The organism is Mycobacterium colombiense CECT 3035, from assembly GCF_002105755.1.
Taxonomy (GTDB): domain Bacteria; phylum Actinomycetota; class Actinomycetes; order Mycobacteriales; family Mycobacteriaceae; genus Mycobacterium; species Mycobacterium colombiense.
Genome location: NZ_CP020821.1, coordinates 4,520,145 through 4,575,755 on the forward strand (window position 1 = coordinate 4,520,145; position 55,611 = coordinate 4,575,755).

At 68.8% G+C, this 55,611-nt stretch carries 55 protein-coding genes, 1 tRNA gene and 2 pseudogenes (2 of these 58 running past the window's edge); 32 read left to right on the plus strand and 26 right to left on the minus strand.

Annotated features, from left to right (window positions below):
* Together mycP and eccE are read left to right on the plus strand one after the other, a co-directional pair.
* A protein-coding gene (gene mycP / locus B9D87_RS21180; protein WP_040629400.1) for a type VII secretion-associated serine protease mycosin crosses the window boundary here: on the plus strand, positions 1 to 665 show its final stretch. 742 nt of this gene lie to the left of the window's left edge; 665 of the gene's 1,407 nt are visible here — the last part of the coding sequence; its start codon lies beyond the left edge, outside the window; the stop codon is at positions 663 to 665.
* Positions 662 to 1,678 (plus strand): type VII secretion protein EccE, encoded by a 1,017-nt coding sequence (gene eccE, locus B9D87_RS21185; RefSeq protein ID WP_007768818.1) that lies wholly within the window; start codon positions 662 to 664, stop codon positions 1,676 to 1,678. The genes mycP and eccE overlap by 4 nt, the downstream gene beginning before the upstream one ends.
* On the opposite strand, the gene B9D87_RS21190 is transcribed toward eccE, so the two are convergent.
* Entirely contained in the window at positions 1,668 to 2,867 is a 1,200-nt protein-coding gene (locus B9D87_RS21190; RefSeq protein WP_007768816.1) for an alpha/beta hydrolase family protein, read from the minus strand. The two genes, eccE and B9D87_RS21190, sit on opposite strands and share 11 nt — an antisense overlap.
* A gap of 152 nt (positions 2,868 to 3,019) precedes the next feature.
* On the opposite strand from B9D87_RS21190, the gene B9D87_RS21195 reads away from it, so the two are divergent.
* Positions 3,020 to 3,805: a trans-aconitate 2-methyltransferase gene (locus B9D87_RS21195; RefSeq protein WP_007768813.1), complete on the plus strand. Its 786-nt coding sequence runs from the start codon at positions 3,020 to 3,022 to the stop codon at positions 3,803 to 3,805.
* Between the two features lie 12 nt (positions 3,806 to 3,817).
* On the opposite strand, the gene B9D87_RS21200 is transcribed toward B9D87_RS21195, so the two are convergent.
* Together B9D87_RS21200 and bluB are read right to left on the minus strand one after the other, a co-directional pair.
* Positions 3,818 to 5,245, minus strand: a complete 1,428-nt coding sequence (locus B9D87_RS21200) for a sulfatase family protein (protein ID WP_040629398.1) — start codon at positions 5,243 to 5,245, stop codon at positions 3,818 to 3,820.
* A gap of 68 nt (positions 5,246 to 5,313) precedes the next feature.
* Positions 5,314 to 5,982 carry a 5,6-dimethylbenzimidazole synthase gene (gene bluB, locus B9D87_RS21205; protein ID WP_040629395.1) on the minus strand — a complete coding sequence of 223 codons (669 nt, stop codon included), beginning with the start codon at positions 5,980 to 5,982 and terminating at the stop codon, positions 5,314 to 5,316.
* A gap of 76 nt (positions 5,983 to 6,058) precedes the next feature.
* On the opposite strand from bluB, the gene B9D87_RS21210 reads away from it, so the two are divergent.
* Positions 6,059 to 6,343: a hypothetical protein gene (locus B9D87_RS21210; protein WP_007768805.1), complete on the plus strand. Its 285-nt coding sequence runs from the start codon at positions 6,059 to 6,061 to the stop codon at positions 6,341 to 6,343.
* Here the strand turns inward: B9D87_RS21210 and B9D87_RS21215 are convergent.
* Positions 6,327 to 6,809, minus strand: a complete 483-nt coding sequence (locus B9D87_RS21215) for a hypothetical protein (protein WP_007768802.1) — start codon at positions 6,807 to 6,809, stop codon at positions 6,327 to 6,329. The genes B9D87_RS21210 and B9D87_RS21215 overlap by 17 nt on opposite strands.
* A 71-nt stretch (positions 6,810 to 6,880) precedes the next feature.
* Here B9D87_RS21215 and B9D87_RS21220 point away from each other — a divergent pair, with 71 nt between their 5' ends.
* A complete protein-coding gene (locus B9D87_RS21220; RefSeq protein WP_040629392.1) occupies positions 6,881 to 7,558 on the plus strand; it encodes a phosphatase PAP2 family protein in 678 nt (225 codons plus the stop codon).
* Positions 7,559 to 7,657: 99 nt separating this feature from the next.
* Positions 7,658 to 8,317, plus strand: coding sequence for a L,D-transpeptidase family protein (locus B9D87_RS21225; RefSeq protein ID WP_007768799.1), 660 nt, complete (start codon positions 7,658 to 7,660; stop codon positions 8,315 to 8,317).
* Between the two features lie 4 nt (positions 8,318 to 8,321).
* Here B9D87_RS21225 and B9D87_RS21230 read toward each other — a convergent pair whose 3' ends face one another.
* Together B9D87_RS21230 and B9D87_RS21235 are read right to left on the minus strand one after the other, a co-directional pair.
* The gene (locus B9D87_RS21230) at positions 8,322 to 8,798 is read right to left on the minus strand and encodes a nuclear transport factor 2 family protein (protein WP_282575169.1); all 477 of its coding nucleotides are present in this window, start codon (positions 8,796 to 8,798) and stop codon (positions 8,322 to 8,324) included.
* A 105-nt stretch (positions 8,799 to 8,903) separates the two neighbouring features.
* A complete protein-coding gene (locus B9D87_RS21235; RefSeq protein WP_007768795.1) occupies positions 8,904 to 9,548 on the minus strand; it encodes a TetR/AcrR family transcriptional regulator in 645 nt (214 codons plus the stop codon).
* A gap of 38 nt (positions 9,549 to 9,586) precedes the next feature.
* Between B9D87_RS21235 and B9D87_RS21240 the strand changes: the two genes are divergently transcribed.
* The 4 genes and pseudogenes from B9D87_RS21240 to B9D87_RS21260 all read left to right on the plus strand — a co-directional run bounded on the left by B9D87_RS21240 (position 9,587) and on the right by B9D87_RS21260 (position 14,945).
* On the plus strand, positions 9,587 to 10,816 hold the full coding sequence (locus B9D87_RS21240) for a hypothetical protein (protein WP_007768793.1): 1,230 nt from the start codon (positions 9,587 to 9,589) through the stop codon (positions 10,814 to 10,816).
* A 154-nt stretch (positions 10,817 to 10,970) separates the two neighbouring features.
* Entirely contained in the window at positions 10,971 to 12,926 is a 1,956-nt protein-coding gene (locus B9D87_RS21245; RefSeq protein ID WP_040629388.1) for an Hsp70 family protein, read from the plus strand.
* 155 nt (positions 12,927 to 13,081) lie between these two features.
* A pseudogene (locus B9D87_RS27955) lies at positions 13,082 to 13,684 on the plus strand (DUF7159 family protein); the annotation flags it as partial.
* A gap of 895 nt (positions 13,685 to 14,579) precedes the next feature.
* Positions 14,580 to 14,945: an Rv0313 family protein gene (locus tag B9D87_RS21260; protein ID WP_282575178.1), complete on the plus strand. Its 366-nt coding sequence runs from the start codon at positions 14,580 to 14,582 to the stop codon at positions 14,943 to 14,945.
* A 14-nt stretch (positions 14,946 to 14,959) separates the two neighbouring features.
* Here B9D87_RS21260 and B9D87_RS21265 read toward each other — a convergent pair whose 3' ends face one another.
* Positions 14,960 to 15,643 carry a DUF3060 domain-containing protein gene (locus tag B9D87_RS21265; protein WP_007768781.1) on the minus strand — a complete coding sequence of 228 codons (684 nt, stop codon included), beginning with the start codon at positions 15,641 to 15,643 and terminating at the stop codon, positions 14,960 to 14,962.
* 57 nt (positions 15,644 to 15,700) lie between these two features.
* Between B9D87_RS21265 and B9D87_RS21270 the strand changes: the two genes are divergently transcribed.
* A complete protein-coding gene (locus B9D87_RS21270) occupies positions 15,701 to 16,720 on the plus strand; it encodes an NADP-dependent oxidoreductase (RefSeq protein WP_007768778.1) in 1,020 nt (339 codons plus the stop codon).
* Here B9D87_RS21270 and B9D87_RS21275 read toward each other — a convergent pair.
* From B9D87_RS21275 to B9D87_RS21295, 5 genes are all read right to left on the minus strand, one after another.
* Positions 16,717 to 17,490, minus strand: coding sequence for an SDR family NAD(P)-dependent oxidoreductase (locus tag B9D87_RS21275; RefSeq protein WP_007768775.1), 774 nt, complete (start codon positions 17,488 to 17,490; stop codon positions 16,717 to 16,719). The genes B9D87_RS21270 and B9D87_RS21275 overlap by 4 nt on opposite strands.
* Positions 17,491 to 17,529: 39 nt before the next feature.
* A complete protein-coding gene (locus tag B9D87_RS21280) occupies positions 17,530 to 18,474 on the minus strand; it encodes an NADP-dependent oxidoreductase (RefSeq protein ID WP_007768772.1) in 945 nt (314 codons plus the stop codon).
* 140 nt (positions 18,475 to 18,614) lie between these two features.
* Positions 18,615 to 18,998, minus strand: a complete 384-nt coding sequence (locus B9D87_RS21285; RefSeq protein WP_007768769.1) for a DUF4267 domain-containing protein — start codon at positions 18,996 to 18,998, stop codon at positions 18,615 to 18,617.
* A gap of 22 nt (positions 18,999 to 19,020) precedes the next feature.
* Positions 19,021 to 19,344 (minus strand): NIPSNAP family protein, encoded by a 324-nt coding sequence (locus tag B9D87_RS21290; protein WP_007768766.1) that lies wholly within the window; start codon positions 19,342 to 19,344, stop codon positions 19,021 to 19,023.
* 51 nt (positions 19,345 to 19,395) lie between these two features.
* Positions 19,396 to 19,872, minus strand: a complete 477-nt coding sequence (locus B9D87_RS21295; RefSeq protein WP_007768764.1) for a DUF1772 domain-containing protein — start codon at positions 19,870 to 19,872, stop codon at positions 19,396 to 19,398.
* 100 nt (positions 19,873 to 19,972) lie between these two features.
* Between B9D87_RS21295 and B9D87_RS21300 the strand changes: the two genes are divergently transcribed.
* Positions 19,973 to 20,563, plus strand: a complete 591-nt coding sequence (locus B9D87_RS21300) for a TetR/AcrR family transcriptional regulator (protein ID WP_007768762.1) — start codon at positions 19,973 to 19,975, stop codon at positions 20,561 to 20,563.
* A 167-nt stretch (positions 20,564 to 20,730) separates the two neighbouring features.
* Positions 20,731 to 21,240: a MarR family winged helix-turn-helix transcriptional regulator gene (locus B9D87_RS21305; protein WP_007768760.1), complete on the plus strand. Its 510-nt coding sequence runs from the start codon at positions 20,731 to 20,733 to the stop codon at positions 21,238 to 21,240.
* A 64-nt stretch (positions 21,241 to 21,304) separates the two neighbouring features.
* Here B9D87_RS21305 and B9D87_RS21310 read toward each other — a convergent pair whose 3' ends face one another.
* On the minus strand, positions 21,305 to 21,928 hold the full coding sequence (locus tag B9D87_RS21310) for a hypothetical protein (RefSeq protein ID WP_007768756.1): 624 nt from the start codon (positions 21,926 to 21,928) through the stop codon (positions 21,305 to 21,307).
* 306 nt (positions 21,929 to 22,234) lie between these two features.
* On the opposite strand from B9D87_RS21310, the gene B9D87_RS21315 reads away from it, so the two are divergent.
* Entirely contained in the window at positions 22,235 to 23,062 is an 828-nt protein-coding gene (locus B9D87_RS21315) for a glycoside hydrolase family 16 protein (RefSeq protein WP_040629381.1), read from the plus strand.
* 7 nt (positions 23,063 to 23,069) lie between these two features.
* On the opposite strand, the gene B9D87_RS21320 is transcribed toward B9D87_RS21315, so the two are convergent.
* Positions 23,070 to 24,512, minus strand: coding sequence for a glycosyltransferase family 39 protein (locus tag B9D87_RS21320; protein WP_238553386.1), 1,443 nt, complete (start codon positions 24,510 to 24,512; stop codon positions 23,070 to 23,072).
* 231 nt (positions 24,513 to 24,743) lie between these two features.
* Between B9D87_RS21320 and B9D87_RS21325 the strand changes: the two genes are divergently transcribed.
* The 3 genes from B9D87_RS21325 (at position 24,744) to B9D87_RS21335 (ending at position 26,504) form a co-directional block, all read left to right on the plus strand.
* Positions 24,744 to 25,049 (plus strand): hypothetical protein, encoded by a 306-nt coding sequence (locus tag B9D87_RS21325; protein WP_007768747.1) that lies wholly within the window; start codon positions 24,744 to 24,746, stop codon positions 25,047 to 25,049.
* Between the two features lie 74 nt (positions 25,050 to 25,123).
* A complete protein-coding gene (locus B9D87_RS21330) occupies positions 25,124 to 25,777 on the plus strand; it encodes a GAP family protein (RefSeq protein WP_174320882.1) in 654 nt (217 codons plus the stop codon).
* A 55-nt stretch (positions 25,778 to 25,832) separates the two neighbouring features.
* Complete coding sequence (locus tag B9D87_RS21335) at positions 25,833 to 26,504, plus strand: GAP family protein (RefSeq protein WP_007768743.1); 672 nt, start codon at positions 25,833 to 25,835, stop codon at positions 26,502 to 26,504.
* Here the strand turns inward: B9D87_RS21335 and B9D87_RS21340 are convergent.
* Complete coding sequence (locus B9D87_RS21340; RefSeq protein ID WP_040629378.1) at positions 26,492 to 27,265, minus strand: hypothetical protein; 774 nt, start codon at positions 27,263 to 27,265, stop codon at positions 26,492 to 26,494. The two genes, B9D87_RS21335 and B9D87_RS21340, sit on opposite strands and share 13 nt — an antisense overlap.
* 28 nt (positions 27,266 to 27,293) lie before the next feature.
* Between B9D87_RS21340 and B9D87_RS21345 the strand changes: the two genes are divergently transcribed.
* Complete coding sequence (locus B9D87_RS21345) at positions 27,294 to 28,793, plus strand: bifunctional phosphatase PAP2/diacylglycerol kinase family protein (protein ID WP_007768741.1); 1,500 nt, start codon at positions 27,294 to 27,296, stop codon at positions 28,791 to 28,793.
* On the opposite strand, the gene B9D87_RS21350 is transcribed toward B9D87_RS21345, so the two are convergent.
* From B9D87_RS21350 to B9D87_RS21365, 4 genes are all read right to left on the minus strand, one after another.
* Complete coding sequence (locus B9D87_RS21350; protein ID WP_007768739.1) at positions 28,738 to 30,180, minus strand: xylulokinase; 1,443 nt, start codon at positions 30,178 to 30,180, stop codon at positions 28,738 to 28,740. The two genes, B9D87_RS21345 and B9D87_RS21350, sit on opposite strands and share 56 nt — an antisense overlap.
* Positions 30,177 to 31,580 (minus strand): mannitol dehydrogenase family protein, encoded by a 1,404-nt coding sequence (locus B9D87_RS21355; protein WP_007768737.1) that lies wholly within the window; start codon positions 31,578 to 31,580, stop codon positions 30,177 to 30,179. The genes B9D87_RS21350 and B9D87_RS21355 overlap by 4 nt, the downstream gene beginning before the upstream one ends.
* A gap of 49 nt (positions 31,581 to 31,629) precedes the next feature.
* Positions 31,630 to 31,974 (minus strand): DUF732 domain-containing protein, encoded by a 345-nt coding sequence (locus B9D87_RS21360; RefSeq protein ID WP_007768734.1) that lies wholly within the window; start codon positions 31,972 to 31,974, stop codon positions 31,630 to 31,632.
* A 193-nt stretch (positions 31,975 to 32,167) separates the two neighbouring features.
* Positions 32,168 to 32,509, minus strand: coding sequence for a DUF732 domain-containing protein (locus B9D87_RS21365; RefSeq protein ID WP_007768731.1), 342 nt, complete (start codon positions 32,507 to 32,509; stop codon positions 32,168 to 32,170).
* Between the two features lie 464 nt (positions 32,510 to 32,973).
* On the opposite strand from B9D87_RS21365, the gene B9D87_RS21375 reads away from it, so the two are divergent.
* Complete coding sequence (locus tag B9D87_RS21375; protein WP_007768729.1) at positions 32,974 to 33,507, plus strand: hypothetical protein; 534 nt, start codon at positions 32,974 to 32,976, stop codon at positions 33,505 to 33,507.
* A gap of 210 nt (positions 33,508 to 33,717) precedes the next feature.
* Here the strand turns inward: B9D87_RS21375 and B9D87_RS21380 are convergent, their stop codons facing one another.
* Positions 33,718 to 34,533: a L,D-transpeptidase gene (locus B9D87_RS21380; RefSeq protein WP_007768727.1), complete on the minus strand. Its 816-nt coding sequence runs from the start codon at positions 34,531 to 34,533 to the stop codon at positions 33,718 to 33,720.
* A gap of 299 nt (positions 34,534 to 34,832) precedes the next feature.
* On the minus strand, positions 34,833 to 35,636 hold the full coding sequence (locus B9D87_RS21385) for a mycofactocin-coupled SDR family oxidoreductase (protein ID WP_007768725.1): 804 nt from the start codon (positions 35,634 to 35,636) through the stop codon (positions 34,833 to 34,835).
* 510 nt (positions 35,637 to 36,146) lie between these two features.
* Here B9D87_RS21385 and B9D87_RS21390 point away from each other — a divergent pair.
* A complete protein-coding gene (locus B9D87_RS21390) occupies positions 36,147 to 36,524 on the plus strand; it encodes a tyrosine-type recombinase/integrase (RefSeq protein ID WP_007768722.1) in 378 nt (125 codons plus the stop codon).
* Positions 36,525 to 36,695: 171 nt separating this feature from the next.
* Positions 36,696 to 37,886 (plus strand): TIR domain-containing protein, encoded by a 1,191-nt coding sequence (locus B9D87_RS21395; protein ID WP_080598489.1) that lies wholly within the window; start codon positions 36,696 to 36,698, stop codon positions 37,884 to 37,886.
* A 67-nt stretch (positions 37,887 to 37,953) separates the two neighbouring features.
* Here B9D87_RS21395 and B9D87_RS21400 read toward each other — a convergent pair.
* A tRNA-Gly gene (locus B9D87_RS21400) sits at positions 37,954 to 38,027 on the minus strand.
* A gap of 169 nt (positions 38,028 to 38,196) precedes the next feature.
* Between B9D87_RS21400 and B9D87_RS21405 the strand changes: the two genes are divergently transcribed.
* From B9D87_RS21405 to B9D87_RS21445, 8 genes and pseudogenes are all read left to right on the plus strand, one after another.
* Positions 38,197 to 38,832: a VldE C-terminal domain-containing protein gene (locus B9D87_RS21405; protein ID WP_193787385.1), complete on the plus strand. Its 636-nt coding sequence runs from the start codon at positions 38,197 to 38,199 to the stop codon at positions 38,830 to 38,832.
* A gap of 30 nt (positions 38,833 to 38,862) precedes the next feature.
* Positions 38,863 to 39,435, plus strand: coding sequence for a dCTP deaminase (gene dcd, locus B9D87_RS21410; RefSeq protein ID WP_007768717.1), 573 nt, complete (start codon positions 38,863 to 38,865; stop codon positions 39,433 to 39,435).
* 131 nt (positions 39,436 to 39,566) lie between these two features.
* Positions 39,567 to 41,633 (plus strand): DUF7159 family protein, encoded by a 2,067-nt coding sequence (locus B9D87_RS26765; protein WP_437340120.1) that lies wholly within the window; start codon positions 39,567 to 39,569, stop codon positions 41,631 to 41,633.
* Positions 41,634 to 41,822: 189 nt separating this feature from the next.
* Entirely contained in the window at positions 41,823 to 43,229 is a 1,407-nt protein-coding gene (locus tag B9D87_RS21425; RefSeq protein ID WP_007768713.1) for a DUF7159 family protein, read from the plus strand.
* A gap of 177 nt (positions 43,230 to 43,406) precedes the next feature.
* Positions 43,407 to 44,510, plus strand: coding sequence for a DUF7159 family protein (locus B9D87_RS21430; RefSeq protein ID WP_040629368.1), 1,104 nt, complete (start codon positions 43,407 to 43,409; stop codon positions 44,508 to 44,510).
* 165 nt (positions 44,511 to 44,675) lie between these two features.
* A pseudogene (locus B9D87_RS21435) lies at positions 44,676 to 46,120 on the plus strand (DUF7159 family protein).
* A gap of 99 nt (positions 46,121 to 46,219) precedes the next feature.
* Positions 46,220 to 47,545 (plus strand): UDP-glucose dehydrogenase family protein, encoded by a 1,326-nt coding sequence (locus B9D87_RS21440; protein ID WP_007768703.1) that lies wholly within the window; start codon positions 46,220 to 46,222, stop codon positions 47,543 to 47,545.
* A 127-nt stretch (positions 47,546 to 47,672) separates the two neighbouring features.
* Positions 47,673 to 48,617, plus strand: coding sequence for a TauD/TfdA dioxygenase family protein (locus tag B9D87_RS21445; protein WP_007768701.1), 945 nt, complete (start codon positions 47,673 to 47,675; stop codon positions 48,615 to 48,617).
* On the opposite strand, the gene B9D87_RS21450 is transcribed toward B9D87_RS21445, so the two are convergent.
* Positions 48,588 to 49,952, minus strand: coding sequence for an MFS transporter (locus tag B9D87_RS21450; protein ID WP_080598488.1), 1,365 nt, complete (start codon positions 49,950 to 49,952; stop codon positions 48,588 to 48,590). The genes B9D87_RS21445 and B9D87_RS21450 overlap by 30 nt on opposite strands.
* Positions 49,953 to 50,259: 307 nt before the next feature.
* Complete coding sequence (locus B9D87_RS21455; protein ID WP_007768697.1) at positions 50,260 to 50,931, minus strand: class I SAM-dependent methyltransferase; 672 nt, start codon at positions 50,929 to 50,931, stop codon at positions 50,260 to 50,262.
* A gap of 103 nt (positions 50,932 to 51,034) precedes the next feature.
* On the opposite strand from B9D87_RS21455, the gene B9D87_RS21460 reads away from it, so the two are divergent.
* The 3 genes from B9D87_RS21460 to rfbA are packed head-to-tail and all read left to right on the plus strand — an operon-like array spanning position 51,035 to position 53,093.
* A complete protein-coding gene (locus B9D87_RS21460; RefSeq protein ID WP_040629571.1) occupies positions 51,035 to 51,790 on the plus strand; it encodes a maleylpyruvate isomerase family mycothiol-dependent enzyme in 756 nt (251 codons plus the stop codon).
* Positions 51,791 to 51,819: 29 nt separating this feature from the next.
* Positions 51,820 to 52,191: a nuclear transport factor 2 family protein gene (locus tag B9D87_RS21465; protein WP_007768691.1), complete on the plus strand. Its 372-nt coding sequence runs from the start codon at positions 51,820 to 51,822 to the stop codon at positions 52,189 to 52,191.
* A 26-nt stretch (positions 52,192 to 52,217) separates the two neighbouring features.
* Positions 52,218 to 53,093 (plus strand): glucose-1-phosphate thymidylyltransferase RfbA, encoded by an 876-nt coding sequence (gene rfbA, locus B9D87_RS21470; protein ID WP_007768685.1) that lies wholly within the window; start codon positions 52,218 to 52,220, stop codon positions 53,091 to 53,093.
* On the opposite strand, the gene B9D87_RS21475 is transcribed toward rfbA, so the two are convergent.
* Together B9D87_RS21475 and B9D87_RS21480 are read right to left on the minus strand one after the other, a co-directional pair.
* Entirely contained in the window at positions 53,035 to 54,309 is a 1,275-nt protein-coding gene (locus B9D87_RS21475; RefSeq protein WP_007768683.1) for a YibE/F family protein, read from the minus strand. The two genes, rfbA and B9D87_RS21475, sit on opposite strands and share 59 nt — an antisense overlap.
* Before the next feature lie 32 nt (positions 54,310 to 54,341).
* Positions 54,342 to 55,611 carry the 3' portion of a pyridoxal phosphate-dependent aminotransferase gene (locus B9D87_RS21480; RefSeq protein ID WP_007768679.1) on the minus strand. The gene runs 23 nt beyond the window's last position, so the window shows 1,270 of its 1,293 coding nt (coding positions 24–1,293); the start codon falls outside the window, past its right edge; its stop codon occupies positions 54,342 to 54,344.

Below are 55,611 nucleotides of genomic sequence, written 5' to 3' on the forward strand. Positions count from 1 at the left end.
GCGCCGGCGGCGGCGGGACCTCGTGCGAGTCCAACCCGCTCACCGACCTGAGCCGCCCGAACGATCCACGAAACTGGGCCGGCGTCACGTCGGTGTCCATCCCGTCGTGGTGGCAGCCCTACGTGCTGTCGGTGGCATCGCTGACCCCCGATGGCCAGCCGTCGAAATTCACCGTGGCGGGGCCGTGGGTGGGGGTCGCGGCGCCCGGCGAACGCATCGTGTCGATCGGCAACGCCGACGGCGGCGCGCTGGCCAATGGCCTGCCCGACGAGCACCAGCAACTCGCCGCCCTGAGCGGAACCGGTTACGCGGCCGGCTACGTGGCCGGTGTCGCGGCGCTGGTCCGCAGCAAGTATCCCGACCTGAATGCCACCGCGGTGCTGCACCGCATCACCGCGACCGCGCACAACGGTGCCCGCGACCCGTCGAACGTGGTGGGCACCGGCACCGTGGATCCGGTGGCCGCACTGACCTGGCAACTGCCCGCCGGTAACCAGCCCGGCGCGGCATCGGTGAAGCCGGTGGCCGTGCCGCCGGCCCCGGCGCCCAAGGACACCAAACCGCGCACCGTCGCGGTGGCCGGCACCGCCGCGCTGGCCGTGCTGGTCGCGGTGGCCGGCGCCGTCACCGCAATCGCACGCCGACGAAAGGACCCCACCCCGTGAGCAAGCATCGGATACCGACTCCCGGGAGCGGTCGAATCACGTTGGCGCTGCTGGCCATTGTGCCGGCGGCGATGGCCTACCCGTGGCGAGGCCCGCGCGACTACTGGCTGCTGGGCATCGCGGCCGCCGTGGTGGTCGTGTTGTTCGGCTGGTGGGGCGGTATGTACTTGACCGCCATCGTGCGCCGCCGCCTGGCGATGATCGCCCGCGGCAACGCCGTCCCCTCGGCCACCTCCGACGCGGCGGCGACCGCCCTGATTCGCCTCGGCGCACCGGAGGACGACTCCGACGTGTTGCCGCTCCCGCTGATCGCGAGCTACCTGGACCGTTACGGCATCCGGGCGGACAAGATCCGAATCACCAGCCGCGACAACGCCGCCGACCCGTCACGCCGCGAGACCTGGATCGGGCTCACCGTATCGGCGCCCGACAACCTGGCCGCGCTGCAGGCCCGCTCGCCACGAATCCCGTTGCACGAGACGGCTCAGGTCGCGGCCCGCCGGCTGGCCGATCATCTGCGGGAGATCGGTTGGGATGCCACCACCGTCGCGGCCGAGGACGTTCCCCGGTTGCTGACGTCCAACCCCCGCGAGAGGTGGCGGGGAGTCCAGCGTGGTGCCTCGGATTACCTTGCGGCGTACCGGATTCAGGTCGACGACGCGCTGCCGGAGACCTTGGCGGCAATCCGGGAGTATGCCGCGCGCGAAACCTGCACCGCGCTCGAGGTTGCCGGTGACAACCGCCGGCCCACCGTCGCGGTCGCCTGCGCGTTCCAGACCGAGACCGCCCCGGACGGCAAGGCGCCGGTGGACGGGCTGACCCCGCAACGCGGTAACCACCTGCCCGCGCTGACCGCACTGGACCTGTTGTCCACGTATCGGTTAGACGGCCACACCGCCGCGCCGCAGGACCTGCTCGCGCAGCTGAATTGGCCCACCCTGGCCGGCGCGGCCCACCGGCGCGGCGAGACCGGCGCCGAGAGCGCCGACACCGCTGAGGCGGTCAGAACATGACCTCCTGCAGGAACGCGGTCATCCGGCGCAGGTAGTCCAGCTGGCTCACGTGCAGCACATGGCTGCCCGGAAACCAGTGCAGCGCACAGTGATCCCAGTGCTGCCACAGCTTGACGGCATGGTCGGGCGGCGCCATCCGGTCGCCGAGCCCGGTGATGATCATCCGGCGGTCCCGCGGCACCAGCGGGCGGTAGTTCAGGGGGCAGTGGTAGGCCAGCCCGGCCGCCAGGTGGTCGCGGGTGATGTCGGAGAGTCGCAGGCCCAGCCGCACCAGCTGGTTGGCCGGGAACCATTCGTCGAACAACGTCGACGGGGTGACCACCGGACAGTTGGGAATCACGGCCTCCAGCCGGTCGTCGGCCGAGGCCATCAGCGCGGAGGTGTAACCGCCCAGCGAGATGCCGGTGAGGGCGATGCGGTCGACCCCCGTGTGGCGCAAATAGTCGATGAGGGAACGAAAGTCGTGCACGGCCTGCGCCATGGCCTCGGCGAAACCGCTGAGCCCTCCCGCAAAGTAGCCGAAACCGCTGAAAGGCGAATACTTTTCGGCCCGCTTGCCGTGAAAGGGTAACGTGTACATCAGCACGTCGTAGCCGGCCCGGTAGTACCAGGGCAGCGAAAAGAACCGCCCGTTGGCCAGGTACGACGATCCCATGAACCCGTGGATCACGCACAGCGTGGGACGGGGCCCGTCGTCGTGGCGCCAGTGCTGCGCGCGCACGGTGTTGTTGGATGCCCAGCTGCTCCACCGCGTGCGCATGGCGGGGTTGATCGCGGTGAAGCTGCTGGGGAACGCGATGTTGTCGACCGTGCCACGCGCGACCCACTCCGCCAGCGGGCTGGCCCGCCGCGACCTCACCCGGGGCAGCTCGGTGGGCCGCGGGAAGGACCGCGCCGGGTCCTGCGCCGCCCCCAACTCCGCGTAGAAGTCGAGGTTGCCGCGCTCGGTGGCGGAATCGGATTGCCGCAGCGTGGCCGCGACCACGAACGGCGCCACCGTGGTGGTGAGCAGCGAGGCCACCCAGGTGCGCAGGGCCAGATCGCCGAGGGCCGACGCCTCGACTACCATTCGCTGGCGGGGCGACAACGCCGAGTGGGGGGGTAATCCGCCGGCGCCGGCCGGTAGATCGGCGCCGGGGACGTCTGGGACCGGGATGGGCGGATCGATCGGATCTGAGTCGGACGCCACGCACGCGATGGTAGCCGGGCGGGCACGCGTCTCCTGGGCGTTTCGACCGGTTTCGGTCGTGACGGCGTTATCCGGGGACCATCCGGGCCGCGTCGGCGCACCATAGGAGTTATACGGTTTGCTAGCGGCGCGCGAGGATCGGGAGGATCGACATGTGGGATCCGGACGTCTACCTGGCCTTCGCCGACCATCGCGGCCGCCCCTTCTACGACCTGCTGTCGCGGGTGGGTGCCGAGCGGGCTCGTCGCGTCGTCGACCTCGGTTGCGGCCCCGGTCACCTGACGAAATACCTGGCCCGGCGCTGGCCCGACGCGGTGATCGAGGCGATGGACAGCTCACCGCAGATGGTGGCCGCGGCCAAGGAGCGGGGCATCGACGCCGCCACCGGCGACCTGCGGGACTGGAAGCCCAAACCCGACACCGACGTGGTGGTCAGCAACGCGGCCCTGCACTGGGTGCCCGAACACGCCGACCTGCTGCGGCGGTGGGCGGGGCAACTGGCCCCCGGATCGTGGATCGGCGTCCAGATGCCGGGCAACTTCGAGTCGCCGTCCTACGCCGCCGTGCGGGCGCTGGCCCGCCGCGAGCCGTATGCAAAGTTGCTGCGCGACATACCATTTCGTGTCGGTGCCGTGGTTCAGCCGCCGGCGCATTACGCCAACCTGCTGCTCGATGCGGGATGCAAGGTCGACGTCTGGGAGACCACCTATCTGCACCAGCTGACCGGCGAGGATCCGGTGCTGGAATGGATCACCGGCACGGCGCTGGTGCCGGTGCGCGAGCGGCTGGACGACCAGACGTGGGAGCAGTTCCGCGAGGAGCTGATCCCGCTGCTGAGCGACGCCTACCCGCCCCGCGCCGACGGCACGACGATCTTCCCGTTCCGCCGGGTGTTCGTCGTCGCCGAGGTGGGCGGCGCGAGCCGCTCTGCGGGCTAGTCCCGATCGCCACTAGCGCTGCGTGGGCTTGCCTTCCTCGATGCCGCGGTCGGCGGCAATGGCCGAGCGGGGGGTCGGCTTCGCATGATGGATCTGCAGATATGTCTCGGTGTACCGCGCGGAGATGCGGGTGCCCGCGAACTCCGACGGGATGACATCGCCGGTGCGCTGACGCCAATCATGCAGCCGCACAGCGAGATTGGCGGCGATCTCGTCCGCGCCCGCCCCGTCTCCGGCGAGTAGGTTGGTGGTCTCGGTGGGGTCGGCGTGCAGGTCGTAGAGTTCACGCTCGGGCCGCGGCGACTTGACGAGCGGCGCGACGGCCAGCCCGGACGGGCTTTCCTCGATGTCCAGTGGCAGATCGAGCAGCGGCCGGGGCACGTAGTTCTCGATGTAGCTGTAGTCCTTGGTGCGAATCGCGCGAATCGGATCGAACGAGTCGTGGTAGGTCTTCATGGTGTAGACGTGATCGCGCACCGGCGTGGTCGGGGAATCCGGCTCCAGCAGAGCGGGCGCGTGCGATAGACCGTCCACGTCGGCCGGAGTGTCAATTCCCAACAGCCCCAACAGGGTCGGGACCAGGTCGACCGCGCTGAACAGCTCGTCGTAGACGCGGGGAGTCATGGACCGGCCGGTGGGCGGCCGAATGATCATGCCGATGCCGGTGCCGGCGTCATACAGCGTGGATTTCGCCCGCGGGAAGGCCGGGCCGTGATCGGTGAAGAACACCACCCAGGTACTGGCGTCCAGACCGGTGTCGGCCAGGGCGTCCAGCAGCCGCCCCACCGCGGCGTCGGCGGTGCTGATGGCCCCGTAGAAGTCGGCGAGGTCGCCGCGCACCTCGGGGGTGTCGGGCAGGTAGTCGGGCGGGTCCACCTGGGCGCTGTCGGCCGGTGTGTAGCGGTCGCGCGGATAGGGCCGGTGCGTCTCGAAGAAGCCGGCGGTCAGCAGAAACGGCTGTCCGACAAGGCCGTCGGCGCTTTGGCGCAGCCACTCGTCGGCCCGCTCGGCCACGTAGTCGCAATAGGAGTTCGACACGTCGAACTCGTCGAAGCCCAACCGCTTGGGGTAGGACGTCTCGTGCTGCATTCCGAAAAGTGCTGAGTACCAGCCGGATTCGGATAATATTTGGGGCAGGGTGCGGATGCCGTCACGGTATTCCCAGCCGTGGTGGGCCAGGCCGATGAGGCCGTTGTTCTGCGGGTAGCGGCCGGTGAACAGCGATCCGCGCGACGGCGAGCACAGCGGCGCGGTGGCGTGCGCCCGGGTGAACAGGATGCCCTCGGCCGCAAGGCGGTCCAGTCGCGGGCTCGACACGTCGGTGTGGCCGTAGGCGCCGAGGTAGCGGCCCAGGTCGTGCCAGTGCACGATCAGCACGTTGTCCCTGTGGGCCGTTTTCCGTTTTTGGTCCGCTGTGTCGCCCGGCGTCAATGGGGTCACCTCTCACATTGCCTTGCGACCGGCGACGTTACCGCAACTTCCCCGGGTGTTTCCTGAGTGCCGACGGGTCAGGGCGCCGGCAGTTGACCCCATCGGTTTTCGCAGACGAATTCCGACAACGGTCGCGCGACCGCCCACCCGTCCAGTTCCAGCGCCGGGCGGTCGGGGAATTCGGGCACCGGTCCCAGGCACAGGATGGCCACCGGTTCGGCGCCGTTCGGCATCTCCAGCAGCGCCGCCAGCCGGTGCGGATCGAACAGTGACACCCAGCCCATGCCGAGGCCCTCGGAGCGCGCGGCCAGCCACAGGTTCTGGATCGCGCAGGACACCGACGCCAGGTCCATGTGCGGAAGCGTGCGCCGGCCGAACACGTGCGCATCGCGGCCGTCGCCCAGCGCCACCACGAACAACTCCGCGCATTCGAGGATGCCCTCGACCTTGAGCGCCAGGAACTCGTCGGCCCGCTCGCCCAGGGCCGCCGCGGTGCGCGGACGCTCCTCGTCGACCAGGGCGTGAATGCGCCGCCGCAGCGCGGCGTCGGTGATGCGGATGAAGCGCCACGGCTGCATCAACCCGACGCTGGGCGCCGCGTGCGCGGCCTGCAACAGGCGCGCCAGGACGGCCTCGTCCACCACCGCGCCGGGAACGAACCGGCGCATGTCACGGCGTTCGTAGATGACGCGATAGACGGCCCGCCGCTCTTGCGGACTGAATGCCTCACCGGTCACGTCAGCCATCGTAGGAAATCCGCGTTAGCGTGGAGCCTGGCCAGGCCTGAGCGCCTGGCGAACCCCAGGAAGGGAGTGGTTTTCCGTGAAGCCTTCCGATCTGCTCGATCAACTGGCCGCCGACCCCGCGGCCGGCCGCGGTTACGGCGAGCCCTACCAGACCCCGGACGGCACCACGATCATCGTGGTCACCAAACCGCTGGGGGTGTTCGCCATCCGCGACGGGAAGGCCTCCTGGACCCCGGCCGTGGACGGCGGCCGGATCGCGCTGATCGGGGTGATCACCGGCCTGCTGGCCGCGGTGATCGGCAGCCTGGCGGTGCTGCGGCAGCCGCCGTGGCCGCGCATTGTGATCAGGGACTATAGGTGACCCCGACCGCGCGGAACACGTAGTCCGGCGGCATGTCGAACGCCAGCGACCGCCGCGGCAGGCCGCTGAGCACATCGTCGGGAATGGCGACCTTGTAGTGCAGCGACAGTTCGCCGCTGAATTTCTCATCCACCCGCGACACGTCGACGTCGACCTGCAGTCCGGTCGGCGAGATCTCCACCTGCGCCGCGCCGGTCTGCGGCGCGTTCCACCGCACGTTGACGGTCGGGCCGGCCAGCCGGGGCAGCATCGACAGCGTCGCGAGCACCCGCTCCGAGGTGAAGACCAGCGAGCCGGTGTAGCTCGCCACGCTGTGCGGCAGCCGCACACCGGGGATGGTGCCGCTGAATCGCCGGGTCACGGCGACGTAGTCGGCGAGGTACGTGATGCCCTCCGACTCGAGCTGCGCGTGCAGCTCGTCGGGCAGCTTGCCGATGCCGAACAACCTACGGACGAAGACGGCCATATCGACAGTATGACCGCGCTTGTCGACGGGTGCAGCGGGTCGAGCGGCGACGCAGCTGGTATCGGTTGGTTATGACTCGCCCGAGGACGCCGGTGGCGGTGTGGATCGCGGTGGTGGCAGCCGTCGTGTACGCGGTGACGTGGGCGGGCTACTGCCGGCACTGGACCTGGATGTACCGGATGGACTGGTCGTTGCTGAACGCGGCCCGCGACGTTGCGCTCAAACATCCGCTGTGGCCGCGGTTTTGGGAAGCCGTGTCGTATGCGCTGGGTCCGGTCCCGATGTCGGTGCTGGGCATCGCGATGACGGTGTTGGCGCTGGTGGTGCGCAATCCGCGGGCCGCGCTGGTGCTGGTCCTGGCGTGCGGGCCGCTCAACGAATTCGTGACCGCCGGGGCCAAGGCCCTGGTCAACCGGCCCCGTCCGGCGACGATGCTGGTCGCCGCGCCGTCCACGTCGTTCCCGTCCGGGCATGCGCTGGAGGCCACGGCGGCCCTACTCGCGGTGTTGTGCTTTTTCTTCCCGATGATGAACCGGTTGATCCGCGGCGTGGCGGTCGCGGTGGTGGCGGCCGCGCTGCTGACGGTCGGCATCTCCCGGGTGGCGCTAAACGTGCACTATCCATCCGACGTACTGGCCGGCTGGTCGCTGGGTTACCTGTATTTCCTGTTGTGCCTCTGGGTTTTTCGGCCCCCGATCGGGCCGTCCGCCCGCCCGCGGCGTGAGTCCGAGAGCGCCACCGTGCCCTAACGACGCTGTCCCGGTGCACATTTGGTCACGGCGCGGTGACCGAACCGGGGCTAAAGCTTTACTTGACCCTGACGATGTGCCCGTTTGACGATGGAGGGCATGCACCGACTGCTCACTTCATGGTGCGCCGCGGCGGGCGTAATCTTCGCCTCGGTGGTGCTGGCGCCCATCAGTGCCGCCGCCGGCGCTCCCTGGTTCGCGAACGCGGTCGGCAATGCGACCCAGGTGGTTTCGGTGGTGAGCACCGGCGGTTCGAACGCGACCATGGAGATCTTCCAGCGCACCGGCACCGGTTGGCAGTCATTGCGGTCCAACATCCCCACCCACGTCGGTTCGGCGGGCATGGCGCCGCAGGCCAAGAGCGGCGTTCCGGCCACCCCGATGGGGGTGTACAGCCTGGACTCCGCGTTCGGCACGGCGCCGAATCCCGGTACCGGACTGCCCTACACCCAGGTGTCCGGGCCCAACTATTGGTGGAGCGGCGACGACCACAGCCCCACCTTCAACTCGATGCAGGTCTGCCAGAAGGCGCAGTGCCCGTTCAACACCGGCGACAGCGAGAACCTGCAGATCCCGCAGTACAAGCACGCGGTCGTGATGGGCGTCAACAAGAACAAGACGCCGGGTGGGGGAGCCGCGTTCTTCTTCCACACCACCGACGGGAAGCCCACCGAGGGCTGCGTGGCGGTCGACGACGCTCAGCTGGTGTCGATCATGAAATGGCTGCGGCCCGGCGCGGTCATCGCCATCACCAAGTAGCGCCTCAGTCGGTGGCGATCGCCCGTCCGGGCTTGAGCGTGAAGTTCAGCCCCTCCAAAGACATTGTGGCGTCGTAGGTTCGGTCGTAGCCGGTGCCGCTGATCTTCCAGCCGGCGTCGGTCCGCCGGTAGGTGTCGCGGTAGAACGCCGCGCCGATCAGCATGAAGTTGAAGTCGGCGACCATCACCCGGTCCTGCAGATACCAACTGCCCGTGGCGGTGTCGCCGTCGACGGTGATGTCCGGATGCGTCACCCGGTGTTCGGTGATGACGTTCGCGGGCAGCGAGGTCCGCATGTACTCCACCAGGTCGGCCCGGTTGGTGAAGTGCAGCTCGTTGCCGATGGACGGCCCGTAGTCGGCCTTGATGTCCTCGGCCAGGGTGTCGGTGAAGTCGTCCCAATGCTTGGTGTCCAGCGCGCGCAGATACCGGTATTTGACTTGCTTGATCGCTTCGATATCGGCGAGATCGTCGAGGGTCATCAGGTCATTGCAGCACACGCAGGTGCGCCGTCTGCGCTCGCATCGAAGTGCCGGTCGCCGAGACTCAAACGACAGTGATGCTGTGCGGCGGGTCGGGTGCGCGGTTCACGCGTTGCGGTGCCCCCGGCCCTCGGAGAGGTAGCTGGTGACCATGTCGACGAGGGCACGTCGTTCCAGGCTCCAATCGATGGCGGCGCCCGTCAGCATCTGCGCGAGCACCACACCGCGCAGTGTGGCCCAAATGACCTCGGCCACACCCGCATACGCGGGGTCGGTGGTGATCAGTCGCCCCAGCTGGCCGACCGCCGAGTTCATGTCGAGCAGGTGGCGCCGCGAGGAGGGGTCCGGGCCGCCACGCGTCTCGCGCAGGATTTCGAACGCGGCCATCGATGTCGGGCTGCTGTAGCAGCTCCAGGCGGTGTCCACGACGACCTCGATGCGCTCGCGCAGCGGCAGCTCGCTGACGTCGGCCGACGACAGGCTGTCCACCAGCCGCGCCACCCCGTCGTCTACCACCGCCATCAGCAGGCCGTTGCGATCGCCGAAGTGGTACTGGATGACCCCCCAGGTCACGCCGGCGCGTTCGGCCACGTGCTTGGCGGTGGCGGCGGAGAACCCCTCCTCCACGATGCAGCGGACCGTCTCGTCGATGATTTTCGCCCGGGTGTCATCGCCGCGCTTGCGTGGCGCGGTGGTTCGCCGGGTGGGGCCAACCGGGCGATCGGGAGTGTGGCCAGCGACGATGGACATTGTTGACTTTATAACATAGTCGAGTCTATTTTTGGGGCGTGAGCAGCCCCTCGCGATACGCGCAATTGTCCCGCGACGAACTCGTCGTCCTGGTTCCCGAACTGCTGCTGATCGGGCAGCTGATCGACCGATCCGGGATGGCTTGGTGCATCTCCTCATTCGGCCGCGATGAGATGGTGCAGATCGCCATCGAGGAGTGGGCGGGCTCCAGCCCGATCTACACCCGGCGCATGCAGAAGGCGCTGAATTACGAAGGCAACGACGTGCCGACGATCTTCAAGGGCCTGCAGCTCGACATCGGCGCGCCACCACAATTCATGGATTTCCGATACACCGTGCACGACCGCTGGCATGGCGAATTTCAGCTCGACCACTGCGGTGCCCTGCTCGACGTCGAGCCGATGGGCGAGCAGTACGTGTTCGGCATGTGCCACACCATCGAAGACCCGACCTTCGACGCCACAGCGATCGCGACCAACCCGCGCGCCCAGGTGCGCCCGATTCATCGCCCGCCGCGGACGCCCGCGGACCGGCATCCGCATTGCGCCTGGACCGTCATCATCGACGAGTCCTACCCCGAGGCGCAGAGCATCCCGGCCCTGGACATCGTGGGTCGAACCCGCGCTGCGACTTGGGAACTCGACCCCATCGACCCCTCCGACGAGGGACAGGCGGATTACTCCGGCCCGTTGCTGTCCGATTTCGACTTCGCCGCCTTCTCGCATTCTGCGCTGGTCCGGATGGCCGACGAGGTGTGCCTGCAGATGCACCTGCTGTACCTGTCGTTCGTGATCGCGGTGCGGGCGCGCGCCGCCAACGACGATGAGGCCGTCTCGGTGTGCACCAAAGGTCTGACCGGCATCGCGGGAGTGGCCGCCGAGCGCATTCACCGCGCATTGAAACTTCCGGGCGGTGCCGAAGGCGTGTTGCGCGTCCTCGAGCTGCACCCGCTGCTCAACCCGGCGGGCTACGTTGTGGCCGAGACGGAATCGAACCGGCTGCACGTCCACCCGTCGCCGGCCCACGACGACGAATCCTGGATCTCGCTGTGTTCGCCGGGATCCGTGCAGCCGCTCCAGGCCATCGCCACCGCGGTGGAACCGCGGATCGAGGTTCGAGTTAGCGGCACGGCGGCCGACTGGACGGCCGAACTGGTCGAAACCGACACTCCGAGCGAGGAACTGCCAGAGGTTTCGGTGGTCAGAGTCAGTGGGGGATCGACGTTTCAATTCGAGCCCAGGCGTTCGCTGCCGCTGACGGTGTTGTAACACAAGGGTTTTTGTCAAGGGGTTTTCGGTACCGCTTCGGTGACGCAACCGCATCGAGCGGATACCAATGGCATTGCGAAGCATCGGCTTTCCGCGTGTCCGCGGCTATCGTTAACGCTGGCCACCGACCCCTATGGACGAAGGTTTTCGCTCTATGTACGACCCACTCGGGTTGTCGATCGGGACCACGAACCTGGTCGCTGCGCGTAATGGAAGCCCACCGGTTAGCCGCCGGTCCGTGCTTACCCTTTATCCGCACTGTGCACCGAAAATCGGTGCACCCGAAGAGAACCCGTACCTAGCCGAACCCGGCGTACCGATGAAGGGCTTTATCGAGCGCATCGGTGATTCCGTCGCGCTGGTGTCACCCGACGGTTCCGCGCACGATCCGGAACTGCTGACGGTGGAGGCGCTGGACGCGATGGTGCTTGCCGCGGGCGCGGATGCGGCGTGCTCGGAGATTTCCATCGCCGTGCCGGCGCACTGGAAACCCGCGACGGTGCAGGCGTTGCGGGACGCGCTGCGAACGCATCTGGGCTTCGTGCGCAGCGGTATGGCACCGCGGCTGGTCTCGGACGCGATCGCGTCGCTGACCGCGGTGAAGGCAGAACTCGGTCTGCCCGACGAGGGCGTGGTGGGGTTGCTCGACTTCGGCGGCAGCGGCGCGTCGGCCACCTTGGTCAACGTCGCGGGCGACTTCGAACTCGTCAGCGCCACATTGCGTTACGCGGCGCTGTCCGGCGACGAGATCGACCAGGAGTTGCAGCTGCGCGCCTTCGAGGAGCTGGGCCACGGCAGCGGCCTCGACCCGGCCAGCACCGCCGGCGTCGGACAGCTCGTCGAACTCAAGGAGCAATGCCGTGCGGGCAAGGAGCGGCTTTCGACCGAGATGGCCACCGAGATCACCGCGGTGCTGGGCGGGCGCAGCTGCAGCCTGACGTTGACGCAGGACGACCTCGAAGAGCTGATCCAGGACCGGCTGACCGGCTTCATCTACGCCTTCGACGACATGCTGGTGCGTTACCGCAAGAGCTGGTCGGACCTCGCGGCGGTGGTCACGGTGGGTGGGGGCGCGCGCATTCCGCTTGTCACCGAACGGCTTTCGATGCACGGTCGCACGCCGATCCTGACGCCGTCGCAACCGGCCCTGGCCGCGGCCAGCGGGGCGCTGATCCTGGCGTCGCGCGGCGGCGAGCTGGACCTGCGCACGCGGACGTCGATCGGGCTGCTCGCGTCGGCCGACGCGAGTGGTGACGTCGTCGACCTGGGGGCCGGCGACGTGCTGGTGATCGACGACGAGGCGCTGACCGATCGCGAATTGGCTTGGTCGCAGACCGAATACCCTGGCGACCTGCGGATGCGGTTCGGTGGTGAGACCTACGACGAGGACGGTCCGGCCGGTTGGTCGATGCGGCTCAATGTCATCCAACCGCCGCCGGAACGCCGGCCCTGGCTGCGTCTGCGGTTCTCCCAATTGATCATCGGCATGTCGGCCGTGGTCGCGATGACGGCGATCGGCGGGGTGGCCTACACGCTGACCGGGATCGAAAACCGGCCGGCACCGCCGCCGCCCTCCGTCGCCCCGCTGCCCGCGCCGCCGGCCAACTCGGTGGCGCCGCATCCGGTGGCACCGCCTCCGCCCACCGCGGTACCGGCGCCGCCACCGCCGCCCAGCGCGCAACCCGTTCCCAGCCCGGCGCCGCCGCCACCGCCGTCGCCGCCGCCGCCACCACCGCCGCCACCACCGGTGGTGGTCACCACCGCACCGCCGGCACCCGTCTACACGCCTCGGCACACGGCGCCGCCGACCACCGCGCCGCCGCAACCGACGATCACCACGACGGTTCCGCCGCCGCCGATGGAAACCACCACGCCACCGCCGCCACCACCGCCGCCGACCACCACCAGCACGACGGTGCCGATGACGACGGAGTGGATCCACGTTCCGCTGCTGCCGATACCGATCCCGGTGCCGGTCCCCCAGCAGCAGGCCCCATCGACACCGCAATACCCGCAATACCAGCCGTATCCGGGGAATCAGTATCCGGGGGGCCAGTATTCGCAGTACCCGGGGAGCTCGCAGAATCCGTTCCTCGGGCCGGGGTATTAGCGTCGTTCCTGCGTACGGACACCTCCTGCGCGGCCAGCCACACACGCGTAACGTTTAGGTCACCAAGTTCAGACGGGTTCATCCCGTCATGCCCTCGCGAAGGGCGTTGAAAAAGACCTTGGAGGCGTTACGTGGACATCGTGCTTGGGGTGTCGATGGCTCCCAGGACAGTCCGCCTGGTAGCCATCGAAGGCCAAAATGCTGACGGCGTGACCGTTGAACAAGAAGAGTTCGCGGTTGGGACCGCAGGGAATTCGGTCGATCAGGTGATCGACGCGATCATCGGCAGCCGTGAAGGCGTGTCGGAGGGCGGTCACCGGTTGACCTCGACCGGGGTCACCTGGAGCGACCCGACCGGCGTGGGGGCGCTTCGGGAGGCGATCGAAACCCACGAGCTGGACGGCGTGATGTTGGTCGCACCGTTGCTCGCGGCGGCCGCGCTGGCACAGACCGTTGGCTACGCCCTGGGTTACGAGCGCCTCGCGATGCTGTTCGTGGAGCCGTCGAACGCGACGCTGGCCGTGGTCGACGTCGCCGACGGCTCGATCGTCGACCTGCACCGGCGCCAGACCGGCGACGGTCGTGGGGGAGGCCTGGCGGCGGAACTGGCGACGATGGTCTCCGGTCTGGACGCCCGCGGCTCGCGGGCCGACGGTGTGTTTTTGATCGGCTGCGGAACCGACATCGTGGCGCTGAAGTCCACGCTCGAGGCGGCGACCTCACTTCCGGTCACCGGCCCGGAGGAGCCGGACATGGCGCTGGCCCGCGGAGCGGCGCTGGCTTCGGCGAACGCGCCGCTGTTCGCGTCGTCGACGGCGGCCCTGGCCTACGCGCTGGACCCGGGCACCGGGGAGCTGAGCCCGCCCGCGATCACCCCGACCTACCTGCACGCCTGGGACGACGCCGACTTCGCCACCGGCGCCCGGGCGTACAGCGCCGTGCCGGACGAGGACGAGAGGCCCCCGCGCCGGCCCTGGTCCATGCTGCTGGCCGGTAGCGCCCTGGCCGCCATCGTCGCCGCGATAGGCGGGGTGGTGCTGGTGACGTTGACGTCGGATCGCCCGGGGCCCGACGTGCGGCACAATTCGGGCGTCGGCGTCGCCACCCCGGGAATCCAGCTGCCGGCCCCGCCGCCGAGCAACCCGCCGCAGGCGCAGCCGCCGGCTCCGAGCCCGCGCCGCCGCCCGCACCCGCACCGAGCCCGTCGGAGGTGGCCGCACCGGCCCCCGCGCCGTCACCGGTGCAGCAGCCCGCTCCGCAGACCCAGGTCACCCAACCGCCGGCGGCCCCGGTGTATCGCGCCCCGGCCCGGCAGGCGCCGCAGTACGTGCCGCCGCCCGTCCGGCAGGCGCCCCCACCGGTCCAGGAGGCGGCGCCCCGCCGGCCGCGGCACCCGCACCCCCGCCGGCCGCGCCGGCGCCCGCACCCCCACCGGCCGCGCCGCAGCTGCCCCGGCAGCCACCGGTGACGATGTACCTGCACTTCCCGTTCGTCACGGTGCCGATTCCGATCAACCCGCCACCGCCGCCCGGCCAGTAAGCACGTGGCACACGCTGCCGACTGAGCGCACACTGGCGGATACGGCACGAGCGCCAAGGAGGACACGTGGGCGAGCACAGTGGATTCGGATTCGATCCCGACGAATTCGACCGGATGATCCGGGAGGGCAGCGAAGGGCTGCGCGACGTGTTCGAGCGGGTCAGCAAGTTCGTGGCCGCCCCCGGTGGCCGGACGGGCTGGTCCGCACTTTTCGAAGACCTGTCGCGGCGTCCGCGCAGTGCTCCGGAAACCGCCGGCGAAGCCGGTGAGGGGGTGTGGGCCATCTACACGGTGGAGGCCAACGGTGGTGCCCGCGTCGAACAGGTCTATGCGACCGAACTCGACGCCCTGCGGGCGAACAAGGACAACGTCGATCCCAAACGCAAGGTGCGCTTCCTGCCCTATGGCATCGCGGTCGGCGTCCTCGACGACGACGCCGAAGAGGTCCTCGACGACGGCGACATCGAAGGGCTTGCGTAGCAGCCGTTTTCGGCTCAGCCCTGCTGCACCACGTTCGAGCCGCCGGAGTTGCTGATCTTCGGCGCGCCGGAGTGGTAGGTGACCTTGTTGTCGAAGCCGGAGGCCTCGATGCTGTCGACGGCCTCGACGGTGATCGAATTCTGCACGCCGGACACTGACAGGCTGGTGCAATGCCCGGTGATCGTCACCGTGTTGGAAACCCCACTGACGCTGACGATGTTGTCGTTGCAGGTGATGGTCCGGTTCTCGTTGATGCCGGCGACGCTGAGCTCGGTGCCCGGCGGCGCGGCGGGTGAGGTCGACGGCGACGGTGACCTCCTGCGCGGGGTGGTGAGGCCGGGATTCGTCGAAATGCTCGGCGGGCTAGACGTTTTGGAGATGGTGGGCGGCGAGGCGATGATCGACTTCACGCCGGAGAGCTGGTGGGCGGCGAAGGCCGCGATGCCGCCCGCGAGGGCCAGTATGCCGATGACCACGATCGTGCCGAGGATCCACCAGGCGCGGTTGCCGGAGGGACGTTGCTGGGGCGGGCCACCGTAGGTCCACGGGGCCGACGGCGGGGGCTGGGGGCCCGCCGGGCCGGGCGGATAATTCTGGCCCGCTGGCTGGGAGCTGCCCTGTTCTGACGCCCGGGCCGTCTCGGCGAGCGGGCGCTCGAGTTCCCGGATCCGGTCTTCCGGGTCTTCGTTTGCTGCCATGCATTGAATATGCCATTTGCTTCTGCGTTTCCGGCCCGTTCGGTAGTTTTTACGATCGTGCCCGATTTGCCGAATCGCCAGGTCCTGTTGCGTCGCCGCCCGTCGGGGCTTGTCCAGCCGGACGACACGGAAATGGTCACCACGCCCGCGCCCGAACCCGCCGACGGCGAGGCGCTGTTGCGGACCACCTACGTCGGCATCGACGCTGCCGCCCGCACCTGGCTGGACGACCAGCCCAGCTACCTTCCGCCGGTGCAGTTGGGCGAGGTTATCCGCGCCGCCGGGATCGGCGAGGTGGTCGCGTCGCGGTGCGACGCCTATGCCGTCGGCGACGTCGTCACCACGCTGACCGGCTTCCAGGAATACGCGCTCATCCGCGACGACCTGTTCAGCACGCCCATCCCGGGCGAGGACGACCAGCTGGCCATCATGTCCGTGTACGGGCCGACCGGCGCCACCGCCTATTTCGGGATGACCGACATCGGCCGGCCGCAGCCCGGCGAAACGGTGGTGGTCTCGGCGGCGGCGGGTGCCACCGGATCGGTCGCCGGGCAGATCGCCAAGATCGCCGGCGCCCGCGTGGTGGGCATCGCGGGCGGCCCGGAGAAATGCCGGGCGGTGGTGGAGGACTTCGGGTTCGACGCGTGCATCGACTACAAGAACGAGGACGTCGCGGCGGCGCTGAAAAGGCATTGCCCGCAACGCGTCGACGTCTACTTCGACAACGTGGGCGGCCCCATCCTCAACGCCGTGCTTGGCCGGCTGGCCGCCCGCGCGCGCGTCGTCCTGTGCGGCGTCATCTCGAGCTACCTGACCGGGGACCATCCCGGGCCGGCCAACTACGTGAACCTGCTGTCCAAGACCGCGCTGATGCAGGGCTTCAACGCGCTCGATCAGTGGGGGCGCTTCGACGAGGCCTTCGCCGCGCTACGCCAGTGGGAGGCCGAAGGCCGACTTCACCACCGGCAGACCATCTTTGAGGGCATCGAGTCCTGTGTCGATGCCCTCAACGGCCTGTTCACCGGCGTCAACGTCGGCAAGACCCTGGTCAGGCTCAGCGAACCCAGCCCCCGCTAGCGGTAGCGGGTGGCGAGTTGGGGGCTTTGCGCGCCGAAGGCGGCGAGTTCTGCTTGGAAGACAGCGTCCAACAGGCTGGCGTCCTCGATGCCGGGGGCACAGACCGTTTCGCCCAACCGCAGGCCGTGCAGGCTGGCGGCGACGACGTCCTCGGCGCTCATCCGTGGCACCGCACTGAGGTCGATGTTCTGACGCTCGTGGAATTCGGTCGCCACCACCCCGGGGCACACCACCTGCACGACGACCCCTGTCCCTTCGAGCTCGGCGCTGAGCGTCTGCGACATCGCGACCAGGTAGGCCAATGTCCCGCCGTAGACGGCCCGCCGGGGCATCTGGGAATGCGGGGCGGGACCGCTGAACGCGATCATGCCCGCCATGTTGACGATCGCGCCCGCACCGCGCTCCAGCATCCCGGCGACCGCGGCGCGGGTGAGCATCGTGGGGGCGAGGACCTTCACGTTCACCAGTTCCATGGCCTTGCGCGCCGGCAGCTCCGCCAACGGCATGTAGTGGGCGACCCCGGCGTTGTTCACCAGCATCGTCAGCGGTTCGGCGGCGCAGATCTCGGCGACCCGTGCCACGCCATCGTGGGTAGCAAGATCCGCGGCCAGCGTGCGGATTCTCACGTCAGGGTGGGCGTCGGCGAACGCCGCCAAGCGATCCTCGCGCCTGCCCACGATCACCAAGTCGTAGCCCTCGGCGGCGAGGCGTTGCGCATATGCCTGGCCGATTCCCGATGTGGCCCCGGTGATGAGTGCGAGTTTGTCCATGGTCGAGTTTCCTTGTCAGAGAGCGGTTGTGGCGGGGGGCTACGGGTGGGTGGGAATGAGGATGGTCTTGCCGTGCAGGTTGCCGCTGTCGGAGTCGGCGTGCACGGCCGCGGCCTGCTCCAACGGGCGGCGGTGGGCGACCTCGATGCGCAGTTGCCCGTCATCGACGCGACTGACCAGCTCGGCGAGCTGGGCGGCGTCACTCCGGACGAAGACCCGCTGGCTGCGTACCCCCCGGTCCGGGTTCTGCGGCCCGAAAACCATGGTGCCGACGTGGAAACCGCCGTCGGCGACCACGCCGATCAGGGCTTCGGTTTGCTCGTCGGTGGTGCTGACCAGGTTGAGCACAACGTCGAACGGTGCACCCTCAACGTCGATCGGCGAAGACGTGTAGTCGATGTAGTCCACGATTCGATCCGCGCCCAAGGACCGCAGCCGCTCGGCATCGCGTTCCCTGGCCGTCGCGGTGACGACCGCTCCGGCCCGCTTGGCCAACTGAACCGCGTAGCCACCGACCGCACCGGCGGCGCCGTTGATCAGGATGGTCTGTCCGGCGGTTAAACCCGCGATCTCGAACAGCGCCTGCCACGCCGTCAGCGCGGCCTCCGGCAGCGCGGCCGCGTCGGCGAGGTCCACCGACCGTGGTGCGGGGGCCAGCGATTCGGCCGGCGCTATCGCGTACTGGGCGGCAGCGCCATCGGCATCCAGCGGCAAAAACGCCACCACGGCATCACCCACGTTCCAGTCCTGCACGCCCTCGCCGATTTCAGCGACGGTTCCGGCGACGTCCACACCGGGGATGTGCGGGAAGCCGATCTCGTACACCTGCGCCAGGTAACCGCCACGGATGCCGGCATCCACCGGGTTGAACGAGGTGGCGGCGACCTTTACCAGCACCTGGTGCGGGCCTGGCACGGGTCGGGGTGCCTCCTCGTACCGCAGAACGTCGCTACCGCCGTATTCGTGGTATCGCATGGCCTTCATAGTGTCCCTCCTCGGTCATTTGCTTCAATCTCGAAGCAGTTACACCGGCTGCAACCCGCTTCGACCTCGAAGCAATTCCCTGGCGCCCTGTGATGGTCGTCATACCGCTGAACGGTGGAGGGTCGCCGGCGTCAACGCCTTCAGGGGATGAGCAGCAGCGCGGTGGTGATGAGCATGACGGCGGCGGTGCCGCCGTGAATTCCCCAAGCAACCGACTTGGAGCCGCCGTTGCGCAGCACGATGGCCGCATCGGCGAGCGGAATGATGGTGGCGGCCAACATCACCCAGCCAACGAGGTGGGTCGCCCCCGAGGCCATCAGGATGATGACGAACAGTCCCGTGGCGATGTCGCGCACGCCCTTGACGCTCAGGTAGGCGCCCGAGCGCGGCTCGTTCAAAGTCGCCGGCACACCGTAGCCGGCGGCGGCGACGCGCGGCGCGACGAGGAAGCGTGCGCCGATGAAGATGATGGCCGCGGCGAGCAGTCCGGCGAGGACGTAGCCGACGGTGGTGGTGATCGTCATGTCGAGCGCTCCCTGGGTGTCGCTAACGAATGGGTGAAAACGGTGTCGGGTCAAGGAGTATCGATTCCACGTCGATGATGTCGTCGACGTCGAAGCCGGCCATGTCGGCGCCGAATTCCGCGCTGGCCATCACCCGGCGCGTCAGTTGTTCCGGGTCGGCATCTGCTGGATAGTCGACCAGCGCGACGAGTCGAGTGGCGGTGGCGCCCCCGTCCTGCTCGGTCCACACACCGTGGGTGGTGACTCCGAACGCCGGGAAGGTGTCCAGGTGACGGGCCCAGTGAACCGTCGCATACCGCCGCAGAGCTTCCGGTGATCGCAGGGTGTAGATCCTGAGCTGGAACATCAAAGTCCCTTTCCTCGAGTCGAATTCGGCTGGGAAATCGGTGTGGCTGCGTCAGATCGTCAACACCACGCACAGGGCGACCACAGCCAGACCTTGCAGTGCGGCGCGGGCGCCGATGACTGAGTCCCACTTCGCCTGCAGCGCAAGCCCATTCGGGAGCGTCTGACCCGCATCGGCGGCCGCTGTGAGTTGCCTGTTGATGGGTGCGCTTATCCGGGTGTAGAGCACGAGCCAGATCACCAGCAGGACCAGCGCGGTGCCCGCCGCGATCGCCTGCGCCCAGTGCCCGGTGAGCGCGGCCAGTGCCGCGCTCACCGCGGTGGCCACGACCCCGAGCACCCCAGGCACCGGCATGCGCCGGTCTCCGTATCGGTGCACGCGTCCCATGACCGCGACCAGGGCATCGTTGTCCACCGATGCCAGCGCCGGCCGCATGGCGATCGCGCAGAAAACGTCGGTGCCGTAAACCACCGCGGTGCCCAGCACCGCGACCAATGCGGCGGCGCGGGTGATGAGGTCCAAAAGCATGTCGTAACTCCCCTCGTTCGCAGGTGTTAGCAACGCTAACCCCAGAGCGGGTAAGGCGTCAATAGCAACGCTAGTTTTTCTAGCCGTGATAAGTTGGGGTATGTCCATTGAGGACCGCCGCGAACGCGATCGGGCCGCCCGCCGACGGCTGATCATCGGGACTGCCCGCCGGCTGGCCGAAGCCGAAGGCTGGGATGCCGTCACCACCCGCCGGCTGTCCACCGAAATCGAGTACAGCCAGCCGGTCTTGTACAAGCACTTCACCGGCATGGAACACATCGCGGACGCGGTAGCCCTCGACGGGTTCGCCGAACTCGCCGAGGCGATCCGGGCCGCCCACTCCGACACCGGCGCCGCCGGTGACACCCTGACCCGGATCGGCCGCGCCTACCTGGACTTTGCCCGCGACAACCCCGCGGTCTACGACGCGATGTTCACCCGCGCGACCAGTTTGCAATTCGCGGCCCAGGACACGCCTGCTCAGCTCTCGGCGGCCTTCGCCGCATTGCAACACGGGGTCGGCATGGTCGCCGGCGGACACGATGCCGACACGCTCACCGAGGTGTTCTGGGCCGCGCTGCACGGGCTGGTCACCCTCGGCCGTACCGGCCGGCTGCGTCCCTCGCACGAGTCGGACCGTCTCCGGCTGCTCGTCGACGAGTTCACCACCACACGGCGGACGAGCCGCTAGCCCGCCTCATTCTTTCGAGGTCTCGAGGCGGAAGCGCCGCTCCCATGAGAGCATTGCGTCGACGAATGACGAAGTCTCGCACGTCGTTTCGACCACGCGGGATCATCCGCCCGGCGCCGTTGCGGCCGCCGGGAATCGCTGCGACGTCGAAGCATTAGGATGGCCGCATGGCCGACGGCCTCAAGCCCGCGCAAATGCGCACGTACTTCGCCCTGACCGAGGCGGCCAGCTTGCTGCAGTACGCCGTGCGAGAGCAGTTGCAGGCCGAGGGTGCCCTCAGCTATGTCCAGTTCGAGGTCTTGGCCAAACTGGTCGACGCCGGCCGGCCGCTGACGATGACCGAACTGGCCGACGGTGTGGTCTACAGCCGCAGCGGCCTTACCCATCAGGCCGGGCTTTTGGAGAATGCAGGCCTGATCAGCCGCCAAATCAGCACTCATGACAAGCGCGCCACGGTGGTCGAGATCACCAAGGCGGGCCGAGCCCGTGTCGACAAAGTCCTCCCCGGTCACATCCAGATCGTGCGCGACCTGTTGTACGGGTCGCTTTCCGACCAGGACGTGATCACCCTCGGCGACCTCATGGCCCGTATCCGTGACCACATGCGTGACCGGCCACCCCGGTCGGCCGCGCCGCGTAACCGTCGCAAAGCTGCGATCAGAACAGCGCGCCCATGATGGCCGGCTCACACTCATAACCGTTGTGCGGGCCACTCTTTCGACGCGGCCCGTTGCCCGCGCTCTACGCCTCGCCGAGAACCCGGTGCAGCGCCTTGCGCGCATCGGTCAGCGCCTCGAGCACCTTGGTCCGGGTCTCGGCGAGCTGCTGCTTCTGCTCGTCGGTGCCCGTCCATGCGATGGTGCGGGCCAACCCGGCGATCTCGAAGAACTCCTTGCGGATCTTGAGAACGTCACCGAACTTCGCCGCCCGGCCCAGGAACGCGTGCGCGGTCTCGCTACTGATTCCGCGCCAGGCCAACAGGTTTCGGCCGAGCTCGGTTAGCGTCGCCACGCCGCCGTCGACGGTGACCACACCGCGGCCGGCGAGAATGCCGATCGCCAGCTCGGCCACGTCCTGCGGCGGGGTGAACGCGCCGCCGGTCGCGTCGGACACCCGCTGCACCACCTGAGCGGCGTCCGCCGGCCCGTCCAACAGCAATGCCGCGGTGACGAATGCCGCGCGCTTGAGCCCGTGACGACCCTTCTTGCCGAAGGGTGCGAAGCCGGGACCGCCCGCACCCGGGTCACCGAAGCCCGGGCCGCCAAAGCCCGGACCGCCGAAACCGGGTGCACCGAAGCCGGGGCCGCCAAAGCCGGGACCACCGAAACCCGGTCCACCGAAACCACCGAAGAATCCATGAGACATGGTTGTTTTCCTTTCTCGAACCATCAACCTCCTTGATACCAGCGCGGCGGAGGATGTCAACGTGGTTGATGGTTAGCGCTGGAAATCCCAGGAAATCGTGGCCGCGGCTGCTATCGTCGCTTGCTTATGCCAGCGGAATGGCGGCGATGGAGCGGTGCGCGGGTCGCGACCGGGAACGCCGCGCGCGGGGCGCGACCGCGGGATGCGGGCCACCCCACCGCGTGGTTTCATAACACCGTTTGCGAGAGTTGCCTGGGGAGATCTCGCCGAGCTTGACGAGCCGGCTTTGAACGATTGGTGGTTTAGATGGATCGTCGCAGCATGATGTTGATCTCGGGCCTCGGCATGATCGGGGCTGCGATGCGCCTGCCGGGTGCCTGGGCCACCCCGGCGGGCCCGTCGGTTCCGGCCGCGCCGTCTGCAGGGGGTGGCGGCTACATCTTCGCCGACGAGTTCGACGGGCCCGCGGGCTCGGCGCCCGATCCGGGCAAGTGGACGATCCAGACCTGGCAGGACGACGTGTTCCCGCCGGTCGCGGGGATATACCGCGACGACCGCCGAAACGTGTTCCAGGACGGGAACTCCAACCTTGTGTTGCGGGCCACCCAGGAGGGGGACACCTACTACGGTGCCAAACTGCGGGGCAACTTCCGCAGCATGATCAATCAGACCTGGGAAGCGCGGATCAAGCTGAACTGTCTGGACCCGGGCCTGTGGTCCGCGTTCTGGGGTGTCAACGAGGATCCGCTGCCAGACGGCGAGGTGGACCTCTTCGAGTGGTACGGCAACGGCTCGTGGCCTCCGGGAACCACGGTGCACGCCGCGTCGAACGGGAAGACCTGGGAAGGCAAGTCCATCCCCGGCATGGTCGACGGCAACTGGCACACCTGGCGAATGCATTGGGGCGAAGAGGGTTTCGAGTTCGCGCGGGACGGGGCCGAGTACTTCAAGGTGCCCAATAAGCCCATCCACGTCCATGGCGGCGCTCCCGACGACTTCCGGTGGCCGTTCAACAATCCCGGGTACTGGATGACGCCCATGTTCACCCTCGCCGTCGGCGGGGTGGGTGCCGGCGATCCTGCCGCGGCGACCTACCCCGCGGACATGCTCGTCGACTGGATCCACATCTGGTAGAGCGGGGCTATCGCTCCGCTTTGAGCACCTGGACCAGGTTGAACTGCCAGCGCTCCACCAGCCGGAAGCCGAGGTCGTGCGGCACCGCGAAGGCGGTGCTCGCCCAATAGACCGGGCCGGGGGGCAGCGCCGTGCCCTGTTCGTGTGCCGGCTGGGACGGGTCGGCCTGGGTGATGATCCAGACGACGCCGCACTGGCTCAGCGGCCGGGCCACCACCTCCGGGATGAGGTTGGTGTCGAACACGTCGTTGCGGTCGGTCGCCTTCTGCCACAGCGTGAGGTCGACCAGCTTGCGGTAGGCGTCCGGGCGGGCCGCCAGCAGCGGGCGCATGGGCGCCGGCATGAACGTCACCGTGTCGTTCACCAGTAGGCAGTCACCCGGCGCCGCCTTCGCGGTGATCAGGTCGGCGACCTGGCTGTAATCCATCCCGTATTTCGCGTACGGGTTACGTTGCACCCGAACGTAATTGGGCGCGGCAGCCACCGCGAAAAGAGCGACGATCGCCGTGGCCACCCACGGTTTGGCGGCCACCGCGCCGGCGCAGACACCGAGGATCAACGCCAGCGCAGGTGCGGTGAAACACAGGTAGCGCGGCGTGTAGATCGGGTGAACCAGCGCCGAATACGTCACGATCGCGGCCGTCGGCGCCGCGAGCCACCCGGTCGCGAGCACCAGCAGCGGGCGCTGCGACTCCGCCAGGCGCGCGGGCCCGCTGAGCCACAACACGATTGCCGCGCCGATCAGCAACGCCGACAGCACGGCGAACGGCGGGCACCGTTCGAAATACTGCTGCATCAGCACGTCTTCGATGGTGCGGTGGCCGATGGGTGCGACCCAACTGATCTGGTGCGCCTGCCCGGCGACCGTCATCAGAAACGGCATCAGCGCGCCCACGGCCGCGGCCGACGCAATCACGAAGCCCAGCACCGCCGTTCGGCTCCGGTAAAAGACGCCGACGAACACCGCATACGCCGCCAGCAGCAGCGCGAGGTAGGCGTCCAGCACGATCGAGCAGGCCAACGCGACGGCATAGGACAGCCATAGCCAACCGGTGTCACGGCGCGCGGCATAGACGAGCAGGACGGTAAGCCACACGGCGGCCATCATCGACAGGGCATAGGGGCGGGCCTCGATACCCGCCCACGTGGCCCGCGGCAGGATCGCGCAGAACGCTCCGGAGGCCACCGCGACGGTGCGGGACGAGAACTGCTTGCCCAGCACGACGACGCCGGCCGCAGCACCCCCGACCGCCAGCGCGCTGGGCGCGCGCGACCAGAACTCGGTGGGCGGGAAAACCTGGAACCAGCCGTGCATGAGCAGGTAGTACAAGCCGTGCACGGCGTCGACGTTGCCCAGCATGTGACACATCTGGGCCAGCGACCGGCTGTAGGCGGCCGAGATGGTCGCGGCCTCGTCGTACCAGAAGGAGGGTCGGGCGGCGCCGGCCATGCTCACCGCGGCGGCGGCGAGCGCAACGATCACCGGGTCCAGCGCGGCCGGTACCGCCGGCCGGCGAGCGCCCCGCACGCCACGGCGACGCCGCCCCGCCTCGGTGGTTCCGATGCTCACCGAACCGCCCGGGACGTCGCGGTTTGGCTGAACACACCGCTATGTTGCCAGAAGCCAACCGGGCCGCTCAGCGGGCTCAACCCGCCGGGTATTCGAACGTATGATCGATCAATGGGACCGCTCGCGTCGATCGGGTACAACGGCCAGCCGGTCCGCAGCCCGTTCCGGGTGGTGCGTCCGGCGGTCGCGGTGCTGGTCGACCTGACGGTGCTCTTCCCGCGCGAGCCGCACCGCTCGGGGCGATATCAGCCCAACGGTCTGCAGCTGCACAAGGTCGTCGAGGGGTGGCTGAGCTGCTGGGCCCTGTGCGAGCAGGGCGACTGGTGGGGGCTGGTGACCTATCCCGTCGCGTACGGCTCCAAGCGCAGGACCGTGACGCACTGGGTGCCCGCGTGGACGCTGCGCCGCAAAGGCTGACCGGTCCGTTCGACCGCTGCATGAGCGGCACGTCAATGCGATGATTGCTGCCCGTGGACGCAAGTTGGGCCTCGGTGCTGAGCAAGCTCATCGCGTTGGCGGCGGTCATCGCGCTGTCACCGATCACGGTCATCCCCGCCGTACTGGTGTTGCACGCGCCCCGGCCGCGCCCGGCCAGCCTCTCCTTTCTGGGCGGCTGGCTGCTGGGCCTGGTCGCCCTCACCACCGCGTTTGTCAGCGGCTCGGAGTTGCTCAGTGGCTTCCACGCGACGCCGCCGAAATGGGCGGGCTGGGTGCGGCTCGCGTTCGGCGTGGCGCTCCTCGCGCTGGCGGCCTACCACTGGTTCACCCGGCATCGGCAGCGCAGCATGCCACGCTGGATGCGTTCGTTCTCCACGCTCTCGCCGGGGCGCGCCGGGGTGATGGGGGCGGTGCTGGTGCCGCTGCGCCCCGAGGTGCTGATCCTGTGCGCCGCCGCCGGCCTGGCCGTCGGCAACAGCAGCCTGGGCACCGGCGCTCAGGCCGTCGCGGTCGCGATCTTCGTCGTGCTCGCCGCATCGACGGTCGCGATCCCGATCTTGGCCTACGTCGGCGCCGGGGACCGTTTCGACGATGCCCTGGAACGTCTCAAGGCCTGGATGGATGCGAACCACGACGCGATGATGGCCGTCATCCTGTTCCTGATCGGGTTGATAGTGCTCTACAACGGAATTCGCACGCTGGCCTGAATCGGTTCGGCGCGTTTCAGCGTGGTGCCGGCGCGGCAATGGAAGGATCCCGCCCATGGCAGGAAGCTGGGGGACGGTGCTGACCGGGCTCGTTCCGCTTGGACTGGTCATCTCCCTCTCGCCGCTCACGGTCATCCCGGCGGTGCTGGTGCTGCAGGCGCCGCGGCCGCGGCCGAGCGGTCTGGCGTTCCTGGCCGGCTGGGCGCTCACCCTCGCCGCGCTGACCGCGCTCTCCGTCGCGGCCTCCCACCTGCTCGGCGGCCTGGACAAGGCGCCGCCGCGGTGGTCGTCGTGGCTGCGCGTGGTGCTGGGGTCCGCGCTGATCGGGTACGGCATCTACAAGTGGCTGAAGCGGCACGGCCAGGCGGAGTCTCCCGCTTGGATGCGCTCGTTCGCCAGCATCAGCCCGGCCCGGGCCGGGATCATGGGTGCGGTGCTGGCCGTGGTGCGGCCGGATGTGGTGCTCATCTGCATCCCGGCGGGATTGGGCATCGGCACCGCCGGGCTCGGCCTCGTCGGTGACTGGGTCGCCGCCGCGTTCTTCGTCGCCATCGCGGCGTCCAGCGTCGCGATCCCGATACTGGCCTACGCGGCGGCCGGCAGCCGCCTCGACGACACGTTGGCGCGGCTCAAGGACTGGATGGACCGCAACAACGCCGCCCTACTCGCGGCGGTCTTGGTGCTGATCGGTGCGATGGTGCTCTACCACGGGATTCAGGCCCTGTAGCCGCCGTCGGCCAGCCCGGCGTCCGCCTCGAGCCGGTTCACCGCGCCAAAGACCAACTCGCGGAACAACTCCCGGCCATACCCCGCGAGCATGCCGACATAGCCCCGGTCCGCCCATTGCGCGGCGTGCCGCTCTTCGTGGTGCAGCACCCGGTCCAGGTCGAGGCGGCTCGCGCGGGGCGTGCCGTTGCCGTCGAGATACCAGGCACGCCCGGACGAGACGATCTGGCACAGTAACCCGGCGGGGTCGGTGACCTTGCCCGCGTTGACCATGAAGAGGTCGCCCCACGTAGTGCCGCCGCGCCGGCTGAACAGCCGCTGGACCAAGTTGCCGCCCACGCCCATGAGCATGCCGTTGGGGGTGGTGACCAGCCGCCCTCCGTTGCGGTGCACGAAGGCGACGTCGTGGGTGTAGCTCCAGCGATTTGCGTTCTGGCGGGCCATGATTCGCGTGACCTCTGGGGCGCCGTACGGGGTGACCGGAAAGTCGGTGGCCCGCCCGCCAGCCTTGCCGTAGCCGGTGCCCGCGTTGAGGATGTAGGTCATCAGCGCGGCGGCCCGCGCCCGCGCGCCGTCGGCGTAGGCGGGGATCAGGAAGAACGATTTGCCCTCTGGGTCGCTGAGTTCGGGCATGTTCGTGAGGACCCCGAAGCGCGTGGCGGTGACGTCGTGCCGGCGGGCGATCTCGGCGACGACGTGCGCGGCCACGCCGCGGCGTTCGGCGTTCTCCCGCCACCTCATGCAATAGCCGTGTGCGTCCATGTCTTCGGACCAATTTAGGGTGTAGCGAATGAACAGGGGGCCCTGGCAACGCGCGCGCGGCATCAAACAGATCACCCGGGGACTGGGCACCCTGGACCGGGAACTGTTTGACGCCATCGCCGAGACGGACACCCCGCTACTGGACACGGTCATGCCGCCGCTGACCCGGGCCGCCGACCATTCCAAGCTGTGGCTGGGCCTCGGCGCGGCGCTGCTCGCCACCGGCAGGCAGAGCGCGCAGCGCGGCGCGACCCGCGGGCTGGCGACCCTGGGAGTCACCAGCCTGGTCACCAACCAGGTCGCCAAGCGGATCCGCCGCCGGCCACGTCCCGGCTACGACCTGGTGCCCTTGGTCCGCCAGGTCCGCCGCCGCCCGACGTCGAACTCGCTGCCGTCGGGACACTCCGCGAGCGCGGCCGCGTTCGCCATCGGGGTGGGGCTGGAGAATCCGCCGCTGGGCTTCGGGCTGGCGCTGCTGGCCGGGCTGGTGGGTCTGTCGCGGGTGGCGACGGGCGCGCACTACCCCGGTGACGTCATCGCCGGGTTCGGCATCGGCTCGGGCCTGGCCGTGCTGGGCGGGCGGCTCGTCCCGCCGATCGTCGAAACCGCCCTTCCGCAAACGGAACCGCTGCGCGTGCCCGCGCCGCAGCGGCCCGACGGCGCCGGAGTGGTCCTGGTCATCAACCCGGAATCGGGCAGCGGCACCGGGGCGCGAGTGGTCGACGAGGTGCGCTCCGAGCTGCCGAAGGTCGACATCCGCGAACTGGGCCCCGACGACGATCCGGTGCAGGTGCTGCGCGACGCGGCCGAACGGGCCGAGGTGCTGGCGGTGGGCGGCGGTGACGGCACCGTCGCGGCCGCCGCCGGGGTGGCCGTCGAGGCGAGGCTTCCCTTGGCGGTGTTTCCCGCCGGGACGTTCAACCACTTCGCCAAGGACATCGGCTGTGACACCGTGGCCAAGACGGTCGACGCGATCCGGCGCGGCCATGTGGCATGCGTGGACCTGGTGTGCCTCAACGAAACTCAGATGGTCCTCAACACCGCCAGCATCGGCGCCTACCCGGCCTTCGTGCAGCACCGCGAGAAGCTGGAGAAGCGCATCGGCAAGCCGCTGGCCGGTCTCTACGCGATGCTGCACACGCTGCGTAAGGACCAGCCGGTGCGCATCCGCTACGACAACAAGACGCTGCTGACATCGCTGTTCTTCCTTGGCAATTCGCTGTACCTGCCGACCGGGTTCGCGCCGGCGCGCCGGACCCGGATGGACGACGGCCTGATCGATGTGCGCATCCTCGAGACCGGCCGCCACTGGGCCAGGACCAGGATCCTGACCGCCCTGGCCCTGGGCCGGCTGGAGCGCAGCCCGCTCTATCACGAGTTACAGGTGCCGGAATTCAGCTTCAGCGCGGTCGACGGTCCCACGGTCGTCGCCTGCGACGGCGAGGTCGGCGACGAATACGACAAGGCCAGCTTCAGCGCGAAATACCGGGTCCTTTCGGTGTTTCGCCCGCTTCCCGACCAACGCTGACCCCCTCGGTGAGGTCGCGCACCCGCGCGTAGCGCGCCGGCACCTCGGGCGCGGGGTCGGCGGTGTATTCGTCCGTCGGCGGCGGATTCCACGCGGGCGGCCGCGCCGCTCCGCTCAGCGCCCACGCCGCCTGCCGCGCCGCGCCCAGCGCGACGTACTGCGCCGGCGCCGGTGCCAACACCGGCATGCCGAAGACCGTAGGCGCGATCGCGCGCAGGGCCCGGGACTGTGCGCCGCCGCCGACCAGCAGGATGCGCCGCGCGACGACGCCGTGCGCCGCCAGATGCGCGACGCCGTCCGCGAGCGAGCACAGCAGTCCCTCCACGGCGGCCCGGGCCAGGTTGGCCGGGGTCGCATTGGCCACGCGCAGGCCGTGCAGTGCACCGGTTGCGTTGGGCCGGTTGGGAGTTCGTTCACCCTCCAGATACGGAACCAGTACCAGCCCCGCGCTGCCCGGCGGCGCCGACAGCGCGAGCCGGGACAGCTCGTCCTGGTCGACTTGTAGCATCGCCGCGGCGGCCTGAAGCACCCGCGCGCCGTTGAGGGTGCACACCAGGGGGAGATAGCGGCCGGTGCCGTCGGCGAATCCGGCGACGAATCCCGCGTCGTCGCGGACCGGATCCGCGGTGACGGCGGCCACCACCCCCGAGGTCCCGATCGAGACGATCACGTCGCCCTCGTCGGCGCCCAAGCCCAGCGCCGCGGCGGCGTTGTCACCCAGTCCAGCACCGAATACTGTTGTGCCACAATGCGTTCGGCCCGACGGGTGCAGCACGGTCGGCAGGTGAGGGCGACGCCCGCGCAGCGCCAGTTCCAGCAGATCGACACGGTAGGCGCCCGTCGCGGCGTCGTAGTAGCCGGTGCCGCTGGCGTCGCTGCGGTCGGTGGTCAGCGCCGCGACGTCCGTCTCGCCGCGCAGCCGCCAGGTCAGCCAATCGTGCGGCAGGCACACCGCCGCGGTGCGGTCAGCGTGGCGTGGCTCGTGGTCGGCCAGCCAGCGCAGTTTCGCCACCGTGATCGCGGCCAGCGGCACCACGCCGACGGCCCGGGCCCAGGCCCCAGCGCCGCCCAGCTCGTCGACGAGTGCGCGCGCGGCGTCGGCCGATCGCACGTCGTTCCACAGCAGCGCGGGGCGCACCACCTGTCCGGCCGCGTCCAGGCACACCATGCCGTGCTGTTGTGCGCCGACGGCGATCGCGTCGACGCCGTCCAGCCCGCCCGCCTTGGCGATCGCTTCTCGAGCGGCGATTTCCCATGCGGCCGGGTCGATCTCGGTGCCGGGCGGGTGATCGGCGTGTCCCTCGCGCACCACCCGGCCCGTGGCGGCATCGCACACCAGCACCTTGCAGGACTGGGTCGAGGAGTCGATGCCGGCGACCAGGGTCATGATCCGCCGGCCCCGAGCAGCGCCCGAAGCGTTGCGCGCGCACCGTGCCGGTGCAGCGAATCCAGCGCACACAGGTAGGCCTCGCGGAACCGCTCGTCGTCGACGAGGTCACCGAATACCGAACGGTTGGCCAGGAATGCGACCGGGTCATCGCGCTGCGAGCGGGCGAGCGGGACCAGGGTGTCGGCGAGCCGGTCCACCACCTGGATCGGTTGGCCCTCTTCGTCGACGCCCTCGGCGTAGCGGGCCCAGCTCGCGACGATCGCCGCGGACAGCCGCACCGGGCCGCCGCAGCGCAGGTTGTCGCGCACCACGGGCAACAACCACTTCGGGATGCGGTCCGAGGATTCGGCGCACAACCTGGCCACGGTGTCGCGGATGTAGGCGTTGGCGAAGCGCGGCAGCAGCGCGCCCCGGAATTCGTCCAGCCCCGGGACGCGCTGCAGCGTCGGTGTGGCCTCCGAATCCATGTAGCGGGCAAGGAAATCGGCGATCAACGGATCCCGGGCGGCGTCATGCACCAGCCGGTAGCCGCAGAGGTACGCGAAATAGCACAGGCCCTGATGCCCGGCGTTGAGCAACCGCAACTTCATCGCCTCATACGGCGCCACGTCGTCGACGAGTTGCACCCCGGCTCGGTCCAGCGGTGGTCGCCCGTCGGCGAAGTTGTCCTCGATCACCCACATGGCGAAGGGTTCCGCGATCACGGGCCAGGCGTCGGCCACCCCGAACTCGGAGTCCAGCCGCGTCAGCACGTCGGGCGTGGTGACCGGTGTGATCCGGTCGACCATCGAATTGGGAAACGTGGTCTTCTCGCGCATCCATTGCGCGAGTCCGGGATTGATGCGCTCGGCGTACGACGTGAAGACGCGCCGAGCCACGTCGCCGTTCCCGGCGATGTTGTCGCAGGAGACGATCGTGGGGGAGGGCAGGCCGCGCTCGCGGCGCCGGTTGCACGCCTCGGTCACCAACCCGAACACCGCGCTGAGCGGTGGTTGATAGCCGCCCTCGGTGATGGTGAGCGAGATGATGCGGGTGGCCGGATCCGCCAGCAGCGCGATCACCGATTCGGGATCGTCAGGCGCATAACGGTAGTCGACGATGGAGCCGATCACCCGCGGTTGCCGGGTGCCGTCGGGGTGCGCGAGGATCAGCGTGTACAGGTGGTCCTGGCCGCGCAGCGCGTCGCGCATGCGCTCATCGTTCGGCAGCACACCGATTCCGCAGATCCCGAAGTCGCGGGCCAGCCCGTCGCTCAGCAGCCGGTCGATGTACATGGCCTGGTGCGAACGGTGGAAGCCACCCACACCGAAATGCGCTATGCCGATGCCGATTTGGCTGCGGTCATACGTCGGGACCGGGATCTCGAGGCCGGCCAGGTTCCGTGCGTTCAGCTTCACTCGAGTGTCACCTTAGCGCTGGCCGCGCAGCGCGGGGGTCAAGCCGCCATCAGGCGTTGGGGCACAGATCGCGCAGCGCGAAGATCACCACGTCGGCGGCCTGCCGGCCGTTGATCCCGCCGGTGCCCTGGTCGGCGTCGGAGCGTTGCAGCGCCAAACCCTCCAGCTGTTGCGGTGAGGCGCCCCACGACAGCTGCTGGCACAGGTCCGCGCCCATCTGCAACAACTCCGGGTCGCCGCCGTTGACGGCGTGGATCCCGGCGCCGTGCAGGTCGTTGAGGAAGGCGGCCTGGTCGGCCCGCGCCGGGCCGGCGCAGAGGACCCCGGCGAACAGAAGTGGGCCGCTCGCCAGCGCCGCGCCCATGAACCGGCCAAATAGCCTGCCTGCCGCCATCCAACCTTCTCCTTATGTCTGTGCCCGATGCCGATGATGCACTTTTACACAAAAGTGCGACGACCCGCTGCGCAAACAATTCCGGAGAGTGAATAGTCGGCGAAGAACCGTTGCCGGATACGCCACGACCTGCCCGGCGGCGCGCGCCGACCCCACCCCGGACCGTCAGGCCGGCGAAGTGGGAAAGGTCAGGTCACGCGCCGGGGCAGAGATCACGTTCGGCGTAGCCGACGATGTCGTTGGCCTGCTGCGGAGACAGCCCGCCGGCGCCCTGCCGCTCGTCGGAGCGTTGCAGCGCCAAGCCCTCGAGCTGGGATTCGGGAGCGCCCCACGACAGCTGCTGGCACACGTTCAGCCCGGCCTGCAGCAGCGCCGCGTCGCCGCCGGAGACGGCGTGGATCCCGTCCCTGTGCATGTCGTTGAGGAAACCGGCCGCGTCCGCCTGCGCGGGGCCCGCCCAGATCAGGCCGGCCAGAAGTGGGCCACCGAGGAGGGCAGAACCGACGAACCCGGTGGCGAAACGACGTGATGACATAGCCCCTTCTCCTCTTGGCGTCAACAGTTCTAATCTCGATGTTAACTTCTACGTAACCTTGATAGCAGTAACTGTTCACCAACAGTTCCCTGTGAATGACCTGCGGAAAAATAAACTCCGTGAGCGTGAAAGTCGGTTTCCGACCAGGTCGCCGATCTGGTCGTCATGCCGGCCGGCGACCGCTGCGTCAACATGACGGGCGCCGCGCCACGATCGACGGCGGGATGGTCCCCACCCCGCGACCGGCGTTCGCCCGCGCATTCGTGCAGGTTGATCGGTGTCCGTGGGCCCCGCGCGGGTTCGTGACACCGTTGTGACGTCACCATTTGGAAACGGCGCGGTGCGGCGTGGCGCGTGTCGCGCCTCGCCTGCTGACAATTGGCGCGGTCGTGAAAGCGGCCTCGGTACGGCTAGGCGGGCCTGCTGCACCACACGGGAAATAGCTGAGCGTGAATAAAGGAGAGTTGGCGCTGATGGCGATCGTCGATCGGTTCAACATCAAAGTAGTTGCCGGCGCTGGGTTGTGCGGAGCTGCTATCGCGTTGAGCCCCGACGCGGCGGCCGCCCCGCTGATTACGGGCGGCCACGCGTGCATCGAGGGGCAGTCGGGCGAGGTGGCGCCCGCCGCGGGGCCGGGTGCAGCCGCCGGCACGGTGGCCGCGGGCGCGCCGGCCGCCGGGGGCATGTGCGCGGCGCCCATGACCGACATGTCCGGTGTGCCAATGGCTGTGCCGGGGCCGCTGCCGATCGGTGCGCCGCTGCCGATCGTGCCGCCGCTGCCCCTCGCGCCGCCGGTCCCCCTGGTGCCGCCGGTGCCGGTGGTTCCGGCCGGTGCGCCGCTGATCGCGCTTGGCGGGCCGCTGGCCGGCGCTCCGTTGGAGGCGGCCGCCCCGATCATCGACATGTCCGGGGTGAAGGACGCGCCGACCGGCCCGGCGCCGAGCGGCGGGCCGGTGGACGGTCAGCCGGTTCGCCCCGGCCCCTCGGGCGCGAGCTGAGGCCGAATCGGTCTCCACTGAACGGGCCGGGCCCGCTGGTTTATCACCAGCGGGCCCGTTCCGTTTGTGGGCCATCGCGGCAGCCGGCGCCCTTCGGGTGTTCCCGTGCATGCGTGCGTACCCAGCGTCGCTGACAAGCCCACGCCCTCAAGACAATTGAAGCTCCGCACCCGGCGTGCGCCTGGGTGCGGAGCTTCGTGAAATGCCGGACTATTCCTGGACGATCACCGGGTCGCCGACGTGGACGTGGTCGTAGTACCACTCGGCGTCATCGGGGCTCAGGCTGATGCAGCCGTGGCTGACGTTCTCCAACCCCAGGGCGGGGACGGCCCACGGGGCCGAATGCACGAACAGTCCGCGGCTGGTGATACGGACGGCGTAATTGACCGTCAGCAGGTAACCGTTGGGGTCGTCGACCGGGATGCCGACGCTGCTCGAATCCATCGTCACCGCTTCTTCTTTGGACAGGACGGTGTATGAGCCGACGGGCGTCGGGTATTCCGGCCTGCCCATCGACGCGGGCATCACGCCCTGCTCACCAAAGTGCGGCCGGTGGTGCGGCGCCGGCAGTGAGGTCGGCGGTCCTGCTTCGGCGCCGTCGATGCTCACGGTGAAGGTGTGTTCGGAGATGCTGGCCACGCCGATCACGGCGGGACCCGTCTTGATCTCCGCGGACGCGCCGCCCACGGTCAACGCAATGGTGCTGTGCGCCGGCCAGTATCGGTCTGGAACCCATTGGACGACCTTGTTGTCCAGCCATTCGAACTTGCCGGTCATCGCGGGCGTCGACTTGACGTCGACGGCACGTTCGGCCGCCCGCCGGTCCGCTGAGTTGGTAACGGGCGCAGTGAATTTCACCTGGATGGGGTGCGCCACCCCGACCACTTCGTCGCGGCCCGGCGAGATCGACGCTATCGCGAACCCATGCGACTGGTTCGCCGCGGCCAGGCTCACGCCGGCCGGCGTCGCGACGACACTCGCAGCGGCTCCGATCACCGCAAGAACACACCGAACACCCGTCCGCATGGCCCCGATTCCTTTTAACTGACATAGTTGCAATAGGGATGATAAATGTGCGCTGACCTGCGGAAGCGTAAGGGCGCGTTGATATTTGGACACGCGAAGGTCACGGTTTGGCCAAGGGAGGTTTGGTCCGGGGTCCCGATCGGGGCGGCGTGACCAGGCGCAGAGGACCCCCGGCGACTGCGCCAGCGTTACGGGCCGGCCGAAGGGAATCGTCATCGTGTTGTGACCGGGCCGTGACGCGCCCGCCGGCCGCGAACCCTTCTCCGCGGGGCCCGCGGGCGCCGTTTCTCAGCCGTGCGTCAGTGGATGCGCGCGCTGCCGCCGAGGCCGATCTCGAGCACGCTCCCGGTGATCACCCCGGGGTCGGTGACCAGATACACCACGCCGCGGCTGACGTCCTCGGGCTGCAGCCAGGGCTGGGGGATGGGGTTGGCCTTGGTCATCCGGCGCACGAGGTCGTCGGGGACGTCATCGCTTCCGGTGGGTTGCACCATCGGTGTCTGGGTGGTGGTCGGGCAGACCACGTTGATGGTGATGCCCTCCTTGGCGACCTCCAGGGCGGCGGACTTCGCCAGGCCGATGACGCCCCACTTGGTGGCGTTGTACGCGGCCAGCTCGGGGATGCCCATCCGGCCGCCCATCGAGGAGGTCACCACGATCCTGCCGAACCGCTGCTGCCGCATCACCGGGATGGCGGCCCGCAGGACGTGAAACGCGCCGGTCAGGTTCGTGTCGATAAGCTGCTGCCACACCACGTCGCTGACGTCTTCCAGCAGCCCGGTGCTGACGATCCCGGCGTTGGCCACCACGACGTCGAGGCTGCCCATGTCGGCGACGGTCTGCGCGATGGCGGCGCTGACGGCGGCCGAATCGCGCACGTCCAGGGTGAGCGGCAGGCAACGCCGCCCCAGCTCTTCGACCAGCTTGGTCGTTTCGTGGAGGTCGTCCTCGGTGCCCAGCGGATAGGTCAGGTCCGTCATCGCCTGCGGGGCGTCGGCCACCACGATGTCGGCTCCCTCGCCCGCCAGCGCCAGCGCATGCGAGCGGCCCTGCCCTCGAGCTCCACCGGTGATAAAGGCCACGCGTCCGTCCAAGGCACCCATGGGGTAAAGCTACCAGCGGGTTAGCCGCTTGCCGGTGCGCCGGGTGGGGTTATGAAACCGATTGCTGCGGCTCAGGTTTCGGAGCCGGCTCGGGCAGCGGGCCGGGAGTAGAAGTGGAGCCGATGACGGGAATCGAACCCGCGTATTCAGCTTGGGAAGTATTTTCGGCGTGCGAACATGTGAGCGATAGCCGCTGGTAGGAGTACTGCTCAGCAACTCCGAAACCTGCCTTTACCAGCGGATCAGTCGGCTTTGGCTACGGCTAGGGGCCGCGTCCGGTCCGCCTACAGTTCGCCCTAAGGGACCGTTAGGGGACCGTGCAGCCTACTTGCCGGGCTTCCGCTTGGGTGCGGCCGTGCTCTTCGCGCTCCGCCCGGTATGTCGCTGACGCGGCCCCGGCCTACCGGAGTGCGGGTGACACGCGCCGCACCAGGAGCGGCCGATACGGGTGTGGAAGGGGCAGCACCGAGTGCGACCGCGAAGGGCCGCGCGCGACGCCAGGCGGAGGCCTTGGCCAAACTCACCGTGGAGGACGCCGAGAAGCGGTTGGTGCTGGACTGGACACAGCCGCTACGCCACGCGACGTTGTACAAAGCCGTCTACCGCCCGGCTGTGCTGCGCGCCAACAGGCTCACTCCGAGCGTGAAGCTGTCACCGGCGCAGTCGTTCCATTCGCTGCGGCACACGTATGCGAGCTTGTGCCTGGCGGCGGGCATTCGGCCCATCGACATCGCGGAACTGATGGGGCACCGGGACGTGAAGACCACGCTCACCGTCTACGCGCACCTGATCAACACCGACGACCACACCGGCAACATGGCCGCGCTCGGCACCCTGGCGGCGCCAAGTCCTGCGTATATCGGAAATGTTGTGGCCCTACGCAGCTGATTTCAGTCCTTACTGAAGTAATTGCTACTGCCAGGATACGAGACACGCGCGTCATACAGTCTTGAACTGGGATAATAACTACATTGGCGACCTTCTCGGGGAAGTATTGACAACTCCAAGTACATGACCTAACGTCCGTGTGGTCAGATCTAGAACGAAGGTGCCGCAGAGATGCCACAGGACAATGCTGAGGCTCCGGTGAACGCCGGGGCCACCAAAGCGAAATCCGCTGATTCCCAAGGGAAACGAACGCGGGCGCGATCGTTGCCGCAGACGGACGTTCCGTCCGTCACGCTGCAGCAGGCGCTGAGGGTCCCCCGAGCGATAAGCGACGCGTACGCGAAGCAGCCGGCCACGCCTCTGCAATTGGCGACAGCGATCGATATGTCCCCTAGCTCTGGGCCTTACCGAACGCTGACCGCAGCGTCGGCAGCCTACGGGCTCACTGATGGCGGGGCCTGGGCTGAAAAGATCGGCCTGACGCCCCTAGGCCGACGTGCTGTGGCGCCGACTCAAGAGGGCGATGATGCCGCCGCGCTCGCTGAGGCGGTGCTTAAACCGAGGGTCATGGGCGCATTTTTGCGACGGTACGACCAGAACAAGCTTCCGAAAGAGATGATCGGACGGAATGTTCTGGAAGAGATGGGTGTCCCGGCGGAGCAGACCCAACGAGCGTTCAACGCGATTGTTGAAAGTGGGCGCGCCGTTGGCTTTATCTACGAACACCGGGGCGGCGAGTATGTCGACCTCAACCGCGTTTCCATGCCCGGCGCCGCGTCCGAACCCGATGAGGCCATCGAGGAAAGGGGCGGTGATGGGGGAGGCGGGGGCGATACCGCCCTGGCCGACATCGTCGATATCACCGGTGCCGGTGCGATCACGGATCGCACTCCGACGCCGCCCCCGGTCAAGGTCGAAGAAGTTGTCAACAACCGGGTGTTCGTTACGCACGGTAAGAACCGGGCGGTCGTCGAGCAGCTCAAGGAACTACTGACTTACGGCGGCTTTGTGCCTGTGGTTTCGGTAGAGAAGGAGACCTTGGCGAAGTCGATCCCGGACAAGGTTTTGGACGACATGCGCTCCTGCAGCGCTGGGATCGTGCATGTGGGGTCCGAGATGGTGCTGAAGGACGACGACGGAAACGAACACAAGCTGCTCAACAGCAATGTGCTTATCGAGATTGGTGCGGCGTTGGCGTTGTATGGCAAGCGCCTGATCTTGCTGGTAGAGGAGGGGACGGAACTGCCCTCGAACCTTCAGGGATTGTACCAGGCGCGTTATGCGGGCGGGGAACTGACGCATTCCGCGACGATGAAGCTTCTGAAGACGTTCAACGAATTCAAGTCCGCGCCGCCCGCGTGACGCGGGACCGTTACGGGACCACCGGCCCACTCGGACCGGCCCTAGGCCCTCAAATCCCTGCTCAACCTGGAGCCGATGACGGGAATCGAACCCGCGTATTCAGCTTGGGAAGCTGATGTTCTGCCATTGAACTACATCGGCACTGTCGCCAAGGAAGGCTAGCACCCGGCGGGACCCGTCGAGGTCAGGACAGCTCATCGACCCGGGCGCAGCGCCCGCAGTGCGCGGTCGCGCCACAGAAGAGTTATTCCTTTCACAAATTCACATTCTCATATTTATTATTTCGTTATTGCACCGTAATGTGCACGGCGTGGGCCGTCACGCATTAGCCAGGAAGCGACGTAAACCGTCGGTGGCCCTGGCAGCGGTGCTCGCCCCCGCAGCAGTCTTCTTCGCGGTGTCGGCGGATGTCCACCCTTCTGCACCCCGCGTCGAGGCCAAACCCGTTATCAGCGACACCACTCCGTGCTGCGTTCAAATCGTGACCGCGGCGTCGCATCGGCTCATCAAGGCATCCCCGGACGGCGAGCCCGCCGCGGCGTCGCGGTATCACACCCGGGCCCGATTCCTGACCGCCGACGTCGCACCGGAACGGGGCATGCAGATCCGGACGATCCTGGTCGCGCGCAGCATCACCGCGGACTTTCCGCAGATCCACGAGATGGGGGGAGTGCGCCCGGATCCGTTGCCGTGGCACCCGCTGGGCCTGGCGGTCGACGTGATGATTCCCAACCCCGGGTCCGACGAGGGCATCGCGCTGGGCAATGCGATCGTCGCCTACGTGATGCAGAACGCCAACCGGTTCGGCATCCAGGACGCGATCTGGCGAGGCGTCTACTACACGCCCAACGGGGCGCAGGCGAGCCGGCTCGGCCACTATGACCACGTGCACGTCACGACCACCGGGGGCGGATATCCCAACGGCAGCGAGGTCTACCTCCGCTGAACACGTAGCGCAGCCAGCTAGGCTCGTCGCGTGCTGCTCTCCGATCGCGACCTCAGGTCCGAAATCACCGCCGGGCGGCTGGGCATCGAGCCATTCGAAGCCGGCCTGGTGCAGCCATCCAGCATCGACGTGCGGCTCGACTGCATGTTCCGGGTGTTCAACAACACCCGCTACACCCACATCGACCCGGCCAAGCAACAGGACGAGCTGACCACCCTGGTGGAACCCGACGCCGGCGAGCCGTTCGTGCTGCATCCCGGCGAGTTCGTGCTCGGTTCGACGCTGGAACTCATCACCCTGCCCGACGACCTCGCCGGGCGCCTGGAGGGCAAGTCGTCGCTGGGCCGCCTCGGCCTGCTGACGCACTCGACCGCCGGGTTCATCGACCCCGGCTTCAGCGGTCACATCACGCTGGAGCTGTCCAACGTCGCCAACCTGCCGATCACCCTGTGGCCAGGCATGAAGATCGGTCAGCTGTGCATCCTGCGGCTGACCAGTCCCGCCGAACATCCTTACGGCAGTACGCAAGTAGGTTCGAAGTATCAGGGCCAGCGAGGACCGACCCCGTCGCGCTCCTATCAGAACTTCATAAGGACTACATAGGTTCTACAGCGCTCTCACGCCCCCCTTGTGCGCAATACTTAGTTAGCCGTGGTTTTTTCCTCCGCCTGGCCATGGCTCATCGTGCAATACCTTTGGAGGGGTTTGTTTTGGATATCGTGCTCGGGGTGTCGATGGCACCGTCGTCCATCCAAATGGTCGTCCTGGAAGGCGAATACGCCGACGGCGCCACCGTAGAAGAGGACACGTTCGACGTCGCCGACGTCGACGACGCGGCTACGGCGACCGGGCCCGATCAGGTGATCTCCGCAATCCTGGGCACCCGCGAGGGCGCGGCCGACGCCGGCCTCGAGCTGTCGTCCATCGGCGTCACGTGGACGGATCAGCTGGAAGCCGCGGCGCTGCGCGACGCGCTGGCCGCCCACCGGATCGACAACGTGATGCTGGTCTCGGCCTTTTTGGCCGCGGCGGCGCTGGCGCAAAACGTCGGTGGGGCAATGGGTTACGAGCGCACGGCGGTGCTGCTGGTGGAGCCCGACACCGCGACGCTGGCGGTCGTCGAGACCTCCGACGGCTCCATCCCCGACGTCTACAAACAACAGATCCACGCCGAGTCCTACGGGGACGCCGCCGAGCAGCTCAGCGCGATGGTGGCTGGCATGGAGAAGCTGGAACTCCTGCCGGGCGGCCTGTTCCTGGTCGGGTCGGGCATCGACGTCGCGCCGCTGAAGCCGGTATTGCAGGCGACGACATTCCTCGACGTGAGCGTGGCCGAGGAGCAGGAGACGGCGCTGGCCCGCGGGGCCGCGCTGGCGTCGGCGAACGCGCCGCTGTTTGCCTCGTCGACCGCGGCCCTGGCCTATGCGCAAGACCCGGGCACCGGCGCGGTCGATCAGTACTCCCTTCCCGAATACCTCTATGTTCCGTTCGGACAGGTGCCCGGCGACGACGACCTGGCCTACAGCGCGGTGGGCGACGACGACGCCGACTCCCCGACCGTCGTCATCGAGAAGCTCTTCCTTCCCGCGGAAAGCCAGCCGAAGCGGCGGCCGGTCCTGCTGGTCGGCAGCGGGCTCGCGGTGGTCGGGATCAGCGCGGTGCTGGCGCTCGAGATCGCGCTGGCGATCGGCATCCGGAACACCGGAACCGTTGCCTTGCAGCCCACTCCGGGCCAGCACCTCATCGTTCCTGAACAGGCCCCGGCCCCGGCGCCGGTGCAGGCGTCCGAGCCGCTGGCGAAGATCAGCGCGCCCGTCCCGGCGGCGGCGCCCCAGCCTTTCAGCCCGCCGGCCGCCGCGCCGCTGCCCGCGATTCCGCCGCCGGCGGCGCCTCCGCCGCCCGCTGCGCCGATCGTTCCTGTTCCCGTCGTGGTTCCCCCGGTGCCGGTTCCGGTACCCGTGCGTATTCCGGTTCCCGATCCGATCGACCCCCCGATGCTGGCGGTCCCGCCGCATCTCTCCATCCCGCAACCGGTGCAGCCCCAGCCGCCGGTGCACCTGCCCCAGCCTCCGCAGGTCACCGTTCCGCAGGCACCGCCACACCAGACGCCACCCGGCGAGGGCACCCCGCCCAAGCCCAGTGGCCCCGGTAACTACGGCGGCGGCCACACTCCGACACCCGGTGAGAACGGCCCAGGCGGGCCGGGCGGTCACGTGCCGACGCCGGGTTCGGGTGGCTCAGGTAGCGGTCACGTGCCGACGCCCCGGCGGGTGGTCCCGGTGGTCTCGGTGGCGGCCACGTTCCCACACCCCCGGCGGGTGGTCCCGGTGGTTCGGGTGGCGGTCATGTCCCGACGCCGCCCGCGGGTGGTCCCGGTGGTCTCGGTGGCGGCCACGTTCCCACACCCCCGGCGGGTGGTCCCGGTGGCCTGGGCGGCGGTCACGTGCCCACGCCGCCCGCGGGTGGCCCCGGCGGCGGTGGTCTCGGTGGCTTCGGCGGCGGCCACGCGCCGGCCCCAGGCGGTGGCCTGGGCGGCTTCGGTGGCGGTCACGCGCCGGCTCCCGGCGGTGGTTTCGGTGGCTTCGGTGGCGGTCATGCCCCTGCGCCTAGCGGCGGCGGTGGTCTCGGTGGCTTCGGTGGTGGCCACAGCGGCGGCGGCTTCGGCGGTGGCGGTGGCTTCGGCGGCGGCCACAGCGGCGGTGGCGGCGGCTTCGGCGGCGGTGGCGGCGGCGGCCACCACTAACCGGTTTGCCAACCAACCCACAGCAATCACGCCACTTCCGCCGAGCTCACACGGGTAGGGTCGGGGTATTGAGGCTGGCGAAAAAAACGCCGCCTCACCCGCCAGAATTTCATCAGCCCAGCAATGTAGGCGGGCATGCTGCCCTTGCTCTGTTGTGGCGGGAAAGTCCTGGTGGCCGACAAATAGTGGTGTAGCCGATGTTGGCTGTCGAGCAACACGGCAAACAGGGCAAGGGGGAGCTTAAACGGTGGTGGGCATCGTGCTCGGCGTCTCGATGACGCCGACGAAGGTGCGCATGGTGCTGGTCGAAGGTGAGAGCGCCGACGGGGTCACCGTCGACGAGGAGGACTTCGACGTCGACACCCAGCGCACCGCCGTGCCCGGCACCGCCCCCAATGAAGTGATCTCGGCGATCCTCGGCACCCGGGAAGGCGCCACCGACGGCGGTTACCAACTGCTGTCGACGGGCGTGACGTGGACCGATCACGTCGAAGCGGCGATGCTGCGTGACGCCCTGATCGCCCACAAGGTCGAGAACGTCATGCTGGTCTCGGCTTTCATGGCCGCGGCCGCGCTGACGCAGGCAGTCGGCGACGCCACCAACTACGCACGCACCGCGCTGCTCTTCGTCGAGCCCTACAGCGCGACCCTGGCCGTCGTCGACACCGCGGACGGTTCGGTCTCGGAGGTGCGTCGCAGGATCCTTCCCGACGACGAGGACCAAGCGGTGGCCGAACTCGTCGACATGGCTTCCGGCGCCGAGGGGCTCGAAACGCACCCCGAGGGGTTGGTTCTCGTCGGTTCCGGTGTCGACATCCCGCTGATCAAACCGGTGTTGGAGGCCGCGACCTCGCTCGAGTTGTCCGTGCCGGACGAGCCGGAGATGGCCCTGGCGCGGGGCGCCGCGCTGGCGTCGGCGAATGCGCCGCTATTCGCGTCGTCGACGGCCGCGCTGGCCTACGCGCTGGATCCGGGCACCGGCGAGGTCGATCCGGTCGTTCTCGCCGGCCAGTACCCCGGCCTGGTGCCCGGTTACCAGCCCGAATACCGCAGCCACATCGCCGCCCTGGCCGCCGACGTCGACAAGGGCAAGACCAACGTCGCGTACAGCGCCGTGGCGGACGACGACGCCGACGCCAAGACGGTCATCGGCCTCGACGAACGCGCGCGCCGGCGCAAGTCTTTCCTGCTGGTCAGCAGCTCGCTGGCGGTGATCTTCATCGCCGCGGTGGTGGCACTGGAAATCGCGCTGGCCATCAGCATTCGCCCGACCGTGGCGTTGCGGCCCAGTCCCAACGAAAACATCGTCGCCCCGGCTCCCACCCCGGCCCCGGTCAACCCCGGGCCGCCGGTGCAGGCTCAGCCAAAGATCGCACCCCCGCGGCCGCTGGCGGCGCCGCGCCCCGTCGCGCCGCCGGCTCCGGCCGCGCCGGCGCTCCCGATTGTGCCGCCGCCCGTATTCGTTCCGGCGCCGCGGCTGCCGGTCCCCGGCCTGGGCGGTGGCCACGGGCCCTTCGGCGGCCGCGGTCCCTTCGGCGGCGGTCATGGGCCGTTCGGTTGGGGTCACGGGTTCGGCGGCGGCCACGGTTTCGGCGGGGGTCATGGGTTCGGCGGCCACGGCTTCGGGGGTGGTCATGGCGGCGGCCACCGGTAGCGTGTCGCGCTTCACACGTGTGTCTGGCCGGGCGCGCTAGGCTGGCGGATCGAGGTGTGGCCGCGGCCAAAACTCTTCGCACGCCCGGCCGACGCTCAAATCGCGAGGCCGCCGAGCCGGTGGCACCGCAGCTGTCCTGGCATGGCGCAGCAACCAATTGGACGATTTGGAGGAGCGATGGACGTCGTACTCGGCGTGTCTATGGCACCTGAAACGGTCCGCATGGTGCTCATCGAAGGTGAGGCCGCCGGCGGGGTGACCGTCGATCAGGACGGTTTCGACGTCGCCGGCAACGAAACCCCCATCGCCGCAGCGAATCACGTCGTCGCAGCCATCCTCGGCACCCGCGACAGCGCGGCGCAGGGCGGCTACCGGCTGCGATCCAGCGGAGTGAGTTGGACGGACCCCGTCAAGGCGGCCGCGCTGCGAGACGCGTTGGCGGCCCGCAAGATTGAGAACGTGATGCTGGTCTCGGCGGTCATGGCCGCCGCGGCGTTGGCGCAGGCAGTGGGCAGCGCAACCAACTGGGCGCGCACCGCGTTGCTGCTCGTCGAGCCGGGCAGCGCGACGCTGGCGGTCGTCGACACCTCGAACGGGACCGTCACCGACGTACACCGGCACCCGCTGCCCGCCAGCGACGACGCGGCGCTGGCGAAGCTGACGGCGATGGTGTCGGGCGCCGAGTCGATGAGCGCGCGGCCCGACGGGGTGTTTCTGGTCGGCTCGGAGGTGGACATCCCCTCGATCAAGCCGACGCTCGACGCCGCGACCGCCCTGTCGGTGACCACGCCCGAGGAACCCGAGATGGCGCTGGCGCGGGGCGCCTCACTGGCCGCCGCCAACGCGAAGCTGGGAGCGCCCCGCACGGTCTCGATGCCGGCCGCGCAGACGTCCTCGGCCGCCGCGATCGAACTCGCCTACAGCGCCGTGGACGACCCGGCCTCCGACGCCCACCCCGCCGCCGATGCGCGGCAGCGGCGCAGCCGCAAGTCGATATTGACGATCGCCGCCGTCACCACGGTCTTCGTCGGGGGCATCGTGGCATTGGCGCTGGTAATGGTCTTCGGCGTCGGCCAGCGCGCCGACCAGCAGCCCCAGGTCAGCACCAACATCGTCGCGCCGCAGAATCCCGCGCCGGGCCCGCCGCCGCCGTCTGAAGCGCCCGCGCCTCCGCCGGCGGCCCCCGCGCCGTCACCGCAGCCGTCGCCGCATCTCGGTGACCATCAGCACTGGGATGACTGGCTGAAACGCCACCTCGGCACGCAGATCCCGTCCCCGTAACCGGGTCGCGGTCCGCTTCCCGGGCCACCACCCGGGCGCCGAACGAGCGTAAAATCGGGTCGTTAGGGGAATACCGGTGGGGACTCAGCGATGTCTCGCGCCACCACGTCGTGCGACGAGCCCGCCCCCGCCGTGATTGGCTAGCAATCGACTATTGGAGGAGCTTTGGACACCGTACTTGGTGTGTCGATGGCCCCGACGGCAGTCCGGATGGTGCTGGTCGAGGGGGAAAACGGCGACGGCGCGACGGTTGATGAAGACAATTTCAACGTCGCCACTGACGCAGATGCAGCAACGGTAACCGCCTCGGACCAGGTAGTCTCGGCCATCTTGGGGACCCGTCAGGGCGCAGCAGAGGGCGGCTACCAACTCGCGTCGACCGGTGTCACGTTCACGGACCCGGTCGAGGCCGCCGCGCTGCGCGACAAGCTGGCCGCCCACAAGGTCGAAAATGTGATGCTCGTCTCGGCCTTCCTGGCCGCGGCGGCGCTGGCCCAGGCGGTCGGCCACCAGACCAACTACGCGCAGACCGCGCTGCTCTACATCGAGCCCGACACCGCGACGTTGGCGGTGGTCGACAGCGCGGACGGATCCATTGCCGATGTGCAGCGGCAGGTCCTGCCCGACGATGACGAGGCGGCGGTCGCCCAGCTGGCCGCGATGGTGTCCAGCGCCGAGAACCTGCAGACGCGCCCGGACGCCGTGTTCGTCGTCGGCTCCGGCATCGACATCCCGCTGATCAAGCCCGCCCTCGAGGCGGCGACCACCCTGCCGCTGACCGCGCCCGAGGAACCGGACACGGCCCTGGCCCGCGGCGCGGCGCTGGCGTCGGCGCACGCACCGCTGTTCTCGTCCTCCACCGCGGCCCTGGCCTACGCGCAGGATCCCGGCACCGGGGCGATCAACCCGCTGGCCGTGGCGCCGGGCTACTTCGAAGTCCCGGCGGAGGCGGGCGCGGACGGACTCGCGTACAGCGCCGTGCCCGACGACCCGGACGAGTTCTTCACCGGCTCGCAGACCGCGGCGACGGCGCTGGTCGACGCGGACTACCACGAACGCAGCTCGTTCCGGCTGGTGGGAAGCGTGGTGGCGGGAATCTTCGTCATCGGCGTCGTGGCGCTGGTGGTGTCGTTGGCCATCGCCATCCGGCCGACGGCCAACGTCCGGCCGAGCCCGAACCAGAACGTCGTCGTCGCGCCCACCCGGCCGGCTCCTGCTCCCGCGGCGCCCGCACCCGCGCCGGAGGCTCCGCCCGCCCCTGCCCCCGCGGCCCCGGCCCCGAGGCCGCCCGCCGGCCCCGCTCCGGCGCCGGCGGCTCCCGCCCCGGTGCAGGTGGCACCCGTCCCGGTGCCGGAGGCTCCCGCCCCGGCGCCGGTGGCTCCGCCGCCCCTCCGCCCGCGGTGGCGCCGATCCCGGTGCCGATTCCGCTGCCGATCCCGGGCCTTGGCGGGCCGGGCTTCGGTGGACCCCCGGGAGGTGGCTTCGGTCCGCACGGTGGCGGCGACGAAGGGCCGCACGGCGGCGGTGGCTTCCCCGGGTTCGGCGGCGGCCACGGCGGCGGCGGCTTCCCCGGCTTCGGCGGAGGTCACGGCGGATTCGGTCGCCACTAGTCGCCGTGAGGCCTGGCGGCGGGCAGCTGTCATCTTCCGTTTGCCTCCCGCTTAACCCTGCGATGCAATTAGCTCATGGCGACCACCTACACCGGTTGTATGCGATGCACGGTGTTCGGCACGGGTTACCTCGGTGCCACCCACGCGGTGGGGATGGCCGAACTCGGACACGAGGTGCTCGGGGTCGATATCGACCCGGGTAAGGTCGCCAAGCTGGCCGGGGGCGACATCCCCTTCTACGAGCCCGGCCTGCGAAAGCTGTTGAGGGAGAACCTGGCCGCCGGTCGGCTGCGGTTCACCACCGATTACGAGATGGCGGCCGACTTCGCCGACGTGCACTTCCTCGGGGTGGGCACGCCGCAAAAGAAGGGCGAGTACGGCGCGGACCTGCGCCACGTCTACGCGGTCATCGATTCGCTGGTGCCGCGGCTGACGACATCGGCTGTGCTGGTTGGCAAGTCGACGGTCCCGGTGGGCACCGCGGCCGAGTTGAACCAACGAGCGGCCGCACTGGCGCCGAGCGGTGTGGACGTCGAAATCGCCTGGAACCCAGAGTTTCTGCGCGAGGGCTACGCCGTGCAGGACACCCTGCACCCGGACCGGATCGTGCTGGGGGTCAAACAGGATTCGACGCGCGCCGAGGCCGCGGTGCGCGAGCTGTACGCGCCGCTGCTGGAGGCCGGGGTGCCGTTCCTGGTGACGGACCTGCAGACCGCTGAGCTGGTCAAGGTTTCCGCCAACGCCTTTCTGGCGACCAAGATTTCGTTCATCAACGCCATTTCCGAGGTATGCGAGGCCGCGGGCGCCGACGTCAGCCTGCTGGCCGACGCGCTCGGATACGACCCCCGGATCGGACGCCAATTCCTCAATGCCGGTTTAGGTTTCGGCGGCGGATGCCTGCCCAAGGACATCCGCGCGTTCATGGCGCGCGCCGGCGAGCTGGGCGCCGACCAGGCGCTGACGTTTTTGCGCGAGGTGGACAGCATCAACATGCGCCGCCGCACCCGGATGGTGGAACTGGCCAGCGCGGCCTGCGGAGGCTCGCTGCTGGGCGCCAACATCGCCGTGCTCGGTGCGGCGTTCAAGCCCGAATCCGACGACGTACGTGACTCGCCCGCGCTCAACGTCGCGGGCCAGCTGCAGCTCAACGGCGCCGCGGTCAACGTCTATGACCCCAAGGCCCTGGACAACGCGCAGCGGCTGTTCCCGACGCTGAACTACGCCGTCTCGGTCGAGGAGGCCTGTGACCGCGCGGATGCGGTGCTGGTGCTCACCGAGTGGCGCCAGTTCGTCGACATGGACCCCGACGACCTGGCGGACCGGGTGCGCGCCCGCGTCATCGTCGACGGCCGCAATTGCCTGGACGTCGCCCGCTGGCAGCAGGCGGGCTGGCGGGTCTACCGCCTGGGCGCGCCGCGGCCCTAGCCGCAAAGTCAACCACTGCGGGCTTACTTTCAGCCCGATTGCAAACGCTTCCTGGCGGTTGCATTGCCGATAAGCTCAAAAAGCTTGTATTGCATGCAGTTTCACCGTTTGATAGGAATCGTGCGAATTGACCACCACCGCTGCCACCGAAACCGGTATTGAAGTCGTCCCCCTGTCGGGCTGGACAGGAGCCGTGATCGACGGTGTCGACCTCTCGGCGCCGCTGAGCGAAGCGGACAAGGCCACCATCCGGTCGGCTTTGCACAAGTGGAAGGTGGTGTTCTTTCGCGGCCAGGAGCTGGACCACGCCGCGCAGATCGCCTTCGGGGCCCAGTTCGGTGAGGTCACCGCGGCTCATCCGTACGAAGGCGATTCCGCGCCTGATGGTTTCCCGCAGATCCATACCGTGTCCGCGGCCGCCTACGACCGTCGATATGGATCGGAGTATCGCCATAAGGAGGGCTGGAACGGCCCGAACTGGCATGCCGACGTGACACCGCTGATCAACCCGCCGTCGCATTCGATACTTCGCGCCGAAGTGGTTCCGCCGTACGGCGGCGACACCCTTTTCACCAATGTCGCCGCTGTCTATCAAGGCCTTTCGCCGTTGGTTCAAGGGTTCCTCGACGGGCTTCGCGCCGAGCATCGTTTCGGGGCCACGTTGTCGTTCGAGCGCAGCGGCGCAAAGATCGGTGACCTGGTTCGCAGCAATCCGCTTGCGTCGATCCATCCGGTGGTCCGGGTGCATCCGGAGACCAACGAGAAAGTTGTCTACGTCAATCAATTCTTCACCCGGGAGATCGTCGACCTGTCGCCCCGCGAAAGCCGGCACGTCCTGGACCTGTTGTTCGAGCAGATCGCCCGCCCGGAATATTCGGTCCGGTTCAAGTGGGAGCCGGGAAGCGTTGCGTTCTGGGACAATCGGGCCACGCTGCACCTTGCGCCGCGCGATTACGAACATCTCGGCGAAGAGCGGGTATTGCACCGGATCACCCTGGTCGGCGACATCCCTTTCGGGCCCGACGGGCGCCGCTCGGAGCCGCTAGAGGGGGACTTCTTCGTGGCTGCGTGAGCCATGCGTGCGCCCGTGCGCGGGTGAGCCGAGCAGGGCGGCCAGGAGGCCGACCGCCGCCACGACCGTAGTGGTCACCGCGACCGGCCACAGCGCCCCGCCGAAGTGGCCGACCACCGAGGTGAGCAGCAGCGGAATGAGTCCGCCGATGATGGTGGAACTCTGGCCGGACAGGGACATCCCGGTGTAGCGCACCCGGGCGGGGAACGAGGCGGCGAGGTATTTGGGCAGCGCGCCCCAGATGACCCACAGTGGCGCTCCGATCAAGCCCTCCGTGATCAGCAGCGCCGGCAGCGTCGGCGAGGCGGACAGCAGGGTCAGCAGCCCGGCCGCCGGCAGCACGAGCAATGCCAACAGACCCGTGCGCACCACTGTGCTCGCGCCGACGCGGTCGGCCAACCAACCGCCGAGTACCGTCAACGCCCAGAACACGGTGACATGCACCGCGGAGATGCCCAGCAGCACCGAAGACGACTGCAGGCCAAGGGTTTTGGTGCCATAGCCGGTGAGAAACACGGTTTCGATAAAGAAGGGAACCGTGACACCGCCGAGATACACCGCGAAGCAGATCAGCATGGTGCGACCGTGCTGACGAACCGCTTCCCGCAACGGGAACGGCGACAGCTCGCCACTGCGGCGCAGCGCGGTGAACTCCGGCGACTCGATCACCCGCAGCCGGATGAACAGGCCGACGACACCCAGCGCGAGGCCGAAGAGAAAGGGCGCCCGCCAACCCCAGGCCACGAAGCTGTGCTCGCTCAGCGTCGACGCCAGGATGAACAGCGATCCGGTGGCCAACCCCTGGCCCAGGGCGGAGCCGGTCTGCACCAGCGATCCCCAAAAGCCGCTCCGGTGTTGGGGGCTGGTCTCGGTGACCACCAGAACCGCTCCGGCCCACTCGCCGCCCAGCCCGACTCCCTGCAGGAAACGTAAGACGACTAGCAATGCGGGCGCCACCCAGCCTATTGCGGCGTAGCTGGGAAGCAGCCCGATCAAGAATGACGGGATCCCCATGATCAACAGCGTGGCCACCAACATCTTCTTGCGGCCGAGGCGATCACCCAGGTGCCCGAACAGCACTCCGCCCAACGGCCTTGCCACGAAGCCCACGGCGAAGGTGCCAAGCGCGGCGAGCACTCCGGCCGTCGAGGAAGCGCGCGGAAAGAACAGCGGACCGAAGACCAGGGTGGCCGCGAAGCCGTACAGGAAGAAGTCGTACCACTCCAGCACGCTGCCGGCGAGGCTGGCCAGGGCCACCCTGCGCATGCCCGGTCGGGCTTCCCCGGCATCGGGCGGACCCGAAAGACCGGTGCTTTCCTGGGCTGCAATCGTCATTGAGGGTCTCCGATGGTCGGCCGGCCGGACTCGCGCGCAAGCGCCGCGACGAGCGAAAAGAGCGGCGCGAGTGGGGCACACAGAGACCGCGACTGGAACGATCGCCCGCCGACCTTATCTTCATCGCAATGACGCCTCGGGGCGATCCGAGCGCGCTCCGGCGGGATTGTCCGACCGGCGCGCTCGCCCAGCTCAGCGCGGTTTTGTCCGGTCGACGACGGTTGGAATCAGATTGAACGCAAGTGATCTTTCCCAGGCGGTCGACGGCCGGCGCACCGCGCGCGAAAAAGACTGCAGCACAACAAGATCAGCTGGATCCAGGCGTGCGACCCGCTCGGGCGCGCAGCACCGCGCGCGGATACTCGCCCCCGTCGTCGGAAACCTCGACGTCCACGTCGTCGAACCCGGCTGAGCGCAGCGCATCGACAACCGGTGCGGGGTCGGGGATCTCGCGGAAGGGCAGGCTGGCCGCCACGTCCTCGGCGTAGTGGTGCCCTGCCACATGGGGATTCAGCGAAATGTCGGCGATCAACAGCCCACCCGGGGCCAACACCCGGCGCCATTCCGCGAAGGCCCGCTCCGGCTCCAGCACGGTCCAGATGAAATGCCGGGCCGTCACGGCGTCGAAACTCGCGTCGGCGAACGGCAGCTGCTCGGTGACGCCCTCCACGAACGTGACCGCCGCCCCGCCCTCGGCGGCCTTGGCGCGCGCCCGCGCCAGCATCGCCTCGGAGGCGTCGACGCCGGTCACCTCGTGGCCGAGCTCGGTCAGCAACAGGGCGACAAAGCCCGTGCCGGTCGCGACATCGAGCACCCGCGACGCCGGGGGGATCGGGCGCACGGCGTCGGCCCATCGTCGGCGTTCGGGCTCGGAGGAGATGCCGTGCGCGGCCCGCTGGTCGTACTCGGAGCCCTCCCGCTCCCAGAACTCGCGGATCGCCGTGCGGGCGACCGGCAGGCTCGCATTGTCATCGGGCATGAGCACCTCTCGGGGACAAGGGCATTCGGCGACCCAATACTGCAGCCCGCGCGATCATCACCGCAAGGCACGGCTGACCATCCCGGCGGGTAACCTGACGCGGGTGGACTACGCCGGAGCATTCCTCGACGAGAACCGGGCCTTCGCGGAGCTGTTTGAGGACGCCGACGAGTCGACGCCGGTGCCCACCTGCCCGGACTGGACGCTGCGCCAATTGTTCCGCCATGTCGGCCGCGGCGACCGCTGGGCGGCGCAGATCGTGCGCGACAAGCTCGACAGCTACCTCGACCCACGCACGGTGGAGGCCGGCAAGCCGCCGCCCGATCCCACCGGCGCCATCGCCTGGCTGCGCGGCGGGGCCCAGCGGCTGATCGACGCCGTCGAGCTGACCGGCGTCGAAACACCGGTCTGGACGTTCCTGGGGTCGCGCCCGGCGAACTGGTGGGTACGCCGCCGGCTGCACGAGGTCGCGGTGCATCGGGCCGACGCGGCGATCGCGCTGGGCAGCGAATTCACCCTGGCTGCCGACGTGGCCGCCGACGGCATCACCGAATGGCTGGAGCGCGTCGCGATCCAGGCGGGCGGCCAGGGCGCGCCGCTTCCGCTCGAGGAGGGCGACTCCCTGCACCTGCACGCCACCGATCCAGGGCTGGGCGAAGCCGGCGAGTGGACGATCGCCGTCGAGGGGGGCCGGATCGTCTGGTCGCACCAACACGGCAAGGGCAGCGCCGCGCTGCGTGGTGGCTCCACCGAGCTGCTGCTGGCGATCCTGCGCCGGCGGCCGCTGGCCGACACGGGCGTGCAACTGTTCGGCGACGACGTGGTGTGGGAGCGCTGGTTGGACCGTACGCCTCTCTAGCCGCGGGGCCGCACGGTAACTTGCACACCATGACCACATCGGAGATCGCCACCGTTCTGGCATGGCACGACGCCCTCAACAGCGACGACATCGACACGTTGACGGCGTTATCCAGCGACGACATCGAGATCGGCGACGCGCACGGCGCCGCGCAGGGCCACGAGGCGCTGCGCAACTGGGCCTCGTCGCACCGGGCGAACACCCAGCTCGGTCAGATGTATGTGCACGACGGCGTCGTCGTCGCCGAACAGAAACCGGGCGGCCCCGACGGGCCGGGGGCGACCACCGACGCGCTGGCCTTCCGCGTCGTCCGGGACCACGTCACCTCGGTGTTCCGGCACGACAGCTTGGCCTCGGCGCTGGCGGCCACCGAGCTCACCGAGTCCGACGCCGTCGAATAGGCACCTCAAGGCAATAGGAGCTATCCATGCGCGGAATCATCCTGGCCGGCGGGTCGGGCACCCGCCTGCATCCGATCACCACCGGCATCAGCAAGCAGCTGCTGCCGGTCTACGACAAACCGATGGTCTACTACCCGCTGTCCACCCTGATGATGGCCGGGATCCGCGACATCCTGGTGATCACCACCCCGCACGACGCGCCCGGATTCGAGCGGCTGCTGGCCGACGGCTCGCAGTTCGGCGTCAACATCACCTACGTGACGCAGGAAAGGCCCGACGGTCTGGCCCAGGCTTTCGTGCTGGGCGCCGACCACATCGGCAACGAGCCGGTGGCTTTGGTGTTGGGGGACAACATCTTCTACGGCCCGGGGCTGGGCACCAGCCTCAGCCGCTTCCAATCCATCAGCGGGGGAGCGGTTTTCGCCTATTGGGTGGCCAACCCGTCGGCATACGGTGTCGTCGAGTTCAGCGCCGACGGCACGGCGCTGTCGCTGGAGGAGAAGCCCAAGACCCCGAAATCCAACTACGCGGTGCCGGGCCTGTACTTCTACGACAACGACGTGATCGAAATCGCCAAGGGCCTCAAGAAATCGGCGCGCGGCGAGTACGAGATCACCGAGGTCAACCAGATCTACCTGAACCGGGGCCGGCTCTCGGTCGAGGTGATGGCCCGCGGCACGGCCTGGCTGGACACCGGGACGTTCGATTCGCTGCTGGACGCCAGCGATTTCGTGCGGACCCTGGAGCGACGGCAGGGCCTGAAGGTCAGCGTCCCCGAGGAAGTGGCGTGGCGGCGCGGCTGGATCACCGACGAGGAGCTGGCCGAGCGCGCGCACAGTCTGCTCAAGTCCGGCTACGGCGGCTATCTGCTGGATCTGTTGGAGCGGAGCCGGTTTCAGTAGGTTTGGCCAGCACCGCGGCGATCGCCGTCGTCAGCGGGACCGACAGCGCCAGCGCGATGCCGCCCACCGCCGAGCGGGCGATCTCGATGGCCACGCTCTCGCTGGTCAGCACGTCGGTCAGCGAGCGGTTGGCGACGCTGAACAGCAACAGCAGCGGCAGCGAACTGCCCGCGTACGCCAGCACCAGCGTGTAGACGGTGCTGGCGATGTGGTCGCGGCCCACCCGGATGGCGCCCAGGAAGATCGCGCGCCGTGAGCCGCCGAGGTGGGCGAGCTCGAACACCGTCGAGGCCTGCGTCACGGTCACGTCGTTGAGCACACCCAGCGACCCGATGATGAACCCGGCGAGCAGCAGACCGCCGATCGACACGTTGCCCAGGTACGCGCTCACGGTGCTGTTCTGCTCGTCCGAGAGCCCGGTCAACTGCGCCAGCTGTATTGCCGCCCAAGACAATCCGGCGGCCAGCAGCAGCGCGGACAGGGTGCCCAGCAGCGCGGCGCTGGTCCGCAGGTTGACCCCGTGCGCCAGGTAGATGACCGCGTACAGGATGGCCGCCGACGCCACCAGCGCCACCGGAACCGCGGGTGCGCCGTCGCGCAGCGCCGGCAGCAGGAACACCACCAGCACCAGGAACGCGACCACGATGCCCACCAGCGCGAGCAGCCCGCGCCACCGCGCCACCGCCACGATCACCACCGCGAACGCGATCGCCAAACCGGTTAGCGCCCAGCCGCGCTCGAAGTCGTAGAACGCGTAGCTGGTGGCGCCCTGGTCGTCGACCTGGCGAACGAGCCGAATGCGGTCGCCCACCGCGAATTTGGGCTGGCCGGGGCCGGGGGAGGACTCCAGCAGCGTCTGGGCCCCGGCGTTGGGGCCGGAATCGATGGAGACCTGGGTCAGGACGCAGCGTCCCGCGCCGGGCGTCGCCGGCTGCGGCGCGCCGGTGAGGACCTGACTGACCGACGGGCTGCCGCAGTCGCCCGTGCCGCTGGACAGCACGTGCCCGGCCTGCGTGCTCACCGCGCCGCCGGCCGCGTTCTGCAGCGGCATCGGGATGTCGACGTGCTGTCGGCTGGGCCAGAGCACGACGGCGCCGACGGCCACCGCCACGCCGATCGCGACCAGCAACCCGACGACGATCCTGGCGGGCAACGGATCAACGGCCAGCGGGCCCTCCGACGAGCCGGCCGTGCTGTGCGAGTGCGAGTGGGTCACCCGGTCGAGCGTAGAGGCGGCCGCGCGGGGGCTTACGGTCGATAGCCGGCGAGGAAGTTGCCCAACCGCTCGATCGCGGCCGCCAGGTCGCGGGCCCACGGCAGCGTCACGATGCGCAGGTGATCGGGTGCCGGCCAGTTGAAGCCGGTGCCCTGGGTGACCAGGATCTTCTCCTGCAGCAGCAGGTCGAGGACGAGCTGTTCGTCGTCGTCGATGTCGTAGACCTCGGGGTCCAGCCGGGGGAACGCGTACAGCGCACCGGCGGGTTTGACGCAGGACACCCCCGGAATCTCGTTGAGTTTGGTCCACGCGACGTCGCGCTGCTCGAGCAGCCGGCCGCCCGGCAGCACCAGGTCGTCGATGCTCTGGTAGCCGCCCAGGGCCACCTGGATCGCGTGCTGCGCGGGAACGTTGGGGCACAGCCGCATGTTGGCCAGCAGGTTGATGCCCTCGATGAAGCTGCCGGCGTGGTCCTTGGGCCCGGTGATCGCCAGCCAGCCGGCCCGGTAGCCCGCCACCCGATAGGCCTTGGACAGGCCGTTGAAGGTGAGGCACAGCATGTCCGGCGCCAGCGTGGCCAGGTTGATGTGCTTGGCGTCGTCGTAGAGGATCTTGTCGTAGATCTCGTCGGCGAGCAGCAGCAGCTCGTGCTTACGCGCGAGCTCGACGATCTGGGTGAGGACTTCGCTGGTGTACACCGCGCCGGTCGGGTTGTTCGGGTTGATGACGACCAGCGCCTTGGTGCGGTCGGTGATCTTGGACTCCATGTCGGCGATGTCCGGCTGCCAGCCCTGGGTCTCGTCGCACAGGTAATGCACGGGCGTGCCGCCCGCCAGCGACGTCGACGCCGTCCACAGCGGGTAGTCCGGCGACGGGATCAGCACCTCGTCGCCGTTGTCGAGCAGCGCCTGCAGCGTCATGGTGATCAGCTCGGACACCCCGTTGCCCAGGTAGACGTCGTCGACGTCGAACCGGGGGAAGCCGTCGACCAGTTCGTAACGGGTCACCACCGCCCGGCGGGCGGGCAGGATGCCCTGCGAGTCGGAGTAGCCCTGGGCGTACGGCAGCGCCTGGATCATGTCCCGCATGATCACGTCGGGCGCCTCGAACCCGAACGGCGCCGGGTTGCCGATGTTGAGCTTGAGGATGCGGTGTCCCTCGGCCTCCAGCCGCGCGGCGTGGGCGTGCACCGGTCCGCGGATCTCGTACAGGACGTCCTGAAGCTTCGACGACTGCGCGAAACTGCGCTGCGGCCGGTGATGCGCCGACGGGTGCAGGGGCAGCTGATGGGTGGTCACACCG

Excerpts from the sequence above, each read along its gene's own strand:
- B9D87_RS21280 (WP_007768772.1), bottom strand. The coding sequence starts at position 18,474 with ATGAAGGCCATGCGATACCACGAATACGGCGGTAGCGACGTTCTGCGG.
- B9D87_RS21440 (WP_007768703.1), top strand. The coding sequence starts at position 46,220 with ATGCGATGCACGGTGTTCGGCACGGGTTACCTCGGTGCCACCCACGCG.
- B9D87_RS21325 (WP_007768747.1), top strand. The coding sequence starts at position 24,744 with ATGGGACCGCTCGCGTCGATCGGGTACAACGGCCAGCCGGTCCGCAGC.
- B9D87_RS21300 (WP_007768762.1), top strand. The coding sequence starts at position 19,973 with ATGTCCATTGAGGACCGCCGCGAACGCGATCGGGCCGCCCGCCGACGG.
- B9D87_RS21465 (WP_007768691.1), top strand. The coding sequence starts at position 51,820 with ATGACCACATCGGAGATCGCCACCGTTCTGGCATGGCACGACGCCCTC.
- B9D87_RS21335 (WP_007768743.1), top strand. The coding sequence starts at position 25,833 with ATGGCAGGAAGCTGGGGGACGGTGCTGACCGGGCTCGTTCCGCTTGGA.
- B9D87_RS21230 (WP_282575169.1), bottom strand. The coding sequence starts at position 8,798 with ATGACCCTCGACGATCTCGCCGATATCGAAGCGATCAAGCAAGTCAAA.
- B9D87_RS21365 (WP_007768731.1), bottom strand. The coding sequence starts at position 32,509 with ATGTCATCACGTCGTTTCGCCACCGGGTTCGTCGGTTCTGCCCTCCTC.
- rfbA (WP_007768685.1), top strand. The coding sequence starts at position 52,218 with ATGCGCGGAATCATCCTGGCCGGCGGGTCGGGCACCCGCCTGCATCCG.
- B9D87_RS21295 (WP_007768764.1), bottom strand. The coding sequence starts at position 19,872 with ATGCTTTTGGACCTCATCACCCGCGCCGCCGCATTGGTCGCGGTGCTG.
- B9D87_RS21275 (WP_007768775.1), bottom strand. The coding sequence starts at position 17,490 with ATGGACAAACTCGCACTCATCACCGGGGCCACATCGGGAATCGGCCAG.
- B9D87_RS21265 (WP_007768781.1), bottom strand. The coding sequence starts at position 15,643 with ATGGCAGCAAACGAAGACCCGGAAGACCGGATCCGGGAACTCGAGCGC.
- bluB (WP_040629395.1), bottom strand. The coding sequence starts at position 5,982 with ATGGCTGACGTGACCGGTGAGGCATTCAGTCCGCAAGAGCGGCGGGCC.
- B9D87_RS21315 (WP_040629381.1), top strand. The coding sequence starts at position 22,235 with ATGGATCGTCGCAGCATGATGTTGATCTCGGGCCTCGGCATGATCGGG.
- B9D87_RS21215 (WP_007768802.1), bottom strand. The coding sequence starts at position 6,809 with ATGGCCGTCTTCGTCCGTAGGTTGTTCGGCATCGGCAAGCTGCCCGAC.
- B9D87_RS21320 (WP_238553386.1), bottom strand. The coding sequence starts at position 24,512 with ATGGCCGGCGCCGCCCGACCCTCCTTCTGGTACGACGAGGCCGCGACC.
- B9D87_RS21450 (WP_080598488.1), bottom strand. The coding sequence starts at position 49,952 with ATGACGATTGCAGCCCAGGAAAGCACCGGTCTTTCGGGTCCGCCCGAT.
- B9D87_RS21285 (WP_007768769.1), bottom strand. The coding sequence starts at position 18,998 with ATGACGATCACCACCACCGTCGGCTACGTCCTCGCCGGACTGCTCGCC.
- B9D87_RS21385 (WP_007768725.1), bottom strand. The coding sequence starts at position 35,636 with ATGGGTGCCTTGGACGGACGCGTGGCCTTTATCACCGGTGGAGCTCGA.
- B9D87_RS21245 (WP_040629388.1), top strand. The coding sequence starts at position 10,971 with ATGTACGACCCACTCGGGTTGTCGATCGGGACCACGAACCTGGTCGCT.
- B9D87_RS21310 (WP_007768756.1), bottom strand. The coding sequence starts at position 21,928 with ATGTCTCATGGATTCTTCGGTGGTTTCGGTGGACCGGGTTTCGGTGGT.
- B9D87_RS21305 (WP_007768760.1), top strand. The coding sequence starts at position 20,731 with ATGGCCGACGGCCTCAAGCCCGCGCAAATGCGCACGTACTTCGCCCTG.
- B9D87_RS21350 (WP_007768739.1), bottom strand. The coding sequence starts at position 30,180 with ATGACCCTGGTCGCCGGCATCGACTCCTCGACCCAGTCCTGCAAGGTG.
- B9D87_RS21225 (WP_007768799.1), top strand. The coding sequence starts at position 7,658 with ATGCACCGACTGCTCACTTCATGGTGCGCCGCGGCGGGCGTAATCTTC.
- B9D87_RS26765 (WP_437340120.1), top strand. The coding sequence starts at position 39,567 with ATGGCACCGTCGTCCATCCAAATGGTCGTCCTGGAAGGCGAATACGCC.
- B9D87_RS21220 (WP_040629392.1), top strand. The coding sequence starts at position 6,881 with ATGACTCGCCCGAGGACGCCGGTGGCGGTGTGGATCGCGGTGGTGGCA.
- B9D87_RS21195 (WP_007768813.1), top strand. The coding sequence starts at position 3,020 with ATGTGGGATCCGGACGTCTACCTGGCCTTCGCCGACCATCGCGGCCGC.
- B9D87_RS21345 (WP_007768741.1), top strand. The coding sequence starts at position 27,294 with ATGAACAGGGGGCCCTGGCAACGCGCGCGCGGCATCAAACAGATCACC.
- B9D87_RS21360 (WP_007768734.1), bottom strand. The coding sequence starts at position 31,974 with ATGGCGGCAGGCAGGCTATTTGGCCGGTTCATGGGCGCGGCGCTGGCG.
- B9D87_RS21235 (WP_007768795.1), bottom strand. The coding sequence starts at position 9,548 with ATGTCCATCGTCGCTGGCCACACTCCCGATCGCCCGGTTGGCCCCACC.
- B9D87_RS21455 (WP_007768697.1), bottom strand. The coding sequence starts at position 50,931 with ATGCCCGATGACAATGCGAGCCTGCCGGTCGCCCGCACGGCGATCCGC.
- B9D87_RS21430 (WP_040629368.1), top strand. The coding sequence starts at position 43,407 with ATGGACGTCGTACTCGGCGTGTCTATGGCACCTGAAACGGTCCGCATG.
- B9D87_RS21395 (WP_080598489.1), top strand. The coding sequence starts at position 36,696 with ATGCCACAGGACAATGCTGAGGCTCCGGTGAACGCCGGGGCCACCAAA.
- B9D87_RS21290 (WP_007768766.1), bottom strand. The coding sequence starts at position 19,344 with ATGTTCCAGCTCAGGATCTACACCCTGCGATCACCGGAAGCTCTGCGG.
- B9D87_RS21340 (WP_040629378.1), bottom strand. The coding sequence starts at position 27,265 with ATGGACGCACACGGCTATTGCATGAGGTGGCGGGAGAACGCCGAACGC.
- B9D87_RS21260 (WP_282575178.1), top strand. The coding sequence starts at position 14,580 with ATGATCCGGGAGGGCAGCGAAGGGCTGCGCGACGTGTTCGAGCGGGTC.
- B9D87_RS21380 (WP_007768727.1), bottom strand. The coding sequence starts at position 34,533 with ATGCGGACGGGTGTTCGGTGTGTTCTTGCGGTGATCGGAGCCGCTGCG.